Source organism: Bradyrhizobium sp. MOS001 (assembly GCF_004634465.1).
GTDB lineage: Bacteria > Pseudomonadota > Alphaproteobacteria > Rhizobiales > Xanthobacteraceae > Bradyrhizobium > Bradyrhizobium barranii.
Genome location: NZ_SPVJ01000013.1, coordinates 1 through 57,523, shown reverse-complemented (window position 1 = coordinate 57,523; position 57,523 = coordinate 1). Strand labels below are relative to the sequence as shown.

Annotated in this window: 48 protein-coding genes and 3 pseudogenes (1 of these 51 cut by a window edge); 27 read left to right on the top strand and 24 right to left on the bottom strand. The window is 63.8% G+C overall.

Annotated features, from left to right (window positions below; genetic code table 11):
- The 5 genes in view from CT676_RS18575 to CT676_RS18555 are tightly spaced (at most 12 nt apart) and all read right to left on the bottom strand, a layout consistent with a single transcriptional unit that may run on beyond the window.
- A protein-coding gene (locus CT676_RS18575) for a 3-hydroxybutyryl-CoA dehydrogenase (protein WP_135215117.1) crosses the window boundary here: on the bottom strand, positions 1-776 show its 5' portion. It extends 217 nt beyond the left edge of the window; the window shows 776 of its 993 coding nt (coding positions 1-776); the start codon lies at positions 774-776; the stop codon falls past the left edge of the window.
- A 3-nt stretch (positions 777-779) separates the two neighbouring features.
- The gene (locus tag CT676_RS18570) at positions 780-1,868 is read right to left on the bottom strand and encodes an NAD/NADP-dependent octopine/nopaline dehydrogenase family protein (protein ID WP_135215116.1); all 1,089 of its coding nucleotides are present in this window, start codon (positions 1,866-1,868) and stop codon (positions 780-782) included.
- Entirely contained in the window at positions 1,865-3,391 is a 1,527-nt protein-coding gene (locus tag CT676_RS18565) for a long-chain fatty acid--CoA ligase (RefSeq protein ID WP_135215115.1), read from the bottom strand. The genes CT676_RS18570 and CT676_RS18565 overlap by 4 nt, the downstream gene beginning before the upstream one ends.
- 2 nt (positions 3,392-3,393) lie before the next feature.
- A complete protein-coding gene (locus tag CT676_RS18560; protein ID WP_135215114.1) occupies positions 3,394-4,683 on the bottom strand; it encodes an acyl-CoA dehydrogenase family protein in 1,290 nt (429 codons plus the stop codon).
- Positions 4,684-4,695: 12 nt separating this feature from the next.
- Complete coding sequence (locus CT676_RS18555) at positions 4,696-5,493, bottom strand: alpha/beta hydrolase (protein ID WP_244623195.1); 798 nt, start codon at positions 5,491-5,493, stop codon at positions 4,696-4,698.
- A gap of 210 nt (positions 5,494-5,703) precedes the next feature.
- Here CT676_RS18555 and CT676_RS18550 point away from each other — a divergent pair, with 210 nt between their 5' ends.
- The 3 genes from CT676_RS18550 to CT676_RS18540 all read left to right on the top strand — a co-directional run bounded on the left by CT676_RS18550 (position 5,704) and on the right by CT676_RS18540 (position 8,825).
- Positions 5,704-6,465 carry an SDR family oxidoreductase gene (locus CT676_RS18550; protein ID WP_135215112.1) on the top strand — a complete coding sequence of 254 codons (762 nt, stop codon included), beginning with the start codon at positions 5,704-5,706 and terminating at the stop codon, positions 6,463-6,465.
- A 31-nt stretch (positions 6,466-6,496) separates the two neighbouring features.
- On the top strand, positions 6,497-7,333 hold the full coding sequence (locus CT676_RS18545; RefSeq protein ID WP_014493756.1) for an enoyl-CoA hydratase family protein: 837 nt from the start codon (positions 6,497-6,499) through the stop codon (positions 7,331-7,333).
- A 241-nt stretch (positions 7,334-7,574) separates the two neighbouring features.
- Positions 7,575-8,825, top strand: coding sequence for a flavin-dependent oxidoreductase (locus tag CT676_RS18540; RefSeq protein ID WP_028156622.1), 1,251 nt, complete (start codon positions 7,575-7,577; stop codon positions 8,823-8,825).
- Between the two features lie 9 nt (positions 8,826-8,834).
- Here the strand turns inward: CT676_RS18540 and CT676_RS18535 are convergent, their stop codons facing one another.
- Both CT676_RS18535 and CT676_RS18530 read right to left on the bottom strand, forming a co-directional pair.
- The gene (locus CT676_RS18535) at positions 8,835-9,290 is read right to left on the bottom strand and encodes a cupin domain-containing protein (protein ID WP_007601580.1); all 456 of its coding nucleotides are present in this window, start codon (positions 9,288-9,290) and stop codon (positions 8,835-8,837) included.
- Between the two features lie 27 nt (positions 9,291-9,317).
- Complete coding sequence (locus CT676_RS18530; protein ID WP_135215111.1) at positions 9,318-10,493, bottom strand: ABC transporter substrate-binding protein; 1,176 nt, start codon at positions 10,491-10,493, stop codon at positions 9,318-9,320.
- A 260-nt stretch (positions 10,494-10,753) separates the two neighbouring features.
- Between CT676_RS18530 and CT676_RS18525 the strand changes: the two genes are divergently transcribed.
- From CT676_RS18525 to CT676_RS18515, 3 genes are all read left to right on the top strand, one after another.
- Positions 10,754-11,263 carry a MarR family transcriptional regulator gene (locus CT676_RS18525; RefSeq protein WP_231142628.1) on the top strand — a complete coding sequence of 170 codons (510 nt, stop codon included), beginning with the start codon at positions 10,754-10,756 and terminating at the stop codon, positions 11,261-11,263.
- 151 nt (positions 11,264-11,414) lie between these two features.
- Positions 11,415-13,106, top strand: a complete 1,692-nt coding sequence (locus tag CT676_RS18520) for a benzoate-CoA ligase family protein (RefSeq protein WP_135215110.1) — start codon at positions 11,415-11,417, stop codon at positions 13,104-13,106.
- A 15-nt stretch (positions 13,107-13,121) separates the two neighbouring features.
- Entirely contained in the window at positions 13,122-13,586 is a 465-nt protein-coding gene (locus CT676_RS18515; RefSeq protein ID WP_193560893.1) for a RidA family protein, read from the top strand.
- An 18-nt stretch (positions 13,587-13,604) separates the two neighbouring features.
- Here CT676_RS18515 and CT676_RS18510 read toward each other — a convergent pair whose 3' ends face one another.
- The 3 genes from CT676_RS18510 to CT676_RS18500 all read right to left on the bottom strand — a co-directional run bounded on the left by CT676_RS18510 (position 13,605) and on the right by CT676_RS18500 (position 16,948).
- Positions 13,605-14,333: a CBS domain-containing protein gene (locus CT676_RS18510; protein WP_135215108.1), complete on the bottom strand. Its 729-nt coding sequence runs from the start codon at positions 14,331-14,333 to the stop codon at positions 13,605-13,607.
- A gap of 91 nt (positions 14,334-14,424) precedes the next feature.
- Positions 14,425-15,399, bottom strand: a complete 975-nt coding sequence (locus CT676_RS18505) for a CHAD domain-containing protein (protein ID WP_135215107.1) — start codon at positions 15,397-15,399, stop codon at positions 14,425-14,427.
- A 25-nt stretch (positions 15,400-15,424) separates the two neighbouring features.
- Positions 15,425-16,948 (bottom strand): bifunctional aminoglycoside phosphotransferase/ATP-binding protein, encoded by a 1,524-nt coding sequence (locus CT676_RS18500; RefSeq protein WP_135215106.1) that lies wholly within the window; start codon positions 16,946-16,948, stop codon positions 15,425-15,427.
- 183 nt (positions 16,949-17,131) lie between these two features.
- Between CT676_RS18500 and CT676_RS18495 the strand changes: the two genes are divergently transcribed.
- Both CT676_RS18495 and CT676_RS18490 read left to right on the top strand, forming a co-directional pair.
- Positions 17,132-17,971, top strand: coding sequence for a universal stress protein (locus CT676_RS18495; protein WP_135215105.1), 840 nt, complete (start codon positions 17,132-17,134; stop codon positions 17,969-17,971).
- A 68-nt stretch (positions 17,972-18,039) separates the two neighbouring features.
- Positions 18,040-20,733 (top strand): bifunctional acetate--CoA ligase family protein/GNAT family N-acetyltransferase, encoded by a 2,694-nt coding sequence (locus CT676_RS18490; protein ID WP_135215104.1) that lies wholly within the window; start codon positions 18,040-18,042, stop codon positions 20,731-20,733.
- 9 nt (positions 20,734-20,742) lie between these two features.
- On the opposite strand, the gene CT676_RS18485 is transcribed toward CT676_RS18490, so the two are convergent.
- Positions 20,743-21,219 carry a phage holin family protein gene (locus CT676_RS18485; protein ID WP_135215103.1) on the bottom strand — a complete coding sequence of 159 codons (477 nt, stop codon included), beginning with the start codon at positions 21,217-21,219 and terminating at the stop codon, positions 20,743-20,745.
- Positions 21,220-21,495 (bottom strand): hypothetical protein, encoded by a 276-nt coding sequence (locus CT676_RS18480; protein ID WP_135215102.1) that lies wholly within the window; start codon positions 21,493-21,495, stop codon positions 21,220-21,222. It lies immediately after the preceding gene.
- Positions 21,496-21,671: 176 nt separating this feature from the next.
- Here CT676_RS18480 and CT676_RS18475 point away from each other — a divergent pair, with 176 nt between their 5' ends.
- The 5 genes from CT676_RS18475 to CT676_RS18455 all read left to right on the top strand — a co-directional run bounded on the left by CT676_RS18475 (position 21,672) and on the right by CT676_RS18455 (position 26,745).
- Positions 21,672-22,808, top strand: coding sequence for an MlaE family lipid ABC transporter permease subunit (locus tag CT676_RS18475; protein WP_135215101.1), 1,137 nt, complete (start codon positions 21,672-21,674; stop codon positions 22,806-22,808).
- Positions 22,809-22,810: 2 nt separating this feature from the next.
- Complete coding sequence (locus tag CT676_RS18470) at positions 22,811-23,578, top strand: ABC transporter ATP-binding protein (RefSeq protein WP_167768084.1); 768 nt, start codon at positions 22,811-22,813, stop codon at positions 23,576-23,578.
- Positions 23,579-23,581: 3 nt separating this feature from the next.
- Positions 23,582-24,685, top strand: coding sequence for an ABC-type transport auxiliary lipoprotein family protein (locus CT676_RS18465; protein WP_135215099.1), 1,104 nt, complete (start codon positions 23,582-23,584; stop codon positions 24,683-24,685).
- A 127-nt stretch (positions 24,686-24,812) separates the two neighbouring features.
- Entirely contained in the window at positions 24,813-25,526 is a 714-nt protein-coding gene (locus CT676_RS18460; protein WP_135215098.1) for a helix-turn-helix domain-containing protein, read from the top strand.
- A 490-nt stretch (positions 25,527-26,016) separates the two neighbouring features.
- On the top strand, positions 26,017-26,745 hold the full coding sequence (locus CT676_RS18455; protein ID WP_028149678.1) for a Crp/Fnr family transcriptional regulator: 729 nt from the start codon (positions 26,017-26,019) through the stop codon (positions 26,743-26,745).
- Between the two features lie 4 nt (positions 26,746-26,749).
- Here CT676_RS18455 and CT676_RS18450 read toward each other — a convergent pair whose 3' ends face one another.
- Positions 26,750-27,532, bottom strand: a complete 783-nt coding sequence (locus CT676_RS18450; protein ID WP_028149679.1) for a cyclase family protein — start codon at positions 27,530-27,532, stop codon at positions 26,750-26,752.
- A gap of 427 nt (positions 27,533-27,959) precedes the next feature.
- On the opposite strand from CT676_RS18450, the gene CT676_RS44075 reads away from it, so the two are divergent.
- The 4 genes and pseudogenes from CT676_RS44075 to CT676_RS46275 form a co-directional block, all read left to right on the top strand.
- A complete protein-coding gene (locus tag CT676_RS44075; protein ID WP_161495946.1) occupies positions 27,960-28,118 on the top strand; it encodes a hypothetical protein in 159 nt (52 codons plus the stop codon).
- A gap of 21 nt (positions 28,119-28,139) precedes the next feature.
- The gene (locus tag CT676_RS18445) at positions 28,140-29,111 is read left to right on the top strand and encodes a TRAP transporter substrate-binding protein (RefSeq protein ID WP_135215096.1); all 972 of its coding nucleotides are present in this window, start codon (positions 28,140-28,142) and stop codon (positions 29,109-29,111) included.
- A 76-nt stretch (positions 29,112-29,187) separates the two neighbouring features.
- Positions 29,188-29,355 (top strand): annotated as a pseudogene (locus tag CT676_RS18440) (TRAP transporter small permease); the annotation flags it as partial.
- Positions 29,355-29,462: pseudogene (locus CT676_RS46275) on the top strand (3-oxoacyl-ACP reductase); the annotation flags it as partial. The pseudogenes CT676_RS18440 and CT676_RS46275, both read left to right, overlap by 1 nt.
- 15 nt (positions 29,463-29,477) lie before the next feature.
- Here CT676_RS46275 and CT676_RS18430 read toward each other — a convergent pair.
- Genes CT676_RS18430 through CT676_RS18415 form a run of 4 tightly spaced genes read right to left on the bottom strand, consistent with a single transcriptional unit; the run spans position 29,478 to position 33,759 of the window.
- Positions 29,478-30,176 carry a substrate-binding domain-containing protein gene (locus CT676_RS18430; RefSeq protein ID WP_135215095.1) on the bottom strand — a complete coding sequence of 233 codons (699 nt, stop codon included), beginning with the start codon at positions 30,174-30,176 and terminating at the stop codon, positions 29,478-29,480.
- Positions 30,173-32,299 carry a molybdopterin cofactor-binding domain-containing protein gene (locus tag CT676_RS18425; RefSeq protein WP_135215177.1) on the bottom strand — a complete coding sequence of 709 codons (2,127 nt, stop codon included), beginning with the start codon at positions 32,297-32,299 and terminating at the stop codon, positions 30,173-30,175. The genes CT676_RS18430 and CT676_RS18425 overlap by 4 nt, the downstream gene beginning before the upstream one ends.
- A gap of 2 nt (positions 32,300-32,301) precedes the next feature.
- Complete coding sequence (locus CT676_RS18420; RefSeq protein WP_135215094.1) at positions 32,302-32,772, bottom strand: (2Fe-2S)-binding protein; 471 nt, start codon at positions 32,770-32,772, stop codon at positions 32,302-32,304.
- 15 nt (positions 32,773-32,787) lie between these two features.
- Positions 32,788-33,759: a tripartite tricarboxylate transporter substrate binding protein gene (locus CT676_RS18415; RefSeq protein ID WP_135215093.1), complete on the bottom strand. Its 972-nt coding sequence runs from the start codon at positions 33,757-33,759 to the stop codon at positions 32,788-32,790.
- Positions 33,760-33,991: 232 nt separating this feature from the next.
- On the opposite strand from CT676_RS18415, the gene CT676_RS18410 reads away from it, so the two are divergent.
- Together CT676_RS18410 and CT676_RS18405 are read left to right on the top strand one after the other, a co-directional pair.
- Positions 33,992-36,082: a molybdopterin oxidoreductase family protein gene (locus CT676_RS18410; protein WP_135215092.1), complete on the top strand. Its 2,091-nt coding sequence runs from the start codon at positions 33,992-33,994 to the stop codon at positions 36,080-36,082.
- Between the two features lie 129 nt (positions 36,083-36,211).
- Positions 36,212-36,994 (top strand): enoyl-CoA hydratase/isomerase family protein, encoded by a 783-nt coding sequence (locus CT676_RS18405; RefSeq protein WP_135215091.1) that lies wholly within the window; start codon positions 36,212-36,214, stop codon positions 36,992-36,994.
- A gap of 637 nt (positions 36,995-37,631) precedes the next feature.
- Here CT676_RS18405 and CT676_RS44760 read toward each other — a convergent pair.
- Positions 37,632-38,120 (bottom strand): hypothetical protein, encoded by a 489-nt coding sequence (locus CT676_RS44760; RefSeq protein WP_193560892.1) that lies wholly within the window; start codon positions 38,118-38,120, stop codon positions 37,632-37,634.
- Positions 38,121-38,759: 639 nt separating this feature from the next.
- On the bottom strand, positions 38,760-39,470 hold the full coding sequence (locus CT676_RS18395; protein ID WP_167768083.1) for a metallophosphoesterase: 711 nt from the start codon (positions 39,468-39,470) through the stop codon (positions 38,760-38,762).
- A 297-nt stretch (positions 39,471-39,767) separates the two neighbouring features.
- Here CT676_RS18395 and CT676_RS18390 point away from each other — a divergent pair, with 297 nt between their 5' ends.
- A complete protein-coding gene (locus CT676_RS18390; protein WP_025576313.1) occupies positions 39,768-40,004 on the top strand; it encodes a helix-turn-helix transcriptional regulator in 237 nt (78 codons plus the stop codon).
- 546 nt (positions 40,005-40,550) lie between these two features.
- Here the strand turns inward: CT676_RS18390 and CT676_RS18385 are convergent.
- The 4 genes from CT676_RS18385 to CT676_RS18370 all read right to left on the bottom strand — a co-directional run bounded on the left by CT676_RS18385 (position 40,551) and on the right by CT676_RS18370 (position 48,187).
- A complete protein-coding gene (locus CT676_RS18385; RefSeq protein ID WP_167768082.1) occupies positions 40,551-42,233 on the bottom strand; it encodes a MobA/MobL family protein in 1,683 nt (560 codons plus the stop codon).
- Positions 42,234-43,951: 1,718 nt separating this feature from the next.
- On the bottom strand, positions 43,952-44,380 hold the full coding sequence (locus tag CT676_RS18380) for a heme-binding protein (protein ID WP_135215088.1): 429 nt from the start codon (positions 44,378-44,380) through the stop codon (positions 43,952-43,954).
- Complete coding sequence (locus tag CT676_RS18375; protein ID WP_135215087.1) at positions 44,373-47,348, bottom strand: FAD-binding and (Fe-S)-binding domain-containing protein; 2,976 nt, start codon at positions 47,346-47,348, stop codon at positions 44,373-44,375. Before CT676_RS18375 ends, CT676_RS18380 begins: the two co-directional genes overlap by 8 nt.
- 101 nt (positions 47,349-47,449) lie before the next feature.
- Positions 47,450-48,187, bottom strand: coding sequence for a GntR family transcriptional regulator (locus tag CT676_RS18370; RefSeq protein ID WP_167768081.1), 738 nt, complete (start codon positions 48,185-48,187; stop codon positions 47,450-47,452).
- Positions 48,188-48,320: 133 nt separating this feature from the next.
- Between CT676_RS18370 and CT676_RS18365 the strand changes: the two genes are divergently transcribed.
- The 4 genes and pseudogenes from CT676_RS18365 (at position 48,321) to CT676_RS18350 (ending at position 53,025) form a co-directional block, all read left to right on the top strand.
- Positions 48,321-49,523 carry an alanine--glyoxylate aminotransferase family protein gene (locus CT676_RS18365; protein WP_135215085.1) on the top strand — a complete coding sequence of 401 codons (1,203 nt, stop codon included), beginning with the start codon at positions 48,321-48,323 and terminating at the stop codon, positions 49,521-49,523.
- Positions 49,524-49,575: 52 nt separating this feature from the next.
- Positions 49,576-50,860 (top strand): annotated as a pseudogene (locus CT676_RS18360) (MFS transporter).
- Between the two features lie 126 nt (positions 50,861-50,986).
- Positions 50,987-52,186 carry an aminotransferase class V-fold PLP-dependent enzyme gene (locus tag CT676_RS18355; protein ID WP_167768080.1) on the top strand — a complete coding sequence of 400 codons (1,200 nt, stop codon included), beginning with the start codon at positions 50,987-50,989 and terminating at the stop codon, positions 52,184-52,186.
- Between the two features lie 41 nt (positions 52,187-52,227).
- Entirely contained in the window at positions 52,228-53,025 is a 798-nt protein-coding gene (locus CT676_RS18350; RefSeq protein WP_135215083.1) for an enoyl-CoA hydratase/isomerase family protein, read from the top strand.
- Positions 53,026-53,107: 82 nt separating this feature from the next.
- On the opposite strand, the gene CT676_RS45265 is transcribed toward CT676_RS18350, so the two are convergent.
- Entirely contained in the window at positions 53,108-53,440 is a 333-nt protein-coding gene (locus CT676_RS45265; protein WP_244623194.1) for a prepilin peptidase, read from the bottom strand.
- Positions 53,441-54,139: 699 nt separating this feature from the next.
- Between CT676_RS45265 and CT676_RS18340 the strand changes: the two genes are divergently transcribed.
- The 3 genes from CT676_RS18340 to CT676_RS18330 all read left to right on the top strand — a co-directional run bounded on the left by CT676_RS18340 (position 54,140) and on the right by CT676_RS18330 (position 57,386).
- Entirely contained in the window at positions 54,140-55,114 is a 975-nt protein-coding gene (locus CT676_RS18340; protein ID WP_028149699.1) for a tripartite tricarboxylate transporter substrate-binding protein, read from the top strand.
- Positions 55,115-55,319: 205 nt separating this feature from the next.
- Positions 55,320-55,862 (top strand): tripartite tricarboxylate transporter TctB family protein, encoded by a 543-nt coding sequence (locus CT676_RS18335; RefSeq protein WP_135215082.1) that lies wholly within the window; start codon positions 55,320-55,322, stop codon positions 55,860-55,862.
- 9 nt (positions 55,863-55,871) lie between these two features.
- Positions 55,872-57,386 (top strand): tripartite tricarboxylate transporter permease, encoded by a 1,515-nt coding sequence (locus CT676_RS18330; protein WP_135215081.1) that lies wholly within the window; start codon positions 55,872-55,874, stop codon positions 57,384-57,386.
- The last annotated feature ends 137 nt before the right edge of the window (positions 57,387-57,523 follow it).

The following is a 57,523-nucleotide window of genomic DNA, read 5'->3' as shown; positions in this document are numbered from 1 at the left end:
CGGCTGGCGTAGTACAAGATGTCGCCGCCGCCCCAGTCGATGAACTCGAGCAGTCCGAGCACGGCATAGCGGAAGCCAAAGCCGTAACGGATCGCTTTGTCGATCTCCTCGGCGCTGGCGACGCCCTCCTCGACCATGCGTGCGGCCTCGTTCATCGCCAGCGCCTGGATGCGCGGGACGATGAAGCCGGGCGTCGCCGCGCACACCACGGGGACCTTTCCGATGGCTTCGAGCAGCGCCTTGACCTCATCGATGATGGCGGGATCGGTGGCTTTGCCGGGTGAAACCTCGACCAGCGGGATCAGATAGGCCGGATTGAGCCAGTGCACATTGAGGAAGCGCCGAGGGTTCACGATCGCCCCAGCGAGATCGTCGACGAGGATGGTCGACGTGGTCGAAGCGATGATCGTATCCGGGCCGACCTGCTTTGAGGCCGCCCCCAGCACCTCGCGCTTGAACTCGACGACCTCGGGAACGCCCTCGAAGACCATCCCGGCTTCGGCCAGCGCTGCGCTGCTTCGGCTGGCTGGTACCACCGAGACCCGTGCGATAAGCGGATCGACATCTGCCTCGCTCAGCAGTCCCAGCTTCGACAGGCTGGCAAAGGTCTTCCTGACTTCGTCGAGCGCGTCCGCCTCCAGCCTGGCGAAATCTTCCGCGGAACGGCCCTTGATATCGATCATCGTGACCGTATGCCCTGCGTAGGCGAACGCGACGGCGATGCCGCGTCCCATGCGGCCGGCTCCCAGACAGGCGATATTGGCGCGACTGGTCATCGGTTAAAACCCCGTACGGAGAATCGTCTGTAGTTCGGCCTTGCCGAGATTGCCTAGTCCGAGCGTCTCGAGCGTTCGGCCGCCTTGCGCAAAATCCTCACCGCACACAGCGCCGCCGATGGAGAGGAATGCTCTGGCCAGCGGCGTGGATACACCCGCGATGCCGGCAACGGAGACCAGCAGCGACAGCCCAAGCCGCAGATCCTCACGCATATAGCGGTGCTCGGTCAGCACGATCCGCTCACGCCAGTCGCCGGAATCGGTCAGCCGGTCGTGCGAGCCACGGCCATACATCCAGATCTCGCCCTCTTTGGCGTAGTGGTGGGCCAGCGGAAAATGCGGTGCGCCATAGCCAAGCGCTTCGCGCACCGCGATTCGTTCTGCGTCGAGCGCGTCGGTCACCCGGCGGATCGCGGCCTGCGTTCCTTCCTTGTGGATGTCCCATCGTTCGAAATGCTCGATCGGGCCCGCGTTCATCACGATCAACGGCGGGTGAATAATGGGCCCAGCATTCATCAGCGCGCCGGAGAGTGCATCGCCGCAGGGCTCGATCGCATCAGGGAAAGCGCGTCCGATCACTTCGATTGCATGCGCGGCCCGATCGAGCGGAAACACGCCAACCGGCAACCGCTTGGCGCGGATGGTAATCGCGACCTCGAACGGCCCGTGCTTGCGGGTCAGCCAAGGCAGCGTGCCGGTCTCGGCAAAGCTCGCCTTGGCGTGGTTTCCGGCATCCCGCGCGGCTTGGGCGAAGATCATCGAGCCGAATGTGGCGGGCGGCAGGAACACGACCTGGCCGTCCTGCAAATGCGGAGCGAGCAAACGAGCAATGTCCGGCTGCGCGAAGGCAGGGGCGGGGCACAGAATCAGCTCGGTGCCATCAATTGCTTCGGCGATGTCGGTCGTCACCAGCGCGAGCTTCACATCGTGCCGGCCATTATGATCCTTCACCAGGATGCGCGAGCCGGCCGCGCGATGCGCCGTCACCTGATCAGCGTCGCGGCGCCAGAGCTGGACCTCATGCCCGGACAGCGCAAAATCGCCCGCGGCCGCGAAAGAGCCGTTTCCCCCACCCAGAACTGCAATCTTCAAGATGCTTCTCCTTGCGCGCGCGATTGCGCATCAAGCTGCTTCAGCAGGAAATGCTGGACCTTGCCCAGCGCCGTGCGCGGCAGGTCGTCGACGAAGACGATGTCGCGCGGAACCTTGTAACGGGCGAGCTGCGTCTGAAGATGCGCTCTCAGCTCCTCCGCTTCGAGCCGGCAGCCGGACCGCCCGATGACATAGGCGATCGGCACCTCGTCCCAGCGCGGGTCCGGCCGGCCGATCACGGCGCATTCGCTGACATCGGGATGTTCGAGCAGGACGCGCTCGATCTCGGCCGGATAGACGTTCTCGCCGCCGGAAATAATCACATTCTTCTTGCGGTCGCGGACCCAGAAATAGCCGTCGGCGTCGCACAGGCCGATATCGCCGGTGCGATACCAACCGTCGTGCAGCGCATCGCGCGTGGCATCCGCATTGCCCCAATATTCGAAGAACACGTTGGGCCCTCGCACGGCGATTTCGCCCGGCGTACCCGCAGGGACCTCATTGCCGGCCTGATCGATCACCTTCGCTTCGCAGCACAGGCCGGCAAGTCCGGTCGATCCCGCGCGCGAAAGATCGCCGCCAAGCCGGGTGTAGATTGCGATGGGGCAGGTTTCCGTCGAACCATAGACCTGAAGCACCGGAACATCGCGCGCCACGAAGCGATCGATCAGGTGCGGTGGCACGATGGTCGAGCCGGTCGAGACGGCCTTGAGCGACGAGAGATCGGTCGTTGTCCAGGCGGGATGCTCGCTCACGGCCTGGAGGATTGCAGGCACCATCACCGTCAGGGTCGGTCTTTCCCGTTCAATGGCCGCGAGCGCAGTATCTGGCGTGAAGCGGGCGTGGATCGTGACCGTCGCACCAAGCTGCAGCGCCGGCGTGGTTTGGATGTTGAGGCCACCGACATGGAAGAACGGCAGTACCGTCAGCACGCGATCATCTGACGTCATGTTCTGCATGTGCTGGCTCATGACGCCGTTCCAGAACAAGGCTTCTTGCCGCAGAACAGCGCCCTTCGGCCGTCCCGTCGTTCCAGACGTGTAGACGACGAGCAGCGGGCAGGAGAGATCAGTGTGCGGATTGCGGCCGCTGCCTTCGCTGCGAGCCAGCAGGTCTTCGAATGTTACGCCCCGCGACGGCGCGAAATCGAGGCCGATGACGGCCGTCCCCGGCGCAAGCTCCGGGAGAACTCCGGCAAATGCCTGCTCGAGTACCAGGACCTTTGCGCCCGCATCGGTGAGAATGAAGCGCTGCTCGGCAACCGCCAGCCGCCAGTTCAGCGGCACCAGCATCGCACCAAGTCGCGCGCATGCGTAGAGCAGAACCAGATAGTCCGGCCGGTTCAGGCTCAGGATTGCGACGCGGTCGCCTCGGCCGACGCCGAGCTCCTGCTTCAACGCCGTGGCGGTCCGTTCGATGCGCGCGGCGAGTGCGGCGTAGCTCAGCCGCTCACCCTCGAAGGCGATCGCCGTCTTGTCTGGCGCGAACGCCGCGTTGCGATCGATCAGACTACAGAGGTCCACGGTCAGTCGTCCGTTTCACCGGCCTCGTACAGCGCCTCGCGCCCGATCCGGTCGAGGCAGAGCTCGGCGGTCCAGGGCAGCATGAGCGAGCCGCAGCGGCTGTCGCGATAGATGCGCTCCAGCGGCAGCGAGCGGAGCATGGCCTGACCGCCGCAGGTGCGGATCGCGAGCGCGGCGAGCTCATTGGCGCCCTCCATCACCGAATATTGCGCGGCATAGGCGCGCAGCACCTGCTCCTTGCTTGGATTGGCGCGGGCCTCGGTGACGGCCTGGAACCAGATCGCCTTGATCTGCTCGAGCTTGATCTGCATCTGCGCGACCGCGATCTGCTTGGTGGGGTACATCCGGCGCTTGACCGGCGGCATGCCCGGTACCTCGCCGCGAAGATAGCGCACGGTGAAATCATAGGCGGCTTGCGCCAGGCCCATATAGGTCGGCGACAGCGTCAGGAACATGTGAGGCCAGCGCATCGCCGCCTGGAAATAGACGCCGCGCGGCATCAGCGCGGAATCCTCAGGGACGAACACATCCTTGAACAGCAGCGTGCGAGAGACTGTGCCGCGCATGCCGAGCGGATCCCAGTCGCCGACTACCGAGACACCGTCCGATTTCGCGGAGATCGCGAGGTAAAGGGTGTTGCGGCGCGAGGCTTTTTCGCCCTCCTCCATCTCGGTGCAGAGCACGCCGTAATAGTCGGCATGACCGGACAGCGATGCAAAGATCTTCTTGCCGTTGACGATCCAACCGCCCTTTACGGGCTTTGCTTCCGTGCCGAACGCGACGCCGCCGGCCGCGGCCGCTCCGCCCTCGGAAAAGGGCTGCGAGTAGATCGCGCCATCCTCGACGATACGCTTGTAATGCACCGCGCGCCGCCGCTCGTGCTCGGCGCGGGTCTCCGCGTCCATGTCGAGATCGTCGGCGAGCGGACCGGACCACAGGGTCGAGCAGACGTGCATGTTCCAGGTGAGGGCGGTCGCGCCGCAATAGCGGCCGATTTCCGCTGCCGCCAGTGCGTAGGTTTGATAGTTCGCGCCGAGCCCGCCATGCTTCTTGGGCACCGCGATGCCGAGTAGGCCGACGCGATGCAGGTCGCGATAGTTCTCAGTCGGGAAAATCGCCTCGCGATCGTAAGTCGCCGCGCGACCAGCGAACACGCTTTGGCCGATCTCGCGGGCGCGCGCGATGATGCCGGCCTGCTCGTCGTTCAGGCGGAATGCGACGGGATCGAAGATCGGCGTATCCAGCGCGACCTTGTCGGTTACGCCGATGTTCTTGCTGACTTGCATGGTCATTGCGCAGCCACCTTACGTTTTGGTTGCGACGGAATTCAGGAACCGGCCGAGGGCTTCGTCGAACGCGTCAGGGCGTTCAAGATTGGCGAGATGGCCGACCCCAGCCAGCTCGACATATTCGGCAGAGGGAATGAATGTTACCGTCTTTGCCATCATAGGGGCAGGCGCATTATTGTCCTTGGAGCCGGACAACAACAGCGTCGGGACGGAAATGTCCTTGAGTGTGCTGCGCTGATCGAAGCCCATCAAAGCCAGCATCATGGCGCGATAGCTCGCCTCGGGCACGCTTGCCATGCACTCGCGCGCAAGCTCCATTCCCTTCGGATCGGGATCGTCGCCGACAAGCTCCTTCACCAGGGAGGGAGCCAGCGACTTCATGGTCTCACCGCGATCGAGCGGCCCAAGCCGCGCCGCGATGAACGATTTTTGCCAATCGCCATCGGCCTTGCCGAAGGCCGGGCTGGTCTGCGCGAGGACGACCGCGCGGGCCAGCTTCGGAAATTGCGCCAGCCATTTCTGCACGATCATGCCACCGATCGAATGGCCGACCAGAATTGGCTTGCTTGCACCAAGCTGCTCAATGAATTGCTGGAGCACATCGGCAAGGGCCGTGATGCTGACGGTGGCGAGTGGCGCCGATCCGCCGTAGCCCGGCATGTCCCACGCAATCGCGCGGAACTGGGTGCTGAATCTGGCAAGCTGCTGCCGCCAGGCCCGTGCCGCGCCGCCAATGCCATGCAGGAAGATCAGGGGCGTCGCGTCCAGATCGCCCGCGGCTTCATAGGCGAAGCGGCCGTCTTTTGTTATCATTGGCGCAGGCTGCGACACGCGACATCCTTTTGCTCGGCTGGGCGATGCTAACAGGCCTGTGGGGGATGGGAAGCGATAATTTTATACTTAAAGCAATTTTCGGGCCGGTCTCTCGCGCGAAGGCGTTCGCGGCGCTGCGGCAGCTTCGTTGCAAAAACTTGAAGGTTAAAATATATCGAGGAACGATCAGCAGAGCCAAGGAGCCAGCGCATGTCCGAATTGCCGCACTCGCCGCACGCGCTCGTGACCGGTGGCGGTCGCGGCATTGGCCGCGCCATCGCAGCCTCTCTTGTCGGGGTAGGTGCAACCGTGACGGTGCTCGGCCGGAACGCGGCTGTTCTAGAAGAGGCGGTCAGCGCAGGTGCCGCGCATTTTGCTGCGGTCGCCGACGTCTCGAACGAATTATCACTGAAAGCCGCTATCGCTGAAGCGAGCGCGCGAAAGCCGATCGACATCCTGATCGCCAACGCGGGAAGTGCAGAATCCGCGCCGTTCGCGAAATCGGACGCTGCCCTGTTTGCGCGCATGATGGACGTCAATTTCATGGGCGTTGTCCATGCCATCCAGGGCGTTCTGCCGGGCATGAAGGATCGTCCCTATGGCCGCATCGTCGCGATTGCCTCGACGGCGGGGCTCAAGGGCTACGCCTATGTCAGCGCGTATACGGCGGCGAAGCACGCCGTCGTCGGTCTCGTGCGCTCTCTTGCCCTCGAGACGGCCGGAAGCAATGTGACTGTGAATGCGGTGTGTCCGGGCTTCACCGACACCGATCTGGTCGCCGGCAGCATTGAAAACATCATGAGGAAGACCGGCAGGAGCCGCGAGCAGGCGATCGCCGAGCTCGCGAAGCACAATCCGCAGGGACGGCTGATCACGCCTCAAGAGGTGGCTGACGCAGTGCTTTGGTTGTGCGGCGAAGGCGCTGGTGCGATCACCGGGCAGGCGATTGCAGTCGCAGGCGGCGAAATCTAGTAGCGCGGAACAAACATAGTTAGGAGATCGCATGAGCAGACCAGCCAATCCTGTGACCGTGCCGCTCGCGGATTATTCGCCGCAGCACTTCCTGCTGGCGGTGGTCGACAGCGTTGCCACGGTGACGCTCAACCGTCCCGAGCGGAAGAATCCACTGACCTTCGAGAGCTATCGGGAACTGACGGATTTCTTCCGCGCCTGCGCTTTCGATGATGCAGTCAAGGCCATCATCGTCACCGGCGCCGGCGGTAACTTCTCGTCCGGCGGCGATGTGTTCGAGATCATCGGCCCGCTCGTGAAGATGGACACCAAGGGGCTGACCGCTTTCACGCGGATGACCGGCGACCTCGTCAAAGCGATGCGGGCCTGCCCTCAACCCATTGTGGCCGCGGTCGAAGGCATCTGCGCCGGCGCCGGCGCGATCATCGCGATGGCATCGGATATGCGGCTCGCGGCGAGCGGCGCGAAGGTCGCGTTCCTCTTCAACAAGGTCGGCCTTGGCGGCTGCGACATGGGCGCCTGCGCGATCCTGCCGCGGATCATTGGACAGTCCCGCGCCTCCGAGCTGCTCTACACCGGCCGGTTCATGACGGCGGAGGAGGGCGAGCGCTGGGGCTTTTTCAGCCGCATCGTCACGCCCGAGCAGGTGCTGCCCCAGGCGCAGTTGCTGGCCAAGCAGGTCGCGGAAGGCCCGACCTTCGGCAATACCATGACCAAGCGGATGCTGGCGATGGAATGGGCGATGTCGATTGAAGAGGCGATCGAAGCGGAAGCCGTTGCCCAGGCCTTGTGCATGACCACAGCGGATTTCGAGCGCGCCTTTGAAGCGTTCGCCAACAAGGTCAAGCCGGTCTTCAGGGGCGACTGAGCCCCGGACTTGCTGCGGGAAGCCAGCAATGGGGATTTGCGCCGCAGTACTTGCACGGAACAGATCAGATTTTCTGCAACGACGTGCGCGGCCGGCGGGATCTCGAGAAGCTGAGAATTAAGGCTAAGCCCAAGACCCGGGCCGAGCTCAAGGCGGAGGCGACAAAGCCGCTTGCGGCGGAGTGACCGCCCGTGCGACTTTAACCCCATTGCCTGGCGTATTTTCGAGTGGAGTAAGGGCGATGAAGGCGATTATCGTCGGTGGCGGTATCGGTGGTCTCACCACGGCATTGATGCTGCGCTCGCGCGGCATCGGATGCGAGATTTTCGAGCAGGCCGACACCATCCGCGAACTCGGCGTCGGCATCAACACGCTGCCGCATGCGATGCGGGAGCTTGCCGGCCTCGGTCTCCTCCAGCAGCTCGACGACGTCGCGATCCGCACCGACCAGCTCTATTACCTCAATCGCCACGGCCAGGAGGTCTGGCGTGAAGCCCGCGGCATCGACGCCGGCCATGACGTGCCGCAATTCTCGATTCACCGCGGCCGCCTTCAGGGCGTCATCCATCGCGCCGTCGAGGAGCGGCTCGGACCGGAGGCAATTCACACCGGCTGCCGCCTCGGCGCCTTCACGCAGGACGAGGGCGGCGTCACCGCTTATTTCTTCGACCGCTCGGGCGCGCACATCCATACTGCGCGCGGCGATATCCTGATCGGCGCTGACGGCATCCATTCACGCGTTCGCGACACGCTGTTCCCGAACGAGGGACCGCCGTGCTGGAACGGCCTGATGCTATGGCGCGGTGCGCGCGATTGGCCGCTGTTCCTCACCGGCAAGTCGATGATCGTGGCCGGCGGCCTCAACGCCAAGGTGGTGATCTATCCGATCGCAGAGGGATCGAGCCCGGCGAGCCGTCTCACCAACTGGGCGGTGCTGGTGAAGGTCGGCGAAGGTAATGCCCCGCCGCCCCGGAAGGAAGACTGGTCGCGGCCCGGCCGGCGCGAGGAGTTGATGCCGCATGTCGCGCGCTTCTCGGTGCCTTATATCGACGTCAAGAGCCTGATCTCGGCAACGCCGGAATTCTACGAATATCCGACCTGCGACCGCGATCCCTTGCCTTATTGGTCGTCCGGGCGCGTTACGCTGCTCGGTGACGCCGCGCATCCGATGTATCCGGTCGGCTCCAACGGCGCATCTCAGGCGATCCTCGACGCGCGCTGCCTTGCCGATGCGCTGGTGCGCGCCGAGCATCCGCGCCAGGCTTTGCTTGAATATGAGAAGAAGCGTCTGCCGATGACCGCTGACATCGTCCGATCCAACCGGCGCGGCGGTCCCGAGGGCGTCATCGACGCCGTCGAGCAGCTTGCGCCCGATGGCTTCGACAACGTCGACAACGTGCTGAGCTATTCCCAGCGCGAGGCGATCGTCCGCGGCTACGCCACCAAGGCCGGCTTCGCCGCAGTGCCGGGTCTGGCGGCGGTGCGCGCTTAGGACTCGCTGCTAGCCGCCGGGCGGCGGCGGCAGGAAGTGGATGTTGAACTCGGCGGCCATCGCCACCACGTCCTCGGGCTTCTGTTCCTTCATATTGTGAAGGCCCCAGAACAGGTCGAACAGCTTGCGGGTCGGCGACACCCAGAACAGCACCTTTGCGGTCTGCTCCGACTTGTTGAAGATGCCGTGCGGCACACCCATGCCGAGGCGGATCAGATCGCCCGCGGTCGCCTGCGACTCCGAATTGCCGAGCATGAAGTCGAGCTTGCCCTCGAGCATGTAGAGATACTCATCCTGGTCGGGATGGATGTGCGGCGGCACGAATGTGCCCGGCGGCAATGTCGCGTGCCAGGAGAAGCTGTGCTCGGTATTGCTCTTCGGCACGTAGGTCTGGCCGAGGATGTTCCAGGAAATGCCCTGGATCCCTTCATTGGCCCGTGTGATGCCGGTGATTTCGCTTTTCATTGCAGTCCTCCCGTAATGCGGTGCGGCTTAGTTTGCCGCCTTGCAGTCCTTGGCATAGCGGTCGCCATAGTTCTCAAAGACTTTCTGAACGATCTCGGTCTGGAACTTGCCGTCCGCACGCTTGGCGACCTTGGTCAGATAGAAATCCTGGATCGGATAGCCGTTGGTGTTGAACTTGAAGGCGCCGCGCAGAGAGGTGAAGTCGGCCTTCTTCAGCGCAGCCCCAACCGCATCCTTGTTCGAGAGATCGCCTTTCACGGCCTTGACCGCGCTGTCGATCAGCATCGCGGCGTCATAGGCCTGGAAAGCGTAGGTGCCGGGCACGACGTTGTAGGCGGCTTCATAGGCCGCGACGAACCTCTTGTTCTGGGGGTTGTCGAGATTGGGCGCCCAGTTCGCGCCGCCAAACATGCCGACGGCCGCATCCTGCTGCGCCGGCAAGGTCGATTCATCCACCGTGAAAGCCGAGAGCACCGGAATAGTGTCGGCGAGGCCGGCCTGCCGGTATTGCTTGACGAGATTGACGCCGAGGCCGCCCGGCATGAACGTGAACAGCGCATCGGGCTTCTGCGACGAGATCTTGGAAAGTTCCGGCTGGAAGTCCAGCGTGTTCAGCGGCATGTAGGATTCTTCGACGATCTCGCCCTTGTAGTCGAGCTTGAAGCCCGCCACTGAATCCTTGCCGGCCTGATAGTTCGGCACCATCAGATACATGCGCTTGTAGCCGCGATCCTGCGCGACCTTGCCGAGGATCTCGTGGACCTGGTCGTTCTGATACGACGTCACATAGAAGAACGGGTTGCAGTCCTTGCCGGCGAAAGTCGATGGGCCGGCGTTGGGGCTGATCAGGAACGTCTTGGACTCCGTAATGGGGCGGTGGATCGCCTGGAGGATGTTGGAGAAGATCGGGCCCACCACGAAGTCGACCTTGTCGCGCTCCAGAAGGCCCTTGACCTTCGTGACCGCTGCGTCGGGCTTCAACTCGTCATCGGCGACGATCACCTCGACATCTCGGCCCCCCATCTTGCCGCCGAGATCCTTCACGGCGAGCGCAAAGCCGTCGCGGACCTGCTGGCCAAGCGCGGCGGCGGGGCCCGACAGGGTCACGACCACGCCCAGCTTGATCTTCTCCTGGGCGAAGGAAGGGCTCACCGCGGTGCCGAGCAGCAGGGCGGCAGCGGCCAAGGTCAGTTGCGTCTTCATGATGTGTCCCCCGTGACGATCGGGCCTGCGCAGCAAGCCGGGTACTCCAATTCAAGCTTATGCCGATGATGGCGGCCGCGGCAAGCAAGCTCAAGGCGGGGCCATCCTGCGGGCAGTGGCGCATGCAAGCGGCGCGCCAGTTATTTGAAGCCTAAAGAAATTTGAGTGCGGTCGTTTGTTGCAGCTTTAGGCTTGCGGCCGGGGCCGATTTATTTGAAGCTCAAAACGTTGGGGAATCCGTGCTGGCGCCAAGGCCGGCCATGAGTGACTGCATCGAGATGCTCGATTCCGAGACCAAGGCCGTCGAGACGCCGGAGGACCACGCCGAAGAGCTTCGGCTGTGGCTGCGTCTGCTCACCTGCACGACCCTGATCGAAGGCGAAGTCCGTGGCCGCCTGCGACAGCGCTTCGACGTCACGCTGCCCCGGTTCGACCTGATGGCGCAGCTCGACAAGGCGCCCGATGGCATGACGCTGTCCGACGTCTCCAAGCGCATGATGGTGTCCAACGGCAACGTCACCGGCCTCGTCGAACGGCTGGTGGAATCGGGCCATCTCGACCGGCGCACCTCGGAGACGGACCGCCGCGTCCAGGTGATCCGCCTCACAAAGCTGGGTCGCGCCGAGTTTCGCAGGATGGCCGCGGAGCACGAGACCTGGATCGCCGATCTCTTCGCCGACCTGACCCCGAAGGACGTCCGCGAATTGATGCGGCTCCTGGCCAAGACAAAGGCGTCGGCGCAGAAATCGGCCGCTCGCCGCCGGCCGTAGTCCGCCAGCGGGGCACCCCGCCAGTCCCACCACCTTGCCGCAGGAAAATGCATGGGATGCCCAAAATCCGCTATTGCGCCGAATTGTTTTAAGCCTAAAATGTTTCCCATATGATGCTGCCGGGTGCTTTCCATGCTGAAAGGAGCGTGCGATGGCCAACGCCGCTAAGGCTGAAGAGTCGGGCTCGTATGACGGCAACGCCGCGACAGCCCACGTCGATACGTTCGCACGGCAGCATCTGCCGCCGCGAGAGTTCTGGCCCGAATTCATCTTCACGCGGCCGGAGCTGCACTATCCGCCGCGATTGAACTGCGTCAGCTATTTTCTCGACCGCTGGGTCGAGCAGGGCCACGGTGACGGGTCCTGCGTCATCAGTCCGGCCGTCAGCTACACCTATCGCGAGCTGCAAGCGCTCGTGAACCGCATCGCCAACGTGCTGGTTCGCAAGCTTGGTCTCGTAACCGGCGGACGCGTGCTGCTGCGCTCCGCCAACAATCCGATGATGGTTGCGACCTATCTCGCGGTGATCAAGGCTGGCGGCATCGTCGTGGCGACCATGCCTCTGCTGCGCGCCAAGGAACTATCTTATCCGATCCAGAAGGCGGAGATTGCACTCGCGCTCTGCGATGGAAAACTCTCGGAGGAGATGGAGAAGGCGAAAGCGGCGGCGCCCGGCCTCAAGCACGTGGTCTATTGGGGCAACAGCGCGTCGGACTCGCTCGAGGCGCTGATTGCTGATGCGAGCCCGGAGTTCAAGGCGGTCGATACCGCCGCCGATGACATCTGCCTGATTGCCTTCACGTCGGGCACGACGGGCGATCCCAAGGGCACCATGCATTTCCATCGGGATATGCTGGCGGTCTGCGACGGTTATGCGCACAACATCTTGAGGGCGGAGCAGAAGGATCGCTTCGTCGGTTCAGCGCCGCTCGCCTTTACCTTCGGCTTCGGCGGCGTGTTGTTTCCGATGCATATCGGCGCTTCCTTCGTCGTGCTGGAGAAGACGACGCCGGACGACATGCTGACGGCGATCGAGCAATACAAGACCTCGGTCTGCTTCACCGCGCCGACCGCCTATCGCGCCATGATCGGCAAGCTCGCAGGTCGCGACATTTCCTCGCTGCGCAAGTGCATTTCTGCCGGCGAGACCCTTCCCAAGCCGACATTCGATGCCTGGCTCAAGGCCACTGGCATCAAGCTGATGGACGGCATCGGTTCGACCGAGCTGCTGCACATCTTCATCAGCGCGACCGAGGACGAGATCCGTCCCGGCGCAACCGGCAAACCCGTGCCGGGTTACGAAGCAAAAATCGTCGATGACGACGGCAATGACCTGCCGCCGGGCACGATGGGGCGGCTCGCGGTGCGCGGCCCGACCGGCTGCCGCTATCTCGCCGACGAGCGGCAGCGCAAATACGTCCAGAACGGCTGGAACATCACCGGCGATACTTATCTGATGGATAGCGACGGCTACTTCTGGTACCAGTCGCGCTCCGACGACATGATCGTGTCAGCCGGGTACAACATCGCGGGCACGGATGTGGAGGCGGCGCTGCTGACGCATCCATCCGTAGCCGAGTGCGGCGTCGTCGGTGCGCCGGACGAGGCGCGTGGCATGATCGTGAAGGCCTATGTCATCGCCGCCCCCGGCGTGACGCCGGACGCTCAACTCGCAGCGGAGTTGCAGGAGCATGTCAAACGTGAGATTGCGCCTTACAAATATCCGCGCGCGATCGAGTTCGTGGCGCAACTGCCGAAGACCGAGACCGGCAAGTTGAAGCGATTTGCCCTGCGGCAGTTGGCGCAGGCTGCAGCGACGTCCTCTGGCGTTGCGGCGGAATAAGAGAAGGATGAAGAATTGTCCGTGACGACGCCGAAAGGCCCGCATTTCGCGGTGCTGCCGACAGCGGCCGAGGACGAAACCGGCTCCAGGGCGCAGGTGCTCCAACCGTCCGGCTGGCCGCTACCGAAAGGCTATGCCAACGGCATGGCCGCCGAGGGACGCATCGTCGTCACCGGCGGCGTGATCGGCTGGGACGCCGAGGAGCGTCTCGCGGACGGCTTTGTCGCGCAAGTGCGCCAAGCCCTGAGCAACATCGCCGAGATATTGGCGGAGGCGGGTGCGCGGCCCGAGCACCTCGTGCGCCTGACCTGGTACGTCGTCGACATGGACGAATACCTGGCGAACCTGAGGGAGCTCGGCAAGAGCTACCGCGCCACTTTCGGTGCGCACTATCCTGCGATGGCACTGGTGCAGGTCGTCCGCCTCGTCGAGAAGGCGGCGCGCGTCGAGATCGAAGCCACCGCCGTCATTCCCCGCTAAGCCGCCTTTGGTTCGCACCTAGCTGGCCTTGGCGAGATCGTCGTCCTCGGGCGAATTCAGATAGACGCCCGATACGGTGTCGACCCAGCACAGATGGTCGTGCACCTTCTTGACACCCTCGACGTTCTCCGCCGCAACGACGGCGGCCTGACGCGCGCGTTCCTCGGTGATGACGCCGCTGAGATGAACGATGCCGCCCCGGACGATGACGTTCAGTCCGAACGGGCACCAGTCGTTTTTCTCCATGGTGTCGATGATACGGCCGCGAATGTGATCGTCGTCGGCCGTCGGATCCGGGACCTCGCGAGCGAGCCCCGCCACCGCCTGCAATAGATTGGCGCGCGAGACGATGCCGACGACCTTGTCGCCGCGTACCACCGGCAGCCGCTTGACGTTGTTCCGTTCCATGAGATCAACGATCTCCGCGAGCGCCGTATCCTCGGTGATGGTCACGACCGAGGCGGTCATCACCTCCGAGACCTTGCGGCCATGTTCGTGGACGAAATCGCTGGCGGATGTGCCGGGGCCGAGGATGAACCGCAGCCAGCGGCCTCGCTTGCGCCCGGTGCCGATTTCGCTGCGGCGGACGAAATCCCCCTCGGAGACCACGCCGACCAGCTTGCCGGCATCGTCGACCACGGTGAGGCCGCTGACGTGCCGCTTCAGCATGGTGTTTGCCGCCTCGATGATGCTGGTGTGGGGGGCAACCGAGATAACCGAGCGGGTCATGATCTGGTGGGCGCGCATGGGGAAGCTCCGCAAGTTCACACGAATATCGATGTGTGGAGCTTAGTTCGCCGGCAGGAAGCTGATTTGACCCAAGTCAAGCTGGTCCGCCCTAATCCTCGGGCTCTGCATTCGGGGCGAGGTCGGACGAGCGGAACGGCTTGGCCTTGTCCAGTTTCCGGTAAGCGTTCGAGGCGGTCCGCAACAGCTTCTTTTGACGCTTCCGGTTGAGGAAGCGAATGCCCGCCTCTGGGACGGCCTCGTTCAGTGACGCTGCCAGGGTTTGCCCTCGCGCATCGTCGTTCAATTGCCCGAGGGACTTCTGCGCCTTGCGCAATTGCTTGAGGATCGACTTCTGTTTGGTCAGCGATTCGTCTGCAAACAAATCCTCCAGCGATTCGATCGAATAGGTCAGCCGCTTGTTGAGGAGCCGCAGCTTGTGCCGTTTTTCGACGTCGAGCTTGCGCAGTTTCCGCGCCTTCCTGAGCAGCGCCGTTTCCCATTCCGTGAGCTGCGCCGTCGCGTGGTCGGCAAGCGGGCAGCGGCGCAATCGGATGGCTTCCTTGCTGCGCCGGGTCGACCAAGGACCGCTCTCGATCCAGGCCGAGGTCTGCTCGACAAGACGGCGATACCGCGCCGATTGCAGCGCGCGCGCCAGCAGGCGGTGGCTCTCGGCGCGCTTCTCGTCCCAATGCTGAAGCTCGGCGATCACGTCAAGCTCGCCCCCGCTCTCGGCGATAACTCGCTCGATCGCCACGTCGAGGTCGCGCACCATGCCGAGCTGGCTGTTCAGCCATTTCAATTCGGCCCAGACATTCGGCCGCAGGGCATCGTCGACCATGGGCGAGAAGAAGCGGATGGCGGTGCGCAGATGCGTCAGTGCGATCCGGATCTGATGCAGCGCCTCCGGATCGCCGTGGCAGGTGCCATCGTGCTGGGCGAGGACGGCATCGAGGTGGCGGCGGGCGATGATCCGGAACGCGGTGTCGCAGGCCATGCCGGGGCTGAGGCGGCCGGGCAGAACATTGCGCCGCGCCGCAGGCTTGGCGCGAGCGGTCGCCATCGAACTCGTGGTGGGTCGCGCCATCCTAGCCCGCGCCAATCGGATTGCCTTATTTGCCCTCAGCGACTACGTCCCGGCAGTTCTGGAGCGTCTGCGCTTGTGTCCCGGATGCATCGATGGTCGCCCAACCGACATGGCCGATATTATAGTGCTCTTGCTGCGCGGCAACCTCTTGCGTGGCGTCGGACGCGTCGCCCCGGCGACCGCCGATTCGCGCCTTGCGGGTGGCGAGGTCGGCGACGAGGAATAGTCCATTGAGCGGTACGCCGCACTCGCGTGCCAGGGCGGCCATCTCGTCTCGCTCGGACTCACGCGCAAAGACGGCGTCGACGATGGCCGAATGGCCTTGCGCCAGAACCTGGCGGGCGCGCTGCATCAGCACCTCGTAGACGCGCGCCGTCACGTCAGGCCGGTACGTGGACGGCGGTAGCCGTTCGGTGTGTCCCACCTGAAACAGCTGCTTGCGAATGACGTCGCTGCGCAGCACGACGGCGCCCGGCTGTGGCGCCACGGCGGGCGCCAGCGCGCGCGCGAGCACGGATTTGCCGGTGCCCGACAGTCCGCCAACCGCGATCAGGCGAGGGGCGGGGGGATGAATCAAAGCCTGGGCGAGCTCGAAATAGCGGCGCGCCTCGCCGAGAGTGCCGGGGCCGTCGGCATCAGGCCGCCTCAGTCGCGCCAGCGCCACCTGCGCACGGATCGCCGCGCGAATGGACATGAACAGTGGCAGCGCCGCCAGGGCGTCGAGCGTTTCGCCGGGCGCCGTCAATAGATAATGGTTCAGGACTGCATTGGCCGTGTCCGACTGGTCGTGGCGCAGCAGGTCCATCAGCGTGAACGCAAGATCATAGAGCATGTCCACGGTCGCCATCTGCGCGTCGAATTCGATCGCGTCGAACAGGACAGGCTGCCGGCCGATCAGCACGATATTGGCAAGATGCAAGTCACCGTGACAGCGGCGCACGAAACCGTGGCGCGCGCGTTGTTCCAGTGTAGCGCGGACGCGCAGGAATGCCTGATGTGAGGCTTCGCAGAGTTGCTCGATCTGGGCGGCTTCGAAATGATCGCCATTGCGCAGCCCGGTGCTGTTGCCATCGATCAGCGCGGGAATGGAGGCAATCCATGCGGTGCCGTCCGCGACGGGCGCTCTCGCATGCGATGCTGCGATCGCATCCGCGATGGCGGGGGCGAGTTCTGCATCCAGCGGGCCGGCTTTTGTCACATGGTCCAGCGTCCGGTTTTCGTCGAAGCGGGACATGTCGACCGCATACTCGATAGGCCGGCCGCGACCGTCGATCTTGAGCGATCCATCCGGCTCCTCCGTGATCGCCACGACGCGGTGATAGATTTGCGGCGCGAGCGGCCGGTTGATCCTGATCTCCTCTTCGCAGGCCGCCTCGCGCTTTTCGAGCGTCGAATAGTCGAGGAATGGAAACTTGACAGCCCGCTTGATCTTCAGGGCGCGCGTTCCGTCGAGAAACACCGACGCTGCGTGGGTGTCGATCCGCTTTACGCCAGGACGCGCGTTTAGAGCTTCGAAGACCCGTTCCTGGGTTGCAGAATCGTCCGTCATCTCTGCGAGCAAATCCAGATGCATCGGCGGTGAGGCAGCAGGCTAACTCCTAGAGGCGGATCGGGGCCAGTCCTTGACATCGGTCAAAGTCTGTCGTCGGCTGGCTGCGCGGTGTTCCCGCCTTGAGGAGGATCAAGCTTCCCGGCGAAAGGTGGCTTATCCTGACCGGTAAGGAGAATCCCGATGCCCATCAAGGATGTCTTTCTGCCGCTTGTCGGCCAACCGCGCGGGCCGGCCCTCGCTGCGATCGCGACATGCGTGGCTGTCGCCGCCGACCTCGGCGCCAGGATCACCGCGCTCGCGCTCGAGGAAGATGTTTTCGCGCGACCGACGGTCATCAGCCCTGGCGATCTGGATTCCGCGGAGGCGAGCGGTTCGCGTGAGGTAAGCGACGTGCAGCAACTCCTCAACGCCTTCACCAATGCAGCCTCCCGCGCCAACATTCGCGCCCAAAGCCGATCGGGTAAGGTGCCTGCGGACCAGATCGCGTCGATCCTGGCCGAGCATGCCCGCTTCAGCGATCTGACGCTGGTCCCCGTGAGGCCCCATGACAGTCGAACGGAGCGCATCATCGAAACGCTCCTGTTCGAATCCGGCCGGCCGCTGCTGCTCTGCCCGGAACAGCATGTGGACGAGCTGCGACCGGAGTTCGAGAACGTCATGATCGCCTGGGATCACTCAGCCCGTGCCGCGCGGGCGGTCGGCGACGCGCTGCCCATTCTTCAGGCTGCGGCATCCGTCCGGGTGGTCACGGTGGCGGACGACAAGGCCGATGCGGTCGTGCAATCCGGAACCGCGCTCGTCGACCATCTGAGGGAACACGGGGTCTACGCCTCGTTCGAAACGACGAAGGGCGGCGGCAGCTCGATCGGCAAGGTGCTCGGAAGCTGGGCGAATTCCCATGCCATGGATGCGATCGTGATGGGCGCCTACCATCATTCACGCCTGAACGAGATCGTCTGGGGTGGTGTGACAAAAACCGTCATTGGCCAGCCGCCGTGCTGGGTTATGATCTCGCACTAGGCGCATCGCCAGTTTATCGGCCGATCGTCAACCATCGGAACCGCCAACGACCGGGCGCATATGCTTCCATGTCAACCTATCGCTTGAAGAATCTGCTGTCGCCGCGTTCGGTTGCGCTCGTCGGCGCGAGCGCCCGCCCGGTCTCGGTTGGACGCGCCGTTCTCGAGAACATTCACAAGGCCGAGTTCAAGGGTCGGTTCGGCCTCGTCAATCCGCGCCACGCCGAGATCGGCGGCATCGCTGCGGTGGGCAGTCTGGACAGGTTGGACTTCGTGCCCGAGCTCGTGGTCATCACCGCGCCGGCGCGAGAGGTTCCCGGCATCATCGACCAGGCCGGACGTCGCGGCTCGGCCGGCGCGCTGATCGTCTCGGCGGGCCTCGGTCACGGACCGGGATCCCTGCACGAGGCCGCGATCACTGCGGCACGCAAATACGGGATGCGGCTGATTGGGCCGAACTGTCTCGGCATCATGATGCCCGGCGTCAGCCTCAATGCCAGCTTTGCCGCGCACATGCCGGGGGCGGGCAACCTCGCGCTGATCTCGCAGTCCGGCTCGATCGCGGCCGGAATGGTGGATTGGGCTGCGCAGCGCGGCGTCGGGTTCTCCGGCATTGTCACGATCGGCGATCAGATCGACGTCGATATTGCCGACCTGCTCGATTATTTCGCGATGGATCACAAGACTCGCGCGATTCTGCTCTATATCGAGGCCATCAAGGACGCGCGCAAGTTCATGTCGGCGGCGCGGGCCGCGGCGCGCGTGAAGCCGGTCGTCGTGGTCAAGTCCGGCCGCATGGCGCAGGGTGCCAAAGCGGCGGCAACCCATACCGGCGCGCTCGCCGGCGCCGACGCCGTCTATGATGCCGCGTTCCGCCGTGCGGGCGTCCTGCGGGTCTCCGATCTGCGCGAGCTGTTCGATTGCGCCGAGACGCTCGGTCGCGTCGAGCCGCCGGCGGGAAAGCGTCTCGCTATCCTCACCAATGGCGGCGGCATCGGTGTCCTGGCCGTGGATCGGTTGGTGGACCTTGGGGGAATCCCGGCGTCCATCTCGGCTGCGACGCGCAAGAGCCTCGATGCGGTGCTGCCGCCGACCTGGTCCGGTTCGAATCCCGTCGACATCGTCGGTGATGCCGATGCATCGCGCTACGCGGCGGCGCTGGAGGTGCTGCTCGCGGACCCTGATAATGATGCCGTCCTCGTCCTCAACGTGCAGACCGCGATCGCCCCGGCTGCCGACATCGCCGCGACCGTCACCGAGCTCGTCGGCAAATATCGCGAGCAGCAGCGCCGATGGGCGAAGCCCGTGCTGGCGGCTTGGGTCGGAGCCGATCAGAACATCATTCAGGCGCTCTCCGGCGCGGGCATTCCGAATTATCCGACCGAAGATGATGCGGTGCGCGGCTTCATGCATCTCGTGAGGCATCGCGAGGTCGTAGAGGAGCTGAGCCAGGTTCCTCCCGCGATGCCCGACACGTTCGTGCCTGACGCCCGGGCTGCCAGGCAGATCGTCGCCGCTGCGATCGCGGACGGTCGCAAATGGCTCGATCCCGTCGAGATCAAGCACCTGCTCGGAGCCTATGATATCGCGATGGTACCGACCCGTGCCGCGACCGATGTCGAGCAGGCCGTCGCCTACGCCAGCGAGATGTTCGCGCAGGGCGTCACGGTCGTGCTGAAGATCATGTCGCGCGACATTGTCCACAAATCGGACGTCGGCGGCGTCGTCCTCAATCTGACCACGCCGGAGGCCGTGCGCGCGGCTGCCACCGACATTCTCGCGCGGGCGAGGAAGCTCCGTCCCGAAGCCCGCATCGAGGGCGTCATCGTGCAGGCGATGGTCGTCAAGGCGAAGGCGCGTGAGCTGATCCTGGGTCTTGCCGACGATCCCACCTTTGGCACCGTCGTCGTCTTCGGCCGGGGCGGGACGGCGGTCGAGATCATCAACGACAAGGCACTGGCGCTTCCGCCGCTCGATCTGCAGCTCGCCCGCGACCTGATCGGCCGCACGCGCGTATCACGGCTGCTGGAGGCCTATCGCGACGTACCCGCGGTCGAGCCGGACGCCGTCGCGCTGGTGTTGGTCAAGCTCGCCCAGATGGCCGCTGACATTCCCGAGGTCCGTGAATTCGACATCAACCCACTGCTTGCGGACGAGACCGGCGTGACGGCGGTCGACGCCCGCGTCGCGGTGGGGCCGCCGCAGCGCAAATTCGCGGGCTCCGGCCCGGCCAACTTCGCCGTCCGGGCCTATCCGTCGCAGTGGGAGCGCCGGCTGGCGCTCAAGGACGACTGGCGCATCTTCGTACGGCCCTTGCGTCCCGAGGACGAGCCGACCATCCACGAATTCCTGCGTCACGTCACGGCGCACGATCTCCGCCTGCGCTTCTTCGCGCCGATGAAGGAGTTCACCCACGAGTTCATCGCGCGCCTGACCCAGCTCGACTATGCGCGCGCAATGGCCTTCATCGCATTCGACGAAGCCACCGGCGAGATGGTGGGTGTCGTTCGGCTCCATTCGGACTCGGTCTATGAGAGCGGTGAATATGCGATCCTGCTGCGGTCGGACCTCAAGGGCAGGGGGCTCGGATGGGCGCTGATGCAGTTGATCATCGACTATGCGAGGTCGGAGGGTCTGAAGACCATCTCGGGTGATGTCCTCAGGGAGAACACCACAATGCTTGAGATGTGCCGCCAGCTCGGTTTCGACGTGAAGCCGGATTCGACCGAGCCCGACCTCTGTGACGTCAGGCTCAAGCTCTGAGCGTTCCGATCACGAGTGCGCTTCGCGCGATGCGGCGGATTCCGTTTTCCGCAGACTCTTGACGATGATCGCGATCAGCGGCACCAGCACCGGCACAATCGTGCTGAGCGGATGATGCACCGCGCCCGACACCTGGGCCTGGAGCGCCCGCGCCTCGAGCTGCAAGGCTTCGATGGATGCGCCGTGAATTTCATTGGCGAGCTCGATGTCGCGGCCGGATGGAGGACGGCCGGCAACGACGAGGAGAACCGCCGCGATGGCGAAATTGACGGTGCCGAGGATGGCAGCCGCCGCAATTGCGCTCCAGATCTGGACCAGCGCGAAATAGGCCGACAGCTCCAGCATCAGGAGCCCGAATGTCGCGATCAGCGCCGCGAAGGCCCGCAGGCCGAGACCGATCAACAGATGGCGCAGCCTGATGTCCGCGATGATCCTGTCGGTGCGCCACAGTGCACGCAGATGTTTGACGACATTTTCCGTGTTCACCTAGTGACTCCTCAGCATGACGCCGACGACCACGCCGAGCGCGAAAGCCGAGGCCAGCGACGTGACCGGGCGTTCCGCAATGAGGCGCTGAAGCTGCTCCTGCTCGTCGCTGACGGTTTCTCCGAGCTCGGCAAGCGCGGCCTTGATCTGATCGGCCAGAGCCTCGGCCCGATCTTTCGAGCTGTCGAACATCTCTTCGCCTGCGGTGCTCAGCAGACGCGTGACGTCAACCTTCAGCGCTCGCAGTTCTTCGCTCATCCTGTCGCTGTTGAACATGGATTTGAGAACTCCCTTGAATGGAAGAGACCCTAAGGCCCGGCGGCGCGGCCGCGCTTGATTTGCGTCAAGGGACGGCGCGCGGTCCTGGTGTTGAGACAGGTCAACCCGGCCGCCATATGCTGGCCTAGAAGTGGCGGCTGAATGGGGGCCAATTGTCCCGATGAGGTGGATGCGTGAACTCCGAACCGCTGTTGCTGGCAACGCCCTCCGGCGATGCGCTGAAATTGCGCCCGGAAGGGCCGTGGACGGCAGCCAACGTCTCGGCGCTCGAGACGCTGTCCCGTTCGGTCGGGGCCGATGTCGATCGATCCAGCGCCGTGACGCTGGACATGTCCGGCGTCAGTGCGCTCGACACGCTCGGCGCCTGGGTGTTGGAGAAGCTGTCGCGACGGGCCGCATCATCCGGCAGATCGGCCGAATTCGTCGGCGTCGCCGATCATTTCAGCGGCCTGATGGACGAGGTGCGCCAGGTCAACCGCCACACCCCGGCGGTTGCGGCCGCGCCAAACCCGGTCCTGCTCAGGCTCGGCGATCTCGGCAAATCCACGGTTGGCGCGCGCGAAGACGTCACGATTTTTCTTCAAATGCTCGGTGCATTGTTCATCGCCGTGATCGGCGTGCTGCGCCGGCCACGCTCGCTGCGGCTGACATCGCTTGTCTATCAGCTCTACCGGATCGGCTGGCAGGCCATTCCGATTGTCGTTCTCATTACCTTCCTGATCGGTGCCATCATCGCCCAGCAGGGGTTCTTTCATTTCCGCAGGTTCGGTGCGGAGTCCTACACTGTCGACATGGTCGGCATCCTGGTGCTGCGCGAGCTGGGTGTGCTGATCGTCGCCATCATGGTCGCCGGCCGGTCGGGGAGCGCGTACACCGCCGAGCTCGGCTCGATGAAGATGCGCGAGGAGATCGACGCGCTCTCGACCATGGGCCTCGATCCCGTCCATGTCCTGATACTGCCGCGAGTAGCAGCCCTCGTCATCGCGCTGCCGATCCTCGCGTTCATTGGGGCAGTTGCGGCGCTTTATGGCGGAGGGCTGGTCGCGCAATTCTACGGCGGCATGGCGCCGGCGATCTATATCGCGCGGCTGCATGAGGCCATCTCCGTCACCCATTTCGAGGTCGGCATCCTGAAGGCGCCCTTCATGGCTCTGGTGATCGGGATCGTCGCCTGCAGCGAAGGATTGCGCGTGAAGGGCAGCGCCGAGTCGCTGGGGCGGCAAACCACGACGTCAGTGGTGAAGTCGATCTTCCTGGTGATCGTTCTCGACGGCCTGTTCGCGATCTTCTTTGCCTCGATCGGAATGTGACGATGGAGCAGTCGCAAGAGGAGTTCGCGATCCGCGTCCGCGACCTCGTGGTCGGCTTTGGCCGCCAGACCGTGCTCGATCATCTCTCGCTCGACGTCCGCCGGGGCGAAATCCTCGGGCTCGTCGGTGCGTCCGGCGGCGGCAAGTCGGTGTTGATGCGCACCATCATCGGCCTGATCCCACGCCAGGCCGGCACCATCGACGTGATGGGACAGCCCGTCGGCGGTCGCAAGGAGGGCGCAGCCACGACATGGGGCATCCTTTTCCAGCAGGGTGCGCTGTTCTCCTCGCTGACGGTCCGGCAGAACGTCCAGTTTCCGTTGCGCGAAAATCTCGTGCTGTCGCAAGAGCTGATGGACGAGATCGCGATCGCCAAGCTCGAGATGGTCGGGCTGCGGGCGCAGGACGCCGACAAATATCCGTCCGAGCTCTCGGGCGGCATGACCAAACGCGTGGCGCTGGCCCGCGCACTCGCGCTCGATCCGCCGATCCTGTTCCTGGACGAGCCGACCTCCGGTCTCGACCCGATCGCCGCCGGCGATTTTGACGCGCTGATCGGGACGCTGCAGAAGACCCTCGGCCTCACCGTGTTCATGGTCACCCATGATCTTGCGAGCCTCACCACAGTCTGCGACCGCGTCGCCGCGCTCGCCGACGGCAAGATCGTGGCGATCGGCCCGATGCACGAATTGCTGCAATCCGAGCATCCCTGGGTGCGCGCCTATTTCCACGGCAAGCGCTCGCAGATGCTGCAACACCAGATGAGATGAGACATGGAAACCCGCGCTCCCTACGTGCTGATCGGCAGCTTCGTGCTGGCCGCGATCCTCGCGGTGTTCGGCTTCGTCTATTGGCTGAACAACACGGGCGGCATCGGGCCGCGCGCGAACTATCATGTGCAATTCCAAGGTCCGGTGCCAGGTCTGCTGGTCGGTGCCGGCGTGCTGTTCAACGGTATCCGGGTCGGCGAGGTGACGCAGATCGGCCTCGCGGCGGACAATCCGCGCTTCGTCAATGCGACGATCTCGGTTGCCTCGACGACACCCGTGCGTACCGACACCAAGGTCGGGCTCGATTTCCAGGGGCTGACCGGCGTGCCAGTGGTGACGCTGGAGGGCGGCATGACCGTCGCCAAGGCCGGCGAGCCCGTGACCCTGATCGCCGAGGCCGGTGCAGGCCAGAGCATGACGCAGGCTGCGCGCGATGCGCTGCGACGGGTCGATACCGTGCTGGAGGACAATTCCGGTCCGCTGAAGGACACCATCGCGAACCTCAAGACATTCTCCGACGGCCTCGCGCGCAATACCGGCAAAATCGACGGTATTCTGGCAGGCCTCGAAAAGATGACCGGCGGCGGGACGCCGGCCCAGAAGATCACCTATGACCTGCGCACGCCGCAGAATCTTGGGCTGGCCGGCAAGACGCTTTCGGCATCACTGGCGATTCCCGAGCCGACCGCGGTCGCGATGCTCCAGACCCAACGGATGCTGTTTGCACCCAGCGGGGATAATGCGGGCTTTGCCGAATTCCTCTGGGCCGACAGCATTCCGAAGCTGGTGCAGGCGCGGCTGATAGACAGTTTTGAGAATTACGACATCGCCCACGCGCCGTTGCGCACAAGCGATCTCGGGCAGGCGGACTACCAGCTCCTGATCGACATCAGGCGCTTCCGGATCGCCACGGAAGGCGAGGCTCGGGTCGAGATCGGACTGTCGGCACGCATCGTCGACAAGAACGGCAAAGTGGTCGCGTCGCGCCTCGTCGAGACCAGCGAGAAGCTTGATAAGGTCGAGCCGGCCGCAGCGGTCGCAGCGTTCGACACAGCTTTCGCCCGCATTGCAAAGGAACTGATCGGCTGGACGGTGCAGGCGGTCTAGCAACAACACAAGACGGCCATGCCCGCCAAAATTGATCTGGGTCAATCGGCTTTGGCGCAGTGCAGTAAAATGCAGCCCGCGCGGTGGGCTCGGCCTGATGCGGGGCAGCCGGTGCTTGGAGCGGTAGATGAAGGCTTCCGTGGTGACGATCGAGCCGAACGGGCATTTCTGCAGCGATTGTGCGGTCCGCGACTTCGCGGTGTGCGCGTCGCTGGACCCGGCCGAGCTCAGGGAATTCGAGCATCTGGGACGCCGCGTCCTCTTTGAGGGGGGCGAGACCGTCTTCTCCGAGGAGGACACCACGACCTCGTTCTACAATCTCCTCGACGGCGTCATGCGGCTCTACAAGCTGTTGCCGGACGGTCGGCGGCAGATCGTGGGATTTGCGTTACCAGGCGATTTCCTGGGGATGAATATTTCCGGCCGTCACAATTTTTCGGCCGATGCGATCGGTGGCGTCACACTGTGCCAGTTCGCAAAGGCGCCCTTCGGCCGGTTCGTCGAGAGCCGGCCGCATCTGCTCAGGCGGATCAATGAGCTGGCGATTCGCGAGTTGAGCCAGGCGCGCGACCACATGGTCCTGCTCGGCCGCCGATCGGCGGACGAGAAAGTTGCGACGTTTCTGCTCGCCTGGCGCGAGCGGCTATTCTCGCTGAAGGGGGCGTCGGACACGGTTCAGCTGCCGATGAGTCGTCAGGACATCGCCGATTATCTCGGCCTGACCATCGAAACCGTCAGTCGCACTTTCACCAAGCTGGAGCGACATGGGGTGATCGAGATCGTTCAAGGCGGCATCAGCCTGCTCGATCCGGCGAAGGTCGAGGCCTTGGCTGCGGCCTGATCCGGCGCTCGCCAATTTTGATCCCAATCAATGACGGCGGTCGTTCGCCGCCAATAATGCCCAAATAACAGGGGAGGGCATCATGCCGACTGACGCACTGCTGGTGACGATCGCTGTCGTGGTCGTTTTTGTCACATTCGCCGGGGCTTTGGCATGGGCAGACCGGCAAACCAGCGCAGGTCGGCCCGATTCGGGCGCCCGGCACTGACAGTCCTGAGATCACAATCGCGTTTTACGATGCTTGCCGCGGAGGCTTCCACGGCCGGCTCGCGGCCGTTCGGCAGCGCCTCAACGCAATGGTGCGCGCGATAGCTGCAACTCTGCATCGACCGGGACACAATGGCTCATCCCCCGGATGCCGCCTCGGCGCCCGACCGTGGCATTTTCGCCGTATTTGGCTCAAACCGTGCACATGCTTTCCGGTTGAAAAGCCTGCTAACGTTGACTACGCAGGAACTCCAGTGTCTCGCAGTCTTAGGAGCCCAGCGGCGTGCCTCAGGACAAGACCGGCGACCCCCGACAAGCTGCGGGCAACAAATTATCGGTCCTGCGCAAGCACCCGATCTTCGCGGATCTGGAGCCGGATGCGCTCGATCAGCTCTGCCGCTACGCCAAGCACACCACGGTGAAGCGCGGTGCGACGATCGCCGCCAAGGGCGATCCCGGCAACAACCTGTTCGCGGTGATCACGGGAACAGTGAAGATTTCCTCTTCATCGCCAGATGGAAGGAACGCTATTCTCAATCTGATCGGTCCTGGAGAAATCTTTGGCGAGATCGCGGTTCTCGATGGCGCGCCGCGCTCGGCCGACGCGACTGCCAACACCAATTGCGAACTCTACATCATCGACCGCCGGGACTTCCTGCCATTCGTGAAGAGCCAGCCGGCGCTGGCGATGAAATTCATCGAGCTGCTTTGCGCGCGCCTGCGCTGGACCAGCCAGCAGGTCGAGCAGGTGATCCTGCAAAATCTGCCGGGCCGGCTTGCGAGCGCGCTGCTCGGTCTCACCGAAGAGCGCAAGTTCGACTCCGGCAGCGGCACGCTCGCCATCACGCAGCAGGAGATCAGCGAGATGGTGGGGATGACGCGCGAGAGCATCAACAAGCAATTGCGCGCCTGGGCCGGCCGCAACTGGGTCCGTCTCGAGCACGGCGCCATCGTCGTGCTGGATACCGATGCGTTGCGCGACCTCGCCGCGAGCGGCCTGGACGGCGAGTGAGGCCTCAGACCTGATTGTCGACGATGGCGACCGCTCGGGTCCACCCTGCGGACGCTCGCTCGATCTTCACCGGGAAGCATGAGACCGTGAATCCGGTCGACGGCAGCTTGTCGAGATTGTGCAGCTTCTCGAGATGGCAATAGCCGATGTGTCGTCCCGCCTTGTGACCTTCCCAGATCAGGCCGGCATCTTTTGTTTCGGCATATTTCTTCGCGGTGTAGACGAACGGCGCGTCCCAGCTCCAGCCGTCGGTGCCGGTCAGCCGCACGCCGCGTTCGAGCAGGTACATGGTGGCCTCATAGCCCATGCCGCAGCCGGAGTTGACGTAATCGGCCTGGCCGAATTTGGCGCCGGCGCTGGTGTTGACCACCACGATCTCCAGCGGCGACAGCGTGTGCCCGATCCGTTTCAGCTCCTTCTCGACATCGTCGGCAGTCACCACGTACCCATCGGGCAGGTGGCGGAAGTCGAGCTTCACGCCGGGCTGCAGGCACCATTCGAGCGGCACCTCGTCGATCGTCCATGACCGCTCGCCGCGATTCATGGTCGGGTGGAAGTGCCAGGGCGCGTCGAGATGCGTGCCGTTGTGGGTGGACAGCGAGACCTGCTCGACCGCCCAGCCCTGGCCATCCGGCAAATCCTCCGCCTTGAGGCCGTCGAAGAACTGCAGCATGCGGGGCAGGCCCTGCTGGTGATCAATATACTGGATCGTCGGGTGATTGCCCGGCGGATCGGCCGTCACGTCGTTTCTGAGCGGCACGGAAATATCGATCAGCTTCCGCGGCATGGGCATTTCCTCGCGATGTTCCGTTTCGGCGCATCTTGGGCGGGCTCTCCCTGTGGCGTCAAGCAACGCCCCGGTGCAGGCGATTTCGGAAAAACGGGGCCATTGGCCGGTCGCGCCCTCGAAGTGATGCATGACCGATCGATGCAACTCCAGCATTGATCGATGCCGCATTTGGCTTGGACTCAGAATGCCGCCCGCCCTAGGGACGACGTTGGCGACATCGCTGATCAGCGCGCATCGCACAAGGATGGGGCGACCGTCACGTCTGCACCTCCAAGCCGCAACCAATAGCGGTCGAATTTAAAACCAGAGGAACGTCCATGGATATGACGAGCATCATCACCTCGCGTCCGGCATTGGCCGACGGCGAGGCGGGATTAAAGGGAAGCCGGCACCTGCCGCGCAAGTCCCCGCCGGAGAGGGCGCGATGAAGCTCGCACCTTTCCTCGCCGTGATCATCCACCAGTCAAATCCGCTCGACTCCGCCGCGCAATCCTACCAAGGTGGTGCGTTTGTAACGCTTGACTTTACACCTGAAGTGGAGCGACCCAAGGCGGCCTGCAGCATCGGCCCGACAACGACATAATCAACTCAGGAGGAAGCCCAGATGAAGATACTCACCGGCATCATCGCAGCCGCCGTACTGGCGGTCTCAGCGCCGCTGGCGACCGCACGCGATTTCCGCTCGGCCGACATCCACCCAACCGATTATCCGACCGTCGAGGCCGTCAGGTTCATGGGCAAGCAGCTCGCGACGGCGAGCGGCGGCAAGCTCGGCGTGAAGGTGTTTCCCAATGGAGCCTTGGGCTCCGAGAAGGACACCATCGAGCAGCTGAAGATCGGCGCCCTCGACATGATGCGGATCAACGCATCGCCGTTGAACAACTTCGTGCCTGAAACCATCGCGTTGTGCCTGCCCTTCGTCTTCCGTGACACGCAGCACATGCGCACCGTCCTTGACGGACCGATCGGCGACGAGATCCTCGCAGCCATGGAGCCCGCCGGCCTGGTCGGGCTTGCCTATTACGACAGCGGCGCCCGCTCCATCTACACCGTCAAGGCGCCGGTCAAGTCGCTCGCCGACCTCAAGGGCCTGAAGATCCGCGTCCAGCAGTCCGACCTCTGGGTCGGCATGATCCAGAGCCTTGGTGCCAATCCGACGCCGATGCCGTATGGCGAAGTCTACACAGCCCTCAAGACGGGCCTGGTGGATGCAGCCGAGAACAACTGGCCCTCCTACGAGTCCTCGCGCCACTTCGAGGCCGCCAAGTTCTACAACGTCACCGAGCACTCGCTCGCGCCCGAAGTTCTCGTGATGTCAAAGAAGGTCTGGGACACGTTGAGCAAGGAGGATCAGGCAATGATCCGCAAGGCGGCCAAGGAATCGGTGCCCGTCATGCGCAAGCTCTGGGACGAGCGTGAGCAGGCCTCGCGCAAGACCGTCGAGGCTGCCGGCGTTCAGGTCGTCACGATCGCCAACAAGGCGGAATTCGTCGACGCGATGAAGCCGGTGTACGACAAGTTCGCAGGTGACGAAAAGCTGAAGGGCCTCGTCAAGCGGATCCAGGACACGAAGTAAGACCACAGCGTCGGGTCCGGCGTCGCCGCGAGGCGGGCGCCGGACCCTCGCGAAGGGGACGCGCAAGGAGACGCCGATGACAGACCCACATGTCGCAAGCCACGAGCAGGAGGTAACCGGCCGACCGTCGACCGGCTTGCTGTCGCGGATCAATGCCGTCGTTGCTCGCCTCGGCATGTATCTGTCCGTGACCGGCCTGCTCGTCATTGTCACCATCGTGTTCTACCAGGTGTTCGGACGTTACTCGCTTCGGATGCCGCGAGCTATGTCAGCGGCAGCACGCTGTTCGTCGACGGCGGCTGGACCGCGGTCGATGGGCCGCCGACCGGTCTCACCCAGTTGCACAAATAAGGCGGCCGTCGGCACCTAGCCGGTAAAGCCCATGCTCCGGCGCAGCTCCTTCCGGTCTGCGCCGGTCAGCAGAGCGATCAGCGCGGCGGCTTCTGTCGGATGTGCGGCCCGCGCGGTCACGCCGGCCGTGTACATCGTCACGAGCTCGCAGCCCGGCGGCAGCGACCCCGACAGCGTGATGCCGTCGGTCGCGATGATCTCGGTCGCCTGGGTGCATCCGATCGGCCGGGTTGCGGTGGATGCAGCAAGCTCGCGCATCGCGGTCGCGCCGTTCGGAAAGATCTTGAGACGCGATGCGACCTCATAGGCGATCCCAAGCTGATCCAGCACTTTTGCGACATGCTGTCCCGCGGTCGAGGCTTTGGTGTCCGGAACGTAGATGGCATCCGCGGATCGCAGCACCTCGCGGAGATCGGCTTCAGTCTTCACCGTGACTTTCGGATCGCGGTTGCGGACCGCCAGCGCGGTCTCGACCCGGCCGATATCTGCGATCGAGGAGGGGACGACGAGCTTCTCCGCGGCGAGCTTCGCAAGGAGCGCCTGCGTCAGGATCACGAGATCCGCCGGGGTGCTGGCGCGCAGCTTGTCGGCCATGATGCCGACCGCGCCGAACTCGCCGTCGATACTGAGGCCGGTCTGCACCTTGAAGGGCTCGTTGAGGCCGCGCACCAGGCCTTGCGCCGCGCCGCCGCTCAAAATGGTCACTGTCGTCACGATGCAAGCTCCATGGCTGCGATGATCCTGTCGCGCGTGATCGGCAGGTCGCGTACGCGCACGCCGAGGCAATCGTAGACCGCATTGGCGATCGCCGCCGTCACGGGACCGTGCGCGGCCTCACCGGCGCCGACCGGCTCGATCTCCGGCCGCTGGATGATTTCGACATCCACCGCCGGCACCTCGCTGAAGGTCAGGATCGGATAGTCCGTCCAGGATGTCGACGTGATGTGCGTGCGATCGAAGCGCACGCGCTCCCTCAGCACCCAGCTCGTGGCCTGGATCGCACCGCCCTCGATCTGGTTGATGACGCCGTCCGGATTGATGGCCTCGCCGACGTCGACCGCAAGTGTCAACCGCCGGACGCGAATGTCGTCGGTGCCTTCGATCTCGGCGATCGCGGCGCAATAGGCGCCCGTGTTCTTGTAGCGAGCGAAGCCGACGCCGTGGCCGATGCCAGACTGTTTTTGCGGTTTCCACTGCGCGCGCAGTGCCGCGGCGCGAATGACGTCGCTGGCGCGCTCGTCGCGGAGATGACGCAGGCGGAACGCGATCGGGTCCTCGCCGCGCAGGACCGCGATCTCGTCGAGTATGGATTCGATCGCGAACACATTGCCTTGCCCGCCCAGGGTCCGCAGCGCCGACGTGCGCACCGGCATCGTCAGCAGCCGATGGCTCGTGATGGTCCAGGCCGGGAGGTCGTAGAGTGGAACGGAGTTGCGGTCGCCGCCCCCGCCATTGGCGGCCGGTGGATTCGTCGAGATCATGCGCGGGTAGGGGGGCGCGATCTCGGTCGCCGCAAGCAGCGCCGGCTGCGCCGCGCGTCCCGGGCGCGCGGCGTGGCCGTTGCTCCAGATCGCATGGCGCCAGCCGACGATCTCGCTGTCCGCATCGAGGTCGGCCTCGATCTCGATGGCCATCGCTGCGCCGAACGGCGCATGAGACATCTCGTCATGGCGCGACCACTGCACCCGCACCGGGCGGCCGCCGGCGCCCTTCGCCAGCAACACGGCATCGAGCGCGACGTCGTCGGCCGCATTGTGCCCGTAGCAGCCGGCCCCCTCCATATGCTCGACGACGATGTTTTCGGCCGGCAGCTCGAGCACGATCGCAAGATCGGCGCGCAGCAGATAGACGCCCTGGCTGTGTGTCCAGACATGGATACGATCGCCGTCCCATCGCGCCATGGCGCAGGATGGCGCGATCGAGGCGTGTGCGATGTAGGGACGGGTGTACTGCCGGCGAAGGGTGCGCGCAGCTCTCTTCGTCGTTGCCGCTGCTCTGGTGTCGATGACGGTGGTTTCGACCGGCTGGCTCTTCAGAAAGCCTGCGAGATCGTCTTCGTCGGGCAACAGCTCGCCAGCCGACCAGGTTGCGCCCTTGCGCAAGGCTTTCAGTGCGGCTTCCGCCGAAGCCTCGCTATCGGCAACCACGCCGGCAAAGCCGCCGTCGCGGACGATCGCGACGAGGCCGGGAACGACGCGCGCCGCCGTCTCGTCGAGCGCGATCAGCCTGGCACCCGAGATGTCAGGCCGCAGCACGCGGCCGTGCACCAGGTCCGGCAATGCACAATCGTGAATGAAGCGCGGTCGCGCAAACACCTTGTCGGGAATGTCGACCCGCTGGACCGAATGTCCGGCGACATCGCGCGTGGCAGCGGGCTTCGCGACGGCGCCCGCGGTGGCGTCGCGGTCGAGCGAGACGTCGCCAGCCAGCTCCCAATAGCTGGTCCTGACGTTGCCGGGACCCGAGATCGTGCCGTCATCGACATCGAGCAGCGCCGCATCGACGCCGAGACGCTCCGATGCGGCTGCGAGGAAGCGCTGGCGCACCTCGGCGCAGACGTGTCGCAGCGCGCGGCCGGACTGCTGGACCGAAAGACTGCCCGAGGTGACACCCTCGTTCGGGCTGGCCGCCGTCGAGGCGCGGATCAGCTCGATCCTGCCGATATCGACGTCGAGCTCGTCTGCGGCGATCTGCGCCAGCGCCGTGACGATGCCCTGGCCGATCTCGACCTTGCCGGGCGAGATCGCGACACCGCCTTCGCCGCTAAACCGCACCCAGGACGACAGCTTTGGATTGGCCGCGAGGCTAACCGGCAGTTTCGGGACGGGGGAGGGCATACTCATGACGTCGCCGTCTCCGCTGCCGCGCGCAGCACGGCGCGGACCATGCGATTGTGCGATCCGCAGCGGCACAGATTGCGATCGAGCGCGGCTCTGACCTCGGTCTCCGTCGGCAAGGGATTGCGCTTCAGCAGCGCTGCCGCGCTGATGAGGATTCCCGATACGCAGTAACCGCATTGCATCGCCTGCTCGGAGACGAAGGCGCGTTGCAGCGGATGCGACTGCTCGGCCGTGCCGAGGCCCTCCACCGTGACGACGTCCTTGTCCGCCACCGACCACATCGGCATGTCGCAGGAGGCCATCGCGCGGTCGCCCACCATGACGTGACAGGCCCCGCACTCACCGGCCCCGCAGCCGAAATGCGGACCGGTGACGCCGAGCCGGCCGCGCAGCACATCGAGCAGCGTCTGGTCGGGATCGGCATCCACGGCTATGGCCGCGCCGTTGAGCTGAAATTGAATGGTCGGCATGATCGCTCTACGGCCTCAGGACTTGTCGAACTTCTTGACGACATCGGCCCATTTCTCGATATCGCCGCGAAGGAATTTTTCGAATTCCTCCGGCGTCATGGACATGGGTACGGCACCCTGCTCGGTCCAGAGCTTTACGATGTCCGGTCGCTTCACCATTGCGTTCACGGCGGCATTGAGCTTGTCGATGATAGGCTTCGGCGTGCCGGCCGGGGCCATTAGGCCAAGCCAGATCGTCGCCTCATAGCCTGCTACGCCGGCTTCGCCAGCGGTCGGCACGTTCGGCAGCACGGCCGAGCGCTCCTTGCCGGTGGTCGCGAGCGCGCGGACCTGGTTCTCGCCGATATTCGGCGCCATCGCCGGCACGGCGTCGATCATCATCTGCACCTGTCCACCGATCACGCCGCTGCGCGCCTCGCCGCTGTTGCGGTAGGGCACGTGGACCACATCGATGCCGACCATGGCTTTGAACAGCTCGCCGGCCATGTGATAGGGCGTGCCCTGACCGGAGGAGGCGTAGTTCAGCTTGCCCGGCTGCGATTTGGCGAGCGCGATGAACTCCTGCAGAGCCTTCGCCGGAACCTGCGGGTTCACCACGATGACGAGGTCGGAGTAGTTCACCGGCGCGATCGGCGCGAGGTCGCGCATCAGCTCGTATTTGCGCTTGTCCGGCGTCAGGAGCGATTCATTCGCGGTCTGGGTGTTGGACATCATCAGCAGCGTGTAGCCGTCGGCCGGCGACTTTGCCGCTTCGACCGTGCCGATGACGCCGCCCGCGCCGGTGCGGTTCTCGACCACGAAGGGCTGGCCAAAGCTCTCCTGGAGCACATTGCCGATCAGCCGGGCCGCGACGTCCGCCGGCCCGCCGGCGCCAAAGGGCACTACGATCCGGACGGCGTGGGTCGGGTAATCCTGTGCGAATGAGGGGGCCGCAGCGAATGCACCGAGCAGACCGGCGAGCGCCAGCATCAATCTTCGGGCCGTCATGCCACCTCCTTGTTGTCGTTCTTGTTGCCTGGCAATGTAGCGGCAGGAGATACGGACTGTCGACGGCTCACAAAGCCGATCGCGCCGGGAATATCGGGCCGTTTTCGGTGTGGCCGCGCCGCTCTTCGCGGTCGCGGCAGGAACCGGCAGGGCACGTGATCTGAGCAAATCGCATGGGCATTGCCGGATAAATGCCCTCGGCTGGCTGCTATTTTGATGTTACGAACTGGACATGAACCAGCACGCCAAGATCGAAATCCGCCATTCGACCTGTCCGCACGACTGCCCTTCGGCCTGCGCGCTCGATATCGAGGTGGTCGAAGGCCGCAGCATTGGCCGCGTCCGAGGTTCGAAAAAGCAGACCTACACGGCTGGCGTCGTCTGCGCCAAGGTCGCCCGTTACGCCGAGCGCATCCATCACCCCGAGCGGCTGATGTATCCGATGCGCCGCACCGGGCCGAAGGGCTCCGGGCAGTTCGCGCGGATCTCCTGGGACGAGGCGCTGGACGAGATCGCGGATCGCTTCAATCAGGCCGAGCGCGAGTATGGCGCGGAATCGATCTGGCCTTATTACTACGCCGGCACGATGGGGCTGGTGATGCGCGACGGCCTCAATCGCCTCACGCATGTGAAGAAATATTCGCGCTTCTATCAGACCATCTGCGCCAATGTCGGGCGCATCGGGTTCGCGATCGGTACCGGCAAGATTGCCGGCGTCGATCCGCGCGAGATGGCGCTCTCTGACCTCGTGGTGATCTGGGGCACCAACCCGGTCAACACGCAGGTCAACGTGATGACGCATGCTGCCCGTGCTCGCAAGGAGCGCGGCGCGAGGATCGCAGCGGTCGACATCTACGACAACGAGACGATGAAGCAGGCTGACATCAAGATCATCCTGCGTCCCGGCACCGACGGCGCCTTCGCGTGCGGCGTGATGCATGTCCTGTTCCGCGATGGCTACGCCGACCGCGCCTACATGGACAAGTACACAGACTGCCCTGATGAGCTCGAGGCGCATCTGAAGACGCGCACGCCGAAGTGGGCGTCCGCGATCTGCGGCGTGCCGGTGTCCGAGATCGAGGCCTTCGCGAAACTGGTCGGCGAGACCAAACGGACCTTCTTCCGGCTCGGCTACGGCTTCACCCGCTCGCGCAACGGCGCCACGCAAATGCATGCGGCGCTCTGCGTTCCCGCGGTGACCGGCGCCTGGCAGTATGAAGGCGGTGGCGCCTTCTTCAACAATTACGCGCTGTGGCACTTCAATGAATCCCTCATCGAGGGCCACGACGCGATCGATAAGACCACGCGCGCGCTCGACCAGTCGCAGATCGGCCGCATCCTCACCGGCGACGCCGAAGCCTTGCTAGGCAAGGGTCCGATCAAGGCGATGCTGATCCAGAACACCAATCCGATGACGGTGGCGCCGGAGCAGGCGCTGGTGCGTCAGGGGTTTGCGCGCGAGGATCTGTTCGTGGCGGTGCACGAGCAGTTCATGACCGAGACGGCCGAGATGGCCGACATCGTGCTGCCGGCGACCATGTTCATGGAGCATGACGATCTCTATTACGGCGGCGGCCACCAGCACATCTCGGTCGGACCGAAGCTGATCGACCCGCCCGGCGAATGCCGTTCCAACCACCAGGTGTTGCAGGCGCTGGCGCCGCGGCTTGGCGCGAAGCATCAGGGTTTTGAGATGACGCCGCGCGAATTGATCGACGCGACGCTGAAGCTCAGTGAACACGGCGACATCGGCGGCCTCGAAGCCGACATCTGGCGCGATTTGCAGCCGGACTTCCGCACCGCGCATTATCTCGACGGCTTTGCCCATGCGGACAAGAAATTCCATTTCAAGGCCGATTGGGCGCATCCGCCCTTCGGCCAGACGATGGGCGATTTCGACAAGATGCCGTCGCTGCCGGATCATTGGGCGGTGATCGAGCATACCGATCAAGCCCATCCGTTCCGGCTCGCGACCAGTCCCTCGCGCAGCTTCCTCAACACCACCTTCAACGAGACGCCGTCCTCGCAGGCGCGCGAAGGCAGAGCGAGCGTGATGATCCATCCGCTGGATGCGGCCGCGCTCGATATCGCCGACGGCGACGCCGTGACGCTCGGCAACACCCGCGGCGAGACCACGCTGCTCGCAACGCTGTTCGACGGCGTGCGGCGCGGCGTGCTGATCGCGGAATCCGTTCACCCGAACAAGAATCATATCGGTGGCCGTGGCATCAACGTGCTGACTGGAGCCGATACGATCGCGCCGATCGGGGGAGCTGCATTCCACGACAACAAGGTCTGGATCAGGAAGACGATCTCGGCCTGAGCGCGCGCTTCGCTCGCCCGCCCATTTGTGTCGAGGCGCTAAAGCAAGGCCTCGTCGCAGATTGCCCTTGCGCCCGCCGCCCGAGCTGCCGCAAATGGCTACAAACGGGAGCAAGGAAGCGAGCGTACCATGACCGACACCACAGCAATCATCACCGAAAAGCGTGGGCAGGCGTTCTGGATCACCATCAACCGGCCGGAGAAACGCAACGCGCTGAACGGCGAGGTCATCGCCGGCATCACCAAAGGCTATCGCGACGCGCATGACGACAAGGACGTCCGCGTCATCGTGCTGACGGGGGCGGGCGACAAGGCGTTCTGCGCCGGCGCCGACTTGCAGAATTCCGGCGCGGCGTTCGCGATGGATCATTCCAAGCCGAATGTCGACTATGCCGATCTGCTGCGGTTGTCGCAGAATGCGACGAAGCCGGCGATTGCGCGGGTCGGTGGCGTCTGCATGGCCGGCGGCATGGGCCTGTTGTGCATGACCGACATGGCGATCGCGGCCGATCACGTCGTCTTCGGTCTGCCCGAGGTGAAGGTCGGCGTGTTTCCGATGCAGGTGCTGAGCCTGTTGCAGAGCATCGCGCCGCCGCGCCTCGTCAACGAATGGGCGCTCACCGGCGAGCCGTTCGACGCGAAAGCGGCGCAAGCTGCGGGCCTGCTCAACTATGTGGTGCCCACCGCCGAGCTCGATGCCAAGGTCGACTGGCTGATCGGCCGCATCGTCGACAAGTCCCCGACCGCGATCCGCCGCGGCAAATATGCCATGCGCGCCATCGCGTCGATGTCGTTTGACGAGAGCATCGCCTACACCGAAAGCCAGATAGCGCTGCTCGCGATGACCGAGGACGCCAAGGAGGGCCTGAAGGCGTTCAGCGAGAAGCGCAAGCCTTCGTGGACAGGGAAATAAGCATCCCAAATCGGCAGGCTCCCGGCTCGAATCTCTTGAGAGCTCCCAATGCGCTGGGCTGCCATTCCGACTGGTGAGTAGGGGCAAACATTTGCTATTTCTCCTGCCTCTCCTCGTTTAACCGACTGACGCGGATCCACCGGTGTGAAGCCGTCGGTCGCCCGGTCGTAGCGCTGACATGCTACGACTCGTAACTGGCCGCCCTCGTATCCGTATGAGATTAGGAGGTTTTCACGATCCGGTTTGGCAGGGACTTGGCGCCCCTTCTCGTGCGCAGTGTACCGGGTCATGTACCAAGCACCGTGGCGATAGAGCCGCCCCTCGACACCGCAAATTTCGCAGGTGACAGCGCTATGGGCCTCCGCGAGAGCTATCGCATTGTTGATCTTCTGCCGGGTGGCCTGCGAAAATTTGCCATAGTAATAGAATCGCAAGGTCGCTTATTTTTCTTTGATCTGCTCTATCGTCAGAGTTTCATCCGGCTGCAGCGCACTCTCGATCCGGGAGCAACAGCGTTCGAAAAGTTCGCGCCACCCTTCGTTACATTCGGGCTACGCCCGAGCAGGCGCGCCGAAGAGACGCGGGTTTGTGTCAACTAGTTGTCCTGCCAATTCATCCGACCAAATTTCGTCGGCCGTCATGTCTCCTGCCCGTCCTCGTCTAGCGCGCTCGGCGCCTTGTTGTCCGTCGCTTTATCGTCATCCTTCGGAACCGTCTTAATCAGACGCTTCTCGACGGCAGCGATTTCCGCGTCCACATGCGCCCTGTTATTCCCGGACAAAGCGGCTTCCGCCATGGCTCTGGCACAAGACATTAGGTCGCTCGTATGGTAGCCGAGAGGGTCTTCCGGCTGTCCTCGTCGGATAACGGCTTTCCGCTGCTCCGCCGCCCAGGCCGCGACCTTAGCGATGAGACTCCACACAGATGCACGTCGGTCGTGACCGCGCACCTCGCCTTCGGCTTTCCACGCGGGTGTGCCGGCGACGGGATTGACGCCTTCGGAGACCCGCATCGTGTAGTTCGAGATGTCCTCGAGATCGCTTACGTTTGCGATAAACGCGGTCGCAAGAATCCGCGCGCGGCGCGGCTCTCCGCCAGGCCAGATTTCGACAGTGACCCGCAGCACGTCAATTACCTCTGCTTTTGCCCTCCGAACAAGGGCCCTTCTATTTGGTCGAGCCCGACTTCGCTTGCAGCGAGCACAGTGAAGCAGTCATCGCCATGATCGTACTGCTTGCACTCCAAAACTCGGATCATTCCGTTTATTAGGGCAATGTGCACGTCCGTATTTTCCAACCCTCTCGGCATCAGCATAGGATCGCCATCAGCGTGCTCGGTGCACAGGGTTGTGACTGTGCTACCGTTGCTGTGGGGCCGACCAGGGGCCCCGCAGAATTCGCAAATGCAGGCAGATGCGGCACATGCACGTTGGAGAATGTTGCGAATTGATAGCTTGCTGGAGAAGCAAAGGGGCTTCCAAGTGCGACTGCCTTTGTTTTGAACCTCCTCCCATCGGAATCGCAGGGTCCCTAATTTCTGATAGACTTGGGTGATTTTGATTTCTCCACGCATATGGAAGCCGAAAAGAAATGGTGCGCCGAGATCGCTGCAGGTGCGATCAATGATCTTTTCCCAGCCTGGACCGCAGTCCGGTAGTCCCGTCGCCAGCTCCGGGTCTCCCGGTGGTGGATCAAAGAGCCTGTGGTGTTTCCAAACGAGTCTCGCGCGCCAATCACTCGGCTCTGGGACACCATGCATCGCCATATCACACCTCCACTACAGCATCTGGATCAAATTTACCGCCGCGAACTGGATTACTGACGACGCGTGTGCGCCCGCACTGGATGTCGCACGGCACATGCACGTGGCCGCAGATCCAGAGATCCGGACGAAGTTGGTCCGGCATCGCTCGCAAAATATCTGATCCGTAAAACGCGGCCGCCCACCACGGCATGCCAATCATCCCTTGATAGGCATCGACAAATTCCGGCATCGGCGGATGGTGCGTCACCACAACAGTCGGCCCATCGTGCGGGCTGGCGAGCTCGTCCATTAAGATCGCCCTCTCGTGCGCGTGTTCGGCGACCGCATCGTACGGGGTCCAAATGCCGCGCTCTGTTCGAATCTTGCGATACTCCTCGGGTCCGCTATGCCAATGTCTCGCCATCGCACGCGCGTGCGCCGCCCACACTTCCGCAGGCATCAGTTCCGGGTTCGGAGTCCAGCGGCCGGCCAGCATCCAATCGGTCCAGAGCGTGAGCCCGACGAATCGTACGTTGCCGATCCAACAGACGGGTTCGTCAGCGGCCAACACGTGTACGATGTCATCATCCGCGGCGTCATCCTGCCGCTGCGCTTCCGCGCGCATCAGACGGATGAAATCGTTGTTCGTGCGCTTGTCCTCCGGGTTGCTCGTGTAAAGATCGTGGTTTCCTGCAACAGCGACAACGGATTTGCCGCAGGCATACTCGACCACGCTCCGGATCGCGCGCTGAGGCTCGCCCACCTCACAGATGTCGCGGCGCAGACCAACACGTCAAAGTCAGCAGCCGGAGACTCTGGGAAAGCCCCGAGATGCCAATCTGAAGAGTAAGCTACCCTCACTGTGCACTCCGCCCGTGTGCACCCGACCACCATTTTTCGCTGGTTTCCTCAGGCGGAAATCTTGGGCTCGGCATGACTCACTCGATGATTGGCTAGTTAGGTCGAGAATACCGATATTATAGGTATCTGTAAAGTCGTTTTATTTCTCTAGCCCCCTCCGGGAGGCTGGATGCCAAAAACGGTCACGTCACCAATTCAGAAGAAACTCGCGGCCATGCTGGTCGAGCTCAGGAAGGACGCTGGTCTTCGCCAGGTCGATCTCGCCGAGAAGCTCGGAGTGTATCAGTCGTGGGTCACCCACTTAGAGTCCGGCCAGCGTCGGATCGATGTGGTTGAGCTGATCGAGCTGGGGCGAATCCTAGGTTTCGATCCGGCCGAGGTGGTACGGAGGCTCAATCGGCGCTAGCCCGTCGGGCTGGAACAGAACCTACTGCGGCAGGCGCTAAGCTAAGAGGATGCCAAGCGATTTCCGACTCCTATTTAGTCGGAAGCGGCAGCCCAACGCTCCTCTTTCAGTTGTGAAGCCTCGCGCATCGTATAGAGATGCTTGACCATTTCGGCGTCCGATAGATTTGCGGAGCCCAATCAGATTGCTTGAGTGATACGCAGGCGGTCAACCCTTGACGCCGATGTGGAGTGGGCCGGACAGGGGCAGGCCGGCTGTTTTGATCCTCTCGGCGCGCCGGGGGGACGGCAAATTGCGATTCACCCGCGCCTTGGGCGATTGTCGGCCTTCCGGCGGATCGCGCCCTATATCCACAGTGTGTTCGGGTCGGTTGCGCTCCTTCAGCTACGCACGCCATCTTGGCGGTGCGATGGTTGTCCGGGACCGGGCACCGGAAGTCGCTATCCCAAAGTTTGCTGAGACCAGGCGCTCGGCTGCCATGGCCTTGGCGTCGCGAGCAGTGCCAGCGACAAAGACCATCTTCTCGGACCTGCAGAGGAAACTCGGCTAAGGCGGACGCGGATCGCGCCCCTTGACTCGATTGGTCATCCTGCTTGCGATCTCCTCCGCCTCCGCGACCTGGCGCTGGAGGCGGTCATAGTAGGCCTGCACATGCCGGGCGTTTTGCCTGACCACGTTCGGATCCGGTTTGATCTGCCAGGAATCGTCGTCAGGGAGGGATTCAAGGCCGTCGAGCGAAGGACCTGAGATGATCGTCGGATCCATGGCCGCTCGATCGCCAGAATTGGGGATGACCTCGGCGGACGGCGCAACGTCGAGGCCAGCCTCTGAATCCGGCTCAGCCGACACCTCGGGGCCGGGCTGGACCAAGACCGCCTCTGCAGGGATTGCGGCGCCTGCCGGCTCAACATCAATTTCGGTGACCGATGCCGCGACAACGTCCTCGCGACCCTCGCCGGGGGGCGCGGCAGCCGATCCAGGCGCAACGTCAGCCAGCAATTTTGCCACAATACCGAGCCGGTCGGCCCGCGCGATGGCTGCCTTGAATCTTTCGAAATTCGTTTGCGAAATGATATGGCGCACAGCGGGAGAGGGCGACCGATTGACCATGAACATGTCGATGGACGCACCCGCGACCGCGATCAGGTCGGCAATCTTAGCGTCGCCCTCGACCACCAGCGACGGCCAGCCAAGAACGCGTGCAAACAGCACCACGATGTCGGCGTCCTCCGCCTCGCAGTTCTCCTTAAGCCTGAAGGCGACGCCATCGAACGACACGGCGGTGGCTGCCAGCGACAGCGGCGCCTCGGGGGGCTCTTCGGCCATGGCTTCAAGCGCGTAGCCCACTTCCATGGCCTTCTCGGCGAACGCTTGGCGGAAGGCGGCCACCTTGGTCGGGCCGTTCTTAGACGCTGCAGCGTTCGTGATCATCAGCCCAGGTGTCACCTTCGGCGCATGCCGCTGCGTCGGCTGGGTCTTCTTGCCATGCCGCTGCGCCTTGAGGTTCTCGATCTGGTGAACCGACCTGCCGGCCTCGTACATTCGAAACAGCACTCCCGGAAGTCGCAGCTCTGGCGTGTCCGCTCCCTTGGCTTCATTGTGCCGTGGATCGACGTGAGCGTCGATACAAAGGATGGCGCAAGCCAGCGTGAGTCGCGCGGCAATGATCGACCGCACGTGGCGTCCGCCGTCGCGCCAGAACAGTTGGTTCCAAGATCGTTCCTTGGCACCGAAGCCGTCTCGGTCCACCTCTCGCATTGCCAAATAGGCGTGCGCGTGTGGATTCGGCTGGCCGTCGCTTGCGGGCGGGCACTCCACATCGATGCGGATGGACATGCCGAGCTCGACGAAGGGGAGGAGCACAAATGCCGCCACGGCCAGCAACAGCTCTGGCGGCACTTGGCGTGGTATCGCGAAATCGACGATCCGGCCCTCCTGTGCGTCCCGCCGGTTCTCACGGAGGCCAACAGCCGCCACGAATTCCAGAAGATCGGCCAGCTCCGCAGGTGCGTGTCTCGGCAGCAGAACAAGCCCTCCCAAGTGATGCGCCGCATAGGCCCGGTAGCTCACTCGACGGAAGCCGTCGTTCACGGATCCACAGGTCTGGTAGGCGAGCCGCGCGAGAGCCGTGTAGCCCTTCGCGCGCTGAATAACGCCCGTATGGATGTAGCAGAAACCCATCTTGTTCTTCACCGACGTATAAAGGACCTGTCGTTGCGCCGCTTTCACGGCATGTCTATCAAACGGCCCTGCAAGTCCCGAGCGCGAGTGCATTCAAACCGAAGGCGCTGGCGAGGAAACGTAGGAAGCAGCCCCGGTGGGGCGCAGGATAGTCGCCCACCGCGGGGCTCTGAGCAGGCCGGGGTGGTGGCGATTGCGGACCAGCAGGCCGCTATCCGGGTTGGGGGGCGATGTCGTTGAGCTTGCCTTGCTGACGAATATGGCCATGGCGGCAGCACCTCGTGAGCAGGCAAACAGTCGGGACTTGCCCGTCAGGCAAAACCGCACAGCCCGCGCTCGGCCGCACAACGTTTGAGCAGACTCGCCGTCATTCGATTCAGCGAACGAACTGCTTTCGACGGGGCAGCGCCGCGCGCCCCTAAGGGTGGGGCACATGCCCCGGTCGATGCCCGGCTGATCCATCGCCTGCGACCCCGAGAGCTGAGGCCGCTCGGGGCGATCGAGATTGCAAACTCTAGGCGGTGATCTTCACGACCCCTTTCTGCGTTCATGCGCCCCGCGCTCGCGGATTGCGGTGGCGTCTTTCAGGACTGAGCTCGTCCGAGTCACGAGGGTGAGGATTGCCGGCCGCCTTCCCTCGATCAACAACGTAAAATCGCTCTTATTGCGTACGACGAACTCCGATATCCGGTCCTTGCGCACTGGGCCGCTTGCACCAACAGAAACTGCAAATCGCGCGAGCTCAGGCTTTTCCGCATATTCCTCGGTGGGTTTGGAAGGGGCTAAGAATGTCCTGGACGCCTTGTAGGCTGCTCAACGATCCTCATGATCGTGCACCTAGAGAAGGTCTGATAGGCAGATCTGCGCGATCCCAATGCTGACATTGCTCACAAGAAAGCTGCGCTTTTTCAAGTCTTTACACCGGAATTTGCAGCTTTTGGTTGCGCTCCAAAGAGGGTGATGGGCAGTAAACTCCGATTTGCTGCCCATCTTATCAAAATTCACTGTGCCGCTCTGTTTAAACATCGCTCCGCCCGCTGTCGCGATCTAATCAACCGCCGAACGAGCCTGTTGGCTGCGTAGTCGCTGCCGCAGGTGCCGGACCGCCGACCTGAATGGCCATCAATGCTCTGCTCCGTGGTATGTCCCAACGCAGCTTAGACAATCCGCATCGCACCTATTGCCTCGAGATTAGGGTGCACCTAGGCTAGGTGCAGCAGCTTTATGCCCGGTGAGCCTCAAAAGCAGGCTCGGCGAAAGGATGGTTGGGTACTCTCCGTGTCAGGTGTCAGGCTGCACATGATGCTCTAGAGCGGACCCATCTAAACCGCTCCCTTCAGTGCCCAAAGCATCCATTTCGAACCCCGGCGATTGCGCTGCTTGCGAGACGCATTTCGCCTCGATGTGCTCCCTTATCAACCCCGCATTTCTAATTGGTGGGCAGACGGTCTAACACTGTCAAGCAATGGCGACTTCCGTAGGAACTAAGGGATGCTGCTCGACGCGTTGTTGTATCTGCGTTCGATCAGTGCGGTGCGCGGTCGTTCCTATCGGGCTTGATCTCGAGTGCCTGCTCCGTTGCGCCAGGATGGCGGGCGAAGCATTGTTGGCGATGGCTCGACGGACGCGACGGAACCCCGCGAATTTTAGCGCGAGCAAACTAGCTCGCCTTAGGACGATTCAGCTCCACAAGGCAAGTTTTGTTGATCGAGACGGTTGCCCGCTTGCGGCATGCTAATTTATCCCGGACCCAGGAGCCTCAGCCATTATCCTGCATGCGCTTTCAGTCCGGCAGCCGTTATGCCGGCCACAGCACAGGCCTCGTCATTGTCTGAGGTGTCGCCGGACACGCCGACGGCGCCGAGCAAGGTGGCGCCGTCCAGGATCAGCACGCCGCCGGGGACCGGCACCAGCGCCCCCTTGGCAATGGTATTCACGGAATCGATGAAATAGGCCTGCTCCTGCGCACGCTGGTACAAGGCGCGCGAGCCCATGCCCATGGCGAGCGCACCATAGGCCTTGCCGTGGGCGATCTCGGCGCGCATCAGGCTGGTGCCGTCCTGCGCCGCGGCGATCTTGAGCACGCCGCGTGCGTCCAGGATGGTGACGACCAGCGGCTTGAGCTTCAGCTCGGTGGACTTTACGAAGGCGGCGTCGAGGATCTTGCGGGCGGTATCGAGCGTGAGGTCAGCCATGACTGGTTTCCTTTTTGGTGTGAGAAGTGGAATTTGCTCCGGCGCGGTCGAGGCTCATCGCCAGCACGCGCGCGACGTGAAGCGCTTCGCGCTGGGCGCCGTCGTGGATCTGATGCCGGCAGGAGGTGCCGTCGGCGACGACCAGCGTATTCTGGTCGGCGCGCCGCACGGCGGGCAGCAACGACAGCTCAGCCATCTCGATCGAGGCATCATAGGTGTCAGCGCCGTAACCGAACGCGCCGGCCATGCCACAGCAGCTCGCTTCGATGGTCTCGACCTTCAGGTCCGGAATGAGGCGCAGCACCTGCTCGACCGACTTGTAGGCGCCGAAGGATTTTTGGTGGCAATGACCGTGCACGACGGCCTTGTCGGCGACGGTACCGAGTAGCAGCTGCAGCCTTCCGGCCTCCGCTTCGCGTACCAAAAATTCCTCGAAAGTCAGCGCGTGGGCGCCGACGGCCCTGGCATCGTTGTCCTTGCGCAGCGAGGCGAGCTCGTCGCGCAGCGTCAGCAGGCAGCTCGGCTCGAGGCCGACGATCGGCACACCGCGGGCGGCAAAGGGCGCGAACGCGGCCACGAGGCGGTCGAGCTCGGCCCTGGCTTCGTCGACGAGACCGGCTGAGAGGAATGTACGGCCGCAGCAGAGCGGGCGACTGCCGCTCGTTGGCTTGGGCAGGTGCACGCGATAACCACCCGCCGCCAACACGCGGAGCGCGGCGTCGAGATTTTCGCGCTCGTAGATGCGATTGAAGGTGTCCGTGAACAACACGACTTCGCGGCCGGTCTCCGGCCCGACCGCTTCTGCGGGCGCCACGAACACGTCGCTGCGGAAGGCGGGTAGCGCCCGGCGCGCGCTGATGCCGGCAAAGCGCTCGAACAGCTTTCGCAGCAGCGGGCTGCGGTTGCGCAAATTGGCGAGTGGCGCGAAGTGCGATGCGAGACCGGCATAGCGCGGGAGGTAGCCGACCAAGCGATCGCGCAGGGTCAGGCCATGGGACGCTGCGCGGGCAGCGAGCACCTCGATCTTCATCTTAGCCATGTCGACGCCGGTCGGGCATTCGTGGCGGCAGGCCTTGCAGGAGACGCAGAGTTTTAGGGTCTCCATCATCTCGTCGGAGGACAACGCGTCGGGACCGAGCTGGCCGGAGATCGCGAGCCGCAAGCTGTTGGCGCGGCCGCGGGTGACGTCCTTCTCGTTGCGCGTCGCGCGGTAGGACGGGCACATCACACCGCCCTCGAGCTTGCGGCAGGCGCCGTTGTTGTTGCACATCTCGACCGCGCCCTGGAATCCGCCGCCGGCGCCGGGATAGGCGGACCAATCCAGCCTGGTCTTCAACTCGGTGACGCGATAGTCGGGTTTGAAGCGGAACAGCGAGCGATCGTCCATCCGGGGCGCATCGACGATCTTGCCGGGATTGAGGACGCCTTCGGGATCGAAGCGGCTCTTCACCTCCCTGAAGTCGGCGACGAGACGCGCGCCGAACATGGTCTCGTGGAATTCAGAGCGCACCAGGCCATCGCCATGCTCGCCGGAATGCGAGCCCTTGTACTCGCGCACCAGCGCGAAGGCTTCCTCGGCGATGGCCCGCATCGCCTTGACGTCCTTCTCCTGCTTCAGGTTCAGCACGGGCCGCACGTGCAGGCAGCCCTCGGAGGCATGCGCATACATCGTGCCGCTGGTGCCGTGCTTTGCGAAAACCTCGCTCAAGCGCGCGGTGTAGTCGGCCAGATGCGGCAACGGCACGGCGCAATCCTCGACGAACGAGACCGGCTTGCCCTCCTGCTTCATCGACATCATGACGTTGAGGCCGGCGGCGCGGAAATCGGCGATGCCGCTTTGCGGCGCGGGCTCGGTGATCTCCACCACGCCGCCCCATTTGCGCTTGTCGTTATTCCAGCCGAAGCCGAGATCGCCCATCAGCTCGCCAAGCTGGTTCAGGCGCAGGAGATTGTCCGCCTGGTCCTCCTCGGCGAACTCCACCACCAGAACGGCATCCGGATCGCCCTTGATGGCGGCGGAGATGATCGGCCTGAACATCGCGATGTCGCGGCCGAGCGCGAGCATGGAGCGGTCGACCAGCTCGACCGCGATCGGCTTGAGCTTGACCAGGTGCTGGGCGGCGTCCATCGCCTCGTAGAAACTGCCGAAATGACAGATGCCGAGCGCCTTGTTGCGGATGACAGGCCACAGCTTCAGCTCGACCTTGGTGGTGAAGGCGAGGGTGCCTTCGGAGCCGACCAGGAGATGCGCCATGTTGTTGCGCGCATTGCGCGGCGTCAGCGCATCGAGATTGTAGCCGCCGACCCGGCGCTGCACCTTTGGGAAGCGCGCGGCGATCTCGTCGGCCTCGCGAGCGCCGAGATCGAGCATGTCGCGGAACAGGGTGCGCACGCTGTCGTTCGCATCGAGATCGGAGAGATCGCGCGACACCTCGCCGTAGCGGCCCAGCGTGCCGTCGGCGAGCGCCGCCTCCATCGACAGCGTGTTGTCGCGCATCGTGCCGTAGCGCAAGCTACGGCCGCCGCAGGAATTGTTGCCGGCCATGCCGCCGATCGTGGCGCGCGAGGCCGTGGAGACGTCGACTGGAAACCACAGGCCGTGCTTCTTGAGCTGACGGTTGAGATCGTCGAGCACGATGCCGGGTTCGACCACGCAGGAGCGGCCGGCGACGTCGAGCGACAGGATCCGGTTCAGGTGCTTCGAGAGATCGACCACGAGGCCGTCATTGACGGTCTGGCCGCATTGCGAGGTGCCGCCGCCGCGCGGGGTGACCTTCAGTCCCTCGTCACGGGCGATCGCCAGTGCCCGCAAGGCCTCATCCATGGTCCTGGGCACGGCCACGCCGGCCGGCATGATCTGGTAGAATGAGGCGTCGGTGGCATAGCGGCCGCGGCTGAAGCCGTCGAACAGGACATCGCCGGTCATTTCCGCGCGCAGGCGCCGTTCGAGCGAGGAGGCGTTTGTCATCCCTGGTTCCCGGATTGATCCAGCGAGGCCCATGCTGAGTTATTCATTATTTCTCACGACCGATTATATTATGAATTCAAAACGAGCAAGTCGGTCGCCCCTCAGGGCGACACCGGCGCGTCCTCTTGGGGCTCGGTCAGGTGCTCGATCGCGGCCGCCCGCTTGTTGCGCAGGTGCTGGAACAGGATGTCGCTGAGCTCGCTGGCGGCGCGGCGGCGCAGCGCATCGAGGATGGCCTCGTGCTCGCGCATCGCTTCCGCCCAGCGCTGCCGCTTGCGGGCGAAATTGGCTGAGTAACGGACCCGGCGGATGCGGCCTGCGAAGTTGGCGTAGGCGGTCTTCAGGGTCTCGTTGCGTGCGGCCGCGACGATGCTTTCGTGGATGCGCTGGTTGGTCTGGAAGTAGCCGTGCATGTCGCGATGCAGATAGTGCCCGTACATCTCGTAATGCAGTTGCTCGATCGCGGTGATTTCCTCATCCGTAATGGCTTCGCAGGCGAGGCGCCCGGCAAGGCTCTCCAGCCCCGCCATGACGTCGAACAGCTCCTCGAGGTCGCGCTGGCTGAGTTGGCGGACGCGCGCGCCGCGGTTGGGCAGAAGCTCGATCAGGCCCTCGGAAGCGAGCACCTTCAGGGCCTCGCGCAGCGGCGTGCGGGAGATCCCGAGCATCGCGCACAGGTGCCGCTCCGGAACGCGTGCGCCGTCGGGAATATTGCCCTCGACCACGTAGTCGCGCAGCCGCAGCAGGATCTCGCCGTGAAGCGAGGCCTCCTGGCGGTCGCCGCCATTTGCGGCTGGTGGGGTGATCGGAACCCCGGTGTCGGGAATCGTGGATTTCATTTGCAGCACAATAGTTTGCCTGTTCGATCGCGTCGATGTTCACAATCGAATACCAAAATTCGATTGAAATGACAAAAAATGAATGCAAAATAACCTCTGAAGCCGGCTAGAGTCCGCCGACAGGGAGGTTTTCATGCACCAGGGACGCCATTTCCTTCAGATTCCAGGCCCGAGCCCGGTCCCCGAGCGCGTCCTGCGCGCCATGGACATGCCGGTCATCGACCACCGGAGCGCGGAATTCGGCGAGCTCGGCCGCGCCGTGCTCGAAGGCAGCCAGAAGATTTTCCAGACCGCGGGTCCGGTCGTGATTTTCCCCTCGTCGGGGACGGGCGCCTGGGAGGCCGCGATCGTCAACACGCTGTCGCCTGGCGATAGAGTGCTGATGGTCGAGACCGGCCATTTCGCCACCCTGTGGCGGCAGATGGCGGGGCGATTCGGCATCGAGGTCGACTTCGTGCCCGGCGACTGGCGCCGCGGCGCCGATCCCGCGTTGATCGAGGCGAAGCTCACCGAGGACAAGGCGCGCGCGATCAAGGCCGTGATGGTCGTGCACAACGAGACCTCGACCGGCGCGACCAGCCGCATCGCCGAGATCCGCGCCGCGATCGACCGCACCGCGCATCCGGCGCTGCTGATGGTGGACACCATCTCCTCGCTCGGCTCGGTCGACTACCGCCACGACGAGTGGAAGGTCGATGTCAGCGTGAGCTGCTCGCAGAAGGGTTTCATGCTGCCGCCCGGCCTCGGCTTCAACGCGATCTCGGAGAAGGCGCGCTCAGCCGCGAAGACCAACAAGATGCCGCGCTCCTATTTCGACTGGGAGGAGATGCTCAAGCCCAACGCCAACGGCTTCTTCCCCTACACGCCGGCGACCAATCTGCTCTACGGCCTGCGCGAGGCGATCGCGATGCTGCTCGAAGAGGGGCTCGACAACGTGTTCGCGCGCCATCAGCGGCTGGCTGCCGCGACGCGTGCCGCCGTAAGTCACTGGGGCCTCGAGATCCTCTGCCAGGAACCCTCGGAGTTCTCGCCGGTGCTCACCGCGGTGTTGATGCCGCCGGGCCACGACGCCGATCAGTTCCGCAAGATCGTGCTCGACAATTACAACATGTCGCTCGGCTCGGGCCTGTCGAAGGTCGCCGGAAAAGTCTTCCGCATCGGCCACCTCGGCGAATGCAACGCGCTGACGCTGCTCGGTGCGCTCACCGGCGTGGAGATGGGCCTGTCGGTTGCGGGCGTGCCGCATCGCTCCAGCGGCGTCGACGCCGCGATGAAGCTTCTGGAGCAGCGCCCACAGGACAATGCCTCGCCGCATCTGAAAGTGGTCGGCACCTAGGTCGCGCGGGACACGCAAGGCCAATCATAAAAAACAGTCAGGGAAGGGGGAGATGGGAATTCGGTTCAAGGCCACGCATGTCGTCTTGGCGATGCTCTGCGCGATGTACTTCATCACCTATGTCGACCGGGTGAACATCGGCACCGCCGCGAGCGAGATCCAGAAGGAGCTGGGTCTGTCGAACACCCAGCTTGGCCTCGTCTTCTCCGCCTTCGCCTATCCCTATCTGCTGTTCCAGGTGATCGGCGGCTGGGTCGGCGATCGTTTCGGGCCGCGCAAGACCCTGTTCTGGTGCGGCATGATCTGGGCGGCGGCGACCATCTCGACCGGCTTCGTCAACGGTCTTGCCGCACTGTTCGCCGCGCGCTTCGCGCTCGGCTTCGGCGAGGGCGCGACCTTTCCGACGGCAACGCGCGCGATGCAATACTGGACGCCCGCGAACCGCCGCGGTTTTGCGCAGGGACTGACCCATTCCTTCGCCCGGCTCGGCAACGCCGTGACGCCGCCGGTGGTGGCGCTGCTCATCCTCTGGCTGACCTGGCGGGGCGCATTCGTCGTGCTCGATCTCGTCAGCCTGGTCTGGGGCGTCGTCTGGGTCTGGTACTTCCGCTAATTAGCCGAATGAGCACGCCTCCATCACCGAGGCCGAGCTCGCCGCACTGCCGCCGCGCCCGACCGGCGAGCGGCCGCGCGTGCCGTGGGGGCCGCTGCTCGGCCGCATGTGGCCAGTGACGCTGACCTATTTCTGCTACGGCTGGTGCCTGTGGCTCTATCTCAACTGGCTGCCGCTGTTCTTCAAGAACAACTACAATCTCGACATCAAGAACTCGGCGCTGTTCGCCTCCGGCGTCTTCTTCGCCGGCGTGGTCGGCGACAGCGTGGGCGGCGTGCTTTCGGACAAGATCCTCGAACGCACCGGCAACGTCCGTCTGGCACGGCTGAGCGTCACCGTTGCGGGATTTACCGGGCCGCTGCTTTCGCTGTTTCCGATCCTGTTCGTCCACGACATCACGATCGTCGCGCTGTGCCTGTCGGCCGGCTTCTTCTGCGCCGAGCTGGTGATCGGCCCGATGTGGTCGATCCCGATGGACATCGCCCCGAAATATTCCGGCACCGCCTCGGGCCTCATGAACACCGGCTCAGCCTTCGCCGCCATCGTCTCCCCGCTCGTTGCCGGCTTCGTGATCGACGCGACCGGCAACTGGTACCTGCCGTTTCTGATGTCGATGGGGCTGCTGCTGCTCGGCGGCTTCTCCGCCTTCCTTATGCATCCGGAGCGCCCGTTCACGGGGGCCGAGAGGCGCCTGCCTTTCGGAAAGGTGGTGGCCGCGGAGTAGGGGAAGCGCGGCCAGGGCGAGGCCCGCCGCTTATGCATGGGAGGCGTCTTAAGGAGAGGGGACAAGCCGGTCAAATGGTGCTATTCGGCGGCCATCAAAACCAAGGCTAGACCGGGAAGGACGCCGATGACCGTGCACACTGGAAGGCATTTCTTACAGATTCCAGGACCGACCAACGTGCCCGACCGGGTGCTGCGGGCGATGGACATGCCGACGCTGGACCATCGCGGTCCGGAGTTCGCCGAACTCGGTTTTGCTGTCCTTGCCTCGATGCAGCGGGTGTTCCGCACCCAGCAGCCCGTGATCATCTTCCCCTCGTCTGGCACCGGTGCCTGGGAAGCGGCGATGGTCAACGTGTTCGCCCCCGGCGATAAGGTTTTGATGTGCGAGACCGGCCAGTTCGCCGTGCTCTGGCGCGGCATCGCCGACAAGTTCAAGCTCGACGTCGACTTCATTCCGAGCGACTGGCGCCATGGCGCCGACCTCGCCGAGATCGAGAAGCGCCTTGCCGCCGACAAGCAGCACACGATCAAGGCGGTCTGCGTCGTTCACAACGAGACCTCGACCGGCTGCGTGACGCCGCCGCTCGAGGTGCGAAAGCTGCTCGACCGCGTCAAGCATCCGGCCCTCCTGATGGTCGACACCATCTCCGGCCTCGGCTCGATGGAATACGAGCACGATGCCTGGGGCATCGACGTCTCGGTCGCCGGCTCGCAGAAGGGCCTGATGCTGCCCCCGGGCCTCGGCTTCAACGCCGTCTCGGAGAAGGCGCTCGCGGTGGCGAAGGCCAACCCCGGCATGCGCTCCTACTGGGACTGGCAGGAGGTCATCTCCTTCAACAAACTCGGCACCTTCCCCTACACGCCCGCGACCAATCTGCTCTACGGCCTGCGTGAAGCGGTCAAGATGCTGGAAGAGGAGGGGCTGGAGAATGTCTGGACCCGCCACAAGCGCCACAGCGCCGCGACGCGCGCCGCGGTCAAGGTCTGGGGCCTGGAGACGCAGTGCGCCGATCCCGCCGCACACTCGCCGGCGCTGAGCGGCGTGCGCGTGCCCGATGGACACGACGCCGACGCCTTCCGCAAGGTGGTGCTCGAAAACTTCGACATGTCGCTCGGCACGGGCCTGAACAAGGTCAAGGGCAAGGTGTTCCGCATCGGCCATATCGGCCATTTCAACGACCTGATGCTGATGGGCACGCTCGCCGGCGTCGAGATGGGCCTGGATCTTGCAAAGATTCCGCACCGGAGCGGCGGCGTATTGGCGGCCATGGACGTCCTGAAGGGACGCGACGCGGTGCCGATGGCCAAGGCTCAGGTGGCCTGAAGGCTCAGGTGGCCTGAACTAACTTAGAAAGTGAGCGCGCGATGAACGCACCGACGACGACCAACGAAGACCTGCTCTACTCCGTGACGGACGGCATCGCGCGGATCACCTTCAACCGCCCCCAGGCGCGCAACGCAATGACCTTCGCCATGTATGATCGCATGGCGGAGATCTGCCAGGAGATCAACGCCGATCGCTCGATCAAGGCGCTGATCCTGACCGGGGCCGGTGACAAGGCCTTCGCCTCGGGCACCGACATTTCTCAATTCCGCGCCTTCAAGACCGCGCAGGACGCGCTCGACTACGAGGCTCGCATCGACCGCGTGCTCGGCACGCTCGAGCAGTGCCGTGTGCCCGTGATCGCGGCGATTGCGGGAGCCTGCACCGGCGGCGGCGCCGGCATCGCGGCCTGCTGCGACCTTCGCATCGGTACCGAAACCACGCGCATCGGCTTTCCGATCGCACGCACGCTCGGCAACTGCCTGTCGATGTCGAACATCAGCCGCGTCGTCTCGCTGGTGGGTCCCGCCCGCACCAAGGATCTGATCTTCAAGGCGCGCCTCGTCGAGGCGCAGGAAGCGCTGTCGCTCGGCCTGCTCAACGAGGTCGTGCCCGACGTCGAGACGCTGCAGCGCCGTGCCGACGAGACCGCCAAGCTCGTCGCAAGCCATGCGCCGCTCACGCTGGAAGCGACCAAGGAGGCGGTGCGCCGCATCCGCCGCACGCTGTCGCGCGAAGAGGGCGAGGACCTGATCCTCAAGGCCTATATGAGCGAAGATTTTCGCGAGGGCATGGACGCCTTTCTCAACAAGCGTACACCGAACTGGAAAGGCAAGTAGCGCGCAATCCAGGTCTCCGCGTCTCGATCACTCAACCGGCGGCCGTGAGACCGCCGCTGCACCGGCCTTGCAAGCCGCGAGGTCAACCCGGCCAGAAATACCCCCAGCGCAAGAGCAATTGTTCGCTCAGCCAGCCGACCCAAATAGCTGGTGCCATAAAAAGTCCGAACGGCAGGAATGCCGTACCTCGCAGCGACCGCCGTCGCACGAGAGCATTGGCGATGTATGCGGCAATCGCTGAAAGTGCGGCCAATTCGATCACCGCAGCCGCCGTTGGGAGTTCGAGCCAGGCACCGGCAACCGCGGCAAGCTTGACGTCCCCAAGCCCCAATCCGTCCCGGCCGCGCCAGTAACGGTAGAACAACAAGAGAAAAAACAACGCAGACTTACCGCCGAGGCGCGAAAGACCGGCCACAATATCGATGTTGCACTGGCATTGGGTAAGGTTAATCCGCGTAACAAGGCAATGCCGAAAGCCGCGGCGGTCAGCTCGTTTGGAATGAGGTAGTGGCGGGCGTCGTTGCAGGCGGTGCCGAGCATTAAGGCGGCGAGGTATGCACCTAACAGCCCATCCGCGCCCGGCGCGATCATGAGGCTCGTGACAACGAGCACGAATACGACAACAGCGAATGCCAAAGTGCTTTGAATTACTTCTGGTTTTCGACCAGTGGAATTCCGATTGAAATAGACCATAGGCTCTCGGCATCTGCGAAATGAGGAAACGCGCCCGTTCTTCACTGAAGCGACTGGAGACCAGTGATCATATCGGTTGCGTCCGGCGTGCTGGCCGATCCGCCCGATGATTTCGCGGGCTTTGTGGCACAAAGCTGTGACAAATTATCTCTCACCGCCAGACAGCAGGGAATTCCCGAACGATCGTAGGCGGCAACCCGAACTGCAACGTTGATTTGGGGACTCGCCTTCTATTCCAGTCCCGAGATTTCAGCGGTCGAGCTTGCAATCGATCTCATTCCAAAGTCATAAGCGGAGCGGCGCCGGGCCGGCTTGAACTGGCCGGCATTCGCCCGCACAATGCAATTCGCATTGCTTCGCGAATTGCCAATCCGAACAAGAACATAGGCGAAAACTTGGGGAGACGCACGTGGGACATGGAATGAAGGCCGCGGTCGTGCTGGCCGCTGCGCTTTGTGGCGCGCCGGCTTTTGCCGGCTGGGAGCCGACCAAGCCCGTCGAGATCGTGGTGGCCGCCGGCGCGGGCGGCGCCTCCGACCAGATGGCGCGGATGATGCAGGCCGCCATTCAGAAGAACAATCTGATGAAGCAGCCGATCGTCGTCTCGCTCAAGGGCGGCGCCTCGGGCGCGGAAGCGCTGATGTACATGAAGTCGAGCGAAGGCGACCCGAACAAGGTGCTGATCGCCTATTCGCTGATCTACATGCTGCCGCTGTCGGCGAAGATCCCGTTCAACTGGCGCGAGCTGACGCCGGTCTCGGTGATCGCGCTCGACCAGTTCGTGCTGTGGGACAACAGCGCAGGTCCGAAGACGGTGAAGGAATTCGTCGCGGCCGCGAAGGCGGCGAGTTCGCCGTTCAAGATGGGCGGCACCGGCTCCAAGCGCGAGGATCACGTGTTGACCGTCTTCCTCGAGCAGAAGACCGGCGCGAAATTCTCCTATCTGCCCTATAAGTCCGGCGGCGAGGCCGCGACCCAGCTCGTCGGCAACCACACCGAATCCAACGTCAACAACCCGAGCGAAAATCTCGAAGTCTGGCGTGCCGGCCAGGTGCGCCCGCTCTGCGTGTTCGACAAGGAGCGCATCTCCTACACCAGCAAGGTGACGGATACGCAATCCTGGGCCGACATCCCGACCTGTAAGGAGGAGGGCGTTGACGTCCAGTATCTGATGCTACGCGCGATGTTCCTGCCCGGCAAGGTCACGCCGGAGCAGCAGGCGTTCTATGTCGATCTGTTCCACAAGGTGACGCAGACCGCGGAATACAAGGACTACATGGAAAAGCAGGCGCTGAAGCCGATCTTCCTCACGGGCAAGGACATGGTGCAATTCCTCGAGGAGGACGACGCCACCAACAAGTCGCTGATGACGGAAGCCGGATTCGTCGCGAAGTAGCCGTCTCTCTTCTCCCTCCCCCGTTCTTACGGAGAGAGGGCAGGGGTGAGGGGCTCTCTCCCCGAAGAGAGTGGCAGGCGGACTCGCGGAGAGTCCCCCCTCACCCGGCGCTTCGGCGTTCTAGAAAACGGCCGCGGACGCGGCCTCTGCCTCTTCCCGCAAGCGGGGCGAGGTGACATCACTCCCGGCTTTTGCAAAGCAGCTCATGTCCCAAACCGAACTTGAAATCGTCGTCGACGATCCGACCGCGCCTGAAGACGACTCACCCTCTGTCGTCTCCTCCGGCACGATCGAGATATTCGTCTGCCTGCTGTTGCTCGCGTTGGCCGCAACGCTTGGCTATGACAATTGGCGCACCGGCGCCTCCTGGGATTCGACCGGGCCGGAGCCCGGCTATTTCCCGTTTTATCTCTCCGTCATCCTCGGTGGCAGCAGCCTCTATGGCCTGATTGCAGCCTTTGTGGCGCACCGCGCTGCATCCGAAAGCTTCGTCACGCGTGCGCAAGCGCGCCGTGTGATGGCGGTGTTCGTGCCGACGCTTCTGTTCTGCCTGGTGATGCAGTTCCTCGGCCTCTACTTCGCGAGCTTCCTCCTGATCGTGGGCTTCATGCGGCTCGTCGGCAAGATCGCGCTGTGGAAGTCGCTGCTCACGGCCTTCATGTTCACGGCGATCATGTTCGTCACCTTCGACATCGCCTTCGACGTCATCATGCCGAAAGGGCCGCTCGAAGCGGCCTTCGGCTACTAGGCGCTCACGATGGAAGCTTTCGGTCTCTTGCTTCATGGCTTCGCCGTCTTGCTGACGTGGAAGACGCTCGTGCTGATGATGGTCGGGCTGGTGCTCGGCATCTTCGTCGGCGTGCTGCCCGGGCTCGGCGGCCCCAACGGCGTTGCGATCCTGCTGCCGCTCACCTTCACGATGGATCCGACCTCGGCGATCGTGATGCTGTCCTGCATCTACTGGGGCGCGCTGTTCGGCGGCGCCATCACCTCGATCCTGTTCAACATCCCGGGCGAGGCATGGTCGGTCGCGACCACGTTCGACGGTTATCCGATGGCGCAGCAGGGCAGGGCGGCGGAGGCGCTGACCGCGGCGTTCACGTCCTCCTTCATCGGCTCGCTGGTCGCGGTGCTGCTGATCACCTTCCTCGCGCCGATGATCTCGTCCTTTGCGTTGAAGTTCGGTCCGCCCGAATTCTTCGCTGTTTATCTGCTGACCTTCTGCTCCTTCGTCGGTCTCGGACGCGAGGCCAAGCACAAGACGGTCATCTCGATGTCGCTGGGGCTGCTGCTCGCGGGCGTCGGCATGGATACCGTGTCCGGCCAGTTGCGCATGACCTTCGGCTCGTCCGAGCTCTTGCGCGGCATCAACTTCCTTGTTGCCGTCATCGGCCTGTTCGGCATCAGCGAGATCCTGCTGACAATGGAGGAGCGGCTGGCGCTGCGTGGACACGCCGCGAGCATTTCGCTCCGCGTCGTGCTGAGCGTCTGGAAGGACCTGCCGAAATACTGGGCGACGCTGCTGCGTTCCTCCTTCATCGGCTGCTGGCTTGGCATCACCCCGGGCGGCGCGATCGCGGCCTCCTTCATGGGTTACAACCTCGCAAAACGCTTCGCCAAGGATCCCGAGAGCTTTGGCAAGGGCCGTATCGAGGGGGTGTTCGCGCCGGAGACGGCGGCGCATGCCTCCGGTACCTCGGCGCTACTGCCGATGCTGGCGCTCGGCATTCCCGGTTCCGGCACGGCCGCGATCCTGCTCGGCGGGTTGATGGTGTGGGGACTCAATCCGGGTCCGCTGCTGTTCGTGGAGCACAAGGACTTCGTCTGGGGCCTGATCGCCTCGATGTATCTCGGCAATGTCGTCGGCCTCGTGCTGGTGCTGACGACGGTGCCGATCTTCGCCTCGATCCTGCGGGTGCCGTTCGCCGCGGTGGCGCCGATGATCGTGGTGTCCTGCGCAATCGGCGCCTATGCGATCCAGAACGCGATGTTCGACATCTGGCTGATGCTGGGCTTCGGCGTCGTCGGCTACGTTTTCAAGAAGATCGGCATCCCGCTCGCGCCGTTCACTCTGGCGCTCGTGCTCGGCAATCGCGCCGAGGATGCCTTCCGTTTGTCGATGATTGGGTCCGGCGGCAACCTCAAGGTGTTCTGGTCGAACAGCCTGGTCGGCTCGATCACAACCTTGGCGATCGTGCTGCTATTTTGGCCTGTGATCGACCGCTTGCTGAGCTGCGTCGGATGGTCGCGGCGGGCGAAGCCTGCCGCTTGACCCAATGTATGGTCCGGCCGTGCGTAGCAAGAGGTTCGTCGATCAGGTGGTGAGTGGTCTTGCATCAATGTATCCGGCCTTTGATTGGAGCATTTTCTCCGGGCCATCATGGATATCAGCGCGCGTGCGTTCTCATT

What these genes read in the sequence shown, in the direction of transcription:
- CT676_RS18530 (WP_135215111.1), bottom strand. Translation starts at nt 10,493, where the DNA reads ATGAAGACGCAACTGACCTTGGCCGCTGCCGCCCTGCTGCTCGGCACC.
- CT676_RS18540 (WP_028156622.1), top strand. Translation starts at nt 7,575, where the DNA reads ATGAAGGCGATTATCGTCGGTGGCGGTATCGGTGGTCTCACCACGGCA.
- CT676_RS18555 (WP_244623195.1), bottom strand. Translation starts at nt 5,493, where the DNA reads ATGATAACAAAAGACGGCCGCTTCGCCTATGAAGCCGCGGGCGATCTG.
- CT676_RS18460 (WP_135215098.1), top strand. Translation starts at nt 24,813, where the DNA reads ATGAAGGCTTCCGTGGTGACGATCGAGCCGAACGGGCATTTCTGCAGC.
- CT676_RS18510 (WP_135215108.1), bottom strand. Translation starts at nt 14,333, where the DNA reads ATGCGCGCCCACCAGATCATGACCCGCTCGGTTATCTCGGTTGCCCCC.
- CT676_RS18550 (WP_135215112.1), top strand. Translation starts at nt 5,704, where the DNA reads ATGTCCGAATTGCCGCACTCGCCGCACGCGCTCGTGACCGGTGGCGGT.
- CT676_RS18365 (WP_135215085.1), top strand. Translation starts at nt 48,321, where the DNA reads ATGCACCAGGGACGCCATTTCCTTCAGATTCCAGGCCCGAGCCCGGTC.
- CT676_RS18535 (WP_007601580.1), bottom strand. Translation starts at nt 9,290, where the DNA reads ATGAAAAGCGAAATCACCGGCATCACACGGGCCAATGAAGGGATCCAG.
- CT676_RS18380 (WP_135215088.1), bottom strand. Translation starts at nt 44,380, where the DNA reads ATGGCTGACCTCACGCTCGATACCGCCCGCAAGATCCTCGACGCCGCC.
- CT676_RS18350 (WP_135215083.1), top strand. Translation starts at nt 52,228, where the DNA reads ATGAACGCACCGACGACGACCAACGAAGACCTGCTCTACTCCGTGACG.
- CT676_RS18480 (WP_135215102.1), bottom strand. Translation starts at nt 21,495, where the DNA reads ATGTTCAACAGCGACAGGATGAGCGAAGAACTGCGAGCGCTGAAGGTT.
- CT676_RS18525 (WP_231142628.1), top strand. Translation starts at nt 10,754, where the DNA reads ATGAGTGACTGCATCGAGATGCTCGATTCCGAGACCAAGGCCGTCGAG.
- CT676_RS18500 (WP_135215106.1), bottom strand. Translation starts at nt 16,948, where the DNA reads ATGACGGACGATTCTGCAACCCAGGAACGGGTCTTCGAAGCTCTAAAC.
- CT676_RS18505 (WP_135215107.1), bottom strand. Translation starts at nt 15,399, where the DNA reads ATGGCGCGACCCACCACGAGTTCGATGGCGACCGCTCGCGCCAAGCCT.
- CT676_RS18425 (WP_135215177.1), bottom strand. Translation starts at nt 32,299, where the DNA reads ATGCCCTCCCCCGTCCCGAAACTGCCGGTTAGCCTCGCGGCCAATCCA.
- CT676_RS18410 (WP_135215092.1), top strand. Translation starts at nt 33,992, where the DNA reads ATGAACCAGCACGCCAAGATCGAAATCCGCCATTCGACCTGTCCGCAC.
- CT676_RS18490 (WP_135215104.1), top strand. Translation starts at nt 18,040, where the DNA reads ATGTCAACCTATCGCTTGAAGAATCTGCTGTCGCCGCGTTCGGTTGCG.
- CT676_RS18445 (WP_135215096.1), top strand. Translation starts at nt 28,140, where the DNA reads ATGAAGATACTCACCGGCATCATCGCAGCCGCCGTACTGGCGGTCTCA.
- CT676_RS18335 (WP_135215082.1), top strand. Translation starts at nt 55,320, where the DNA reads ATGTCCCAAACCGAACTTGAAATCGTCGTCGACGATCCGACCGCGCCT.
- CT676_RS18340 (WP_028149699.1), top strand. Translation starts at nt 54,140, where the DNA reads ATGAAGGCCGCGGTCGTGCTGGCCGCTGCGCTTTGTGGCGCGCCGGCT.
- CT676_RS18520 (WP_135215110.1), top strand. Translation starts at nt 11,415, where the DNA reads ATGGCCAACGCCGCTAAGGCTGAAGAGTCGGGCTCGTATGACGGCAAC.
- CT676_RS18465 (WP_135215099.1), top strand. Translation starts at nt 23,582, where the DNA reads ATGGAAACCCGCGCTCCCTACGTGCTGATCGGCAGCTTCGTGCTGGCC.
- CT676_RS18330 (WP_135215081.1), top strand. Translation starts at nt 55,872, where the DNA reads ATGGAAGCTTTCGGTCTCTTGCTTCATGGCTTCGCCGTCTTGCTGACG.
- CT676_RS18375 (WP_135215087.1), bottom strand. Translation starts at nt 47,348, where the DNA reads ATGACAAACGCCTCCTCGCTCGAACGGCGCCTGCGCGCGGAAATGACC.
- CT676_RS18545 (WP_014493756.1), top strand. Translation starts at nt 6,497, where the DNA reads ATGAGCAGACCAGCCAATCCTGTGACCGTGCCGCTCGCGGATTATTCG.
- CT676_RS44075 (WP_161495946.1), top strand. Translation starts at nt 27,960, where the DNA reads ATGAAGCTCGCACCTTTCCTCGCCGTGATCATCCACCAGTCAAATCCG.
- CT676_RS18415 (WP_135215093.1), bottom strand. Translation starts at nt 33,759, where the DNA reads ATGACGGCCCGAAGATTGATGCTGGCGCTCGCCGGTCTGCTCGGTGCA.
- CT676_RS18355 (WP_167768080.1), top strand. Translation starts at nt 50,987, where the DNA reads ATGACCGTGCACACTGGAAGGCATTTCTTACAGATTCCAGGACCGACC.
- CT676_RS18370 (WP_167768081.1), bottom strand. Translation starts at nt 48,187, where the DNA reads ATGAAATCCACGATTCCCGACACCGGGGTTCCGATCACCCCACCAGCC.
- CT676_RS18495 (WP_135215105.1), top strand. Translation starts at nt 17,132, where the DNA reads ATGCCCATCAAGGATGTCTTTCTGCCGCTTGTCGGCCAACCGCGCGGG.
- CT676_RS18450 (WP_028149679.1), bottom strand. Translation starts at nt 27,532, where the DNA reads ATGCCGCGGAAGCTGATCGATATTTCCGTGCCGCTCAGAAACGACGTG.
- CT676_RS18560 (WP_135215114.1), bottom strand. Translation starts at nt 4,683, where the DNA reads ATGACCATGCAAGTCAGCAAGAACATCGGCGTAACCGACAAGGTCGCG.
- CT676_RS18470 (WP_167768084.1), top strand. Translation starts at nt 22,811, where the DNA reads ATGGAGCAGTCGCAAGAGGAGTTCGCGATCCGCGTCCGCGACCTCGTG.
- CT676_RS18420 (WP_135215094.1), bottom strand. Translation starts at nt 32,772, where the DNA reads ATGCCGACCATTCAATTTCAGCTCAACGGCGCGGCCATAGCCGTGGAT.
- CT676_RS18405 (WP_135215091.1), top strand. Translation starts at nt 36,212, where the DNA reads ATGACCGACACCACAGCAATCATCACCGAAAAGCGTGGGCAGGCGTTC.
- CT676_RS18390 (WP_025576313.1), top strand. Translation starts at nt 39,768, where the DNA reads ATGCCAAAAACGGTCACGTCACCAATTCAGAAGAAACTCGCGGCCATG.